We start from the raw sequence: 53301 nt of genomic DNA, 5'->3' as shown, positions 1-53301 counted from the left end.
TGGGTCCGTCGTGAGCAGCGGATGCGTACTTTACGGCCCGCGAGCGTCGCTGACAAGCCCCTGGGGCGAAAAAAGTGCGTACGCTTCAGAACGCGCTTATCCACACCCCCAAGCAAACCTTCGCGCGAAACCGGTTGTGGATAACCCAACGCCCGCACAAGGCGGGCGTCGGTGGCGGATCTCGGACAACGATCAGCTCAGCGTGACCCGCGCATAGCGCTTCTTGCCGGCCTGGATCACATAGCTTCTGCCGGTATCGAGCATATGATCGCGCGCGACCACCTCGCCATCGACCTTGACCCGACCATTGCCGAGCATGTCCTTGGCCTGGGCGCTGTTGTTGGCGAGATTGGCACGGTTGAGCACGGCGCCGATCGGCGCCTGGGGGTTGCCTTCAAAATCAACCACCACTTCCGGCAGGTCCTCCGGCAACTCGCCCTCGGCCAGTTGATTGCCGGCCGAGCGATGCGCATTGGCGGCGGCTTCTTCACCATGGTAGCGGCCGATCAATTCACGGGCGAGCTCCATCTTGACGTCGCGCGGGTTGGCCCCGGCCTCGACATCACGACGCAGCGCCTCGAACTCCTCGTTGCTCTTGAGCGAGAGCAGCTCGAAGTAGCGCCACATCAGGCTATCGGGCATCGACACCAGTTTGTTGAACATCGCCCCCGGCGCCTCGTCGAGCCCTACGTAGTTGTTAAGCGACTTGGACATCTTCTGCACGCCGTCGAGCCCTTCGAGCAACGGCATGGTGATCACCACCTGCGGCGGCTGACCGAAGTGCTTCTGAATCTCACGACCCATCAGCAGGTTGAACTTCTGATCGGTACCGCCAAGCTCGACATCCGCCTCGAGCGCCACCGAATCGTAGCCCTGGACCAGCGGATAGAGGAATTCATGGATCGAAATCGACTGATTGGCCTTGTAGCGCTTCTCGAAATCGTCGCGCTCGAGCATGCGAGCCACGGTCGACTGGGCGGCCAGCCCGATCATGTCCGCGGCGGAGAGCTTGTTCATCCAGTCGGCATTGAAGGCGACGATGGTCTTCTCGGGATCGAGGATCTTGAATACCTGCTCGCGGTAGGTCTTGGCATTGGCCTTGACCTCTTCTTCGGTGAGCGGCTTGCGGGTGACGTTCTTGCCGGTGGGATCGCCGATGCGGCCGGTGAAATCGCCGATCAGGAAGATCACCTCGTGGCCCAGCTCCTGGAACTGGCGCATCTTGGTCAGCAGCACGCTGTGCCCCAGGTGCAGGTCGGGCGCGGTGGGGTCGAAGCCGGCCTTGATACGCAGCTTGCGCCCGGAAGCCAGCTTTTGTTCCAGCTCCTCCTCGAGCAGAATCTCGTGGGCGCCGCGCTTGAGCAGCGCCAGCGCATCGGCGACGTCGGTCATCGTGCCCCCTTTCTATTTAAACAGTGGCCTGGCATTAAAACGCTTGCCTGGAAGAATGGGGCAGGATGTTAGCATGTCTTGACTTGGCGGTTGAGCGCCATTAACGCAGAGAGAGGCCCTTATGCCGTTGTTCGTTGGCTTGATGTCCGGGACCAGCCTGGACGGAATCGATGCCGCCCTGGTGCGTTGCGGCGAAGGCCGCCCCGAACTGGTCGATGCGCTGGGCATCGACATGCCCGACAGCCTGCGCCAGGTACTGTTGATGCTCTGCCAGTCGCGCCAGGCGAGCTTCGCCGATCTCGCCTACGCCGAGCATGCGCTCTGCGAGCTGCAGGCCGAGGCCGTCGCCCGGCTGCTTGCCGCCAACGGCTTGAACACCGGGGCCATCACGGCCATCGGCAGCCACGGCCAGACCATCGAGCACGCCCCGCACGGCATATCGCCCTATACTTGGCAGCTCGACAACCCCAGCCTGCTGGCCGAACTCACCGGCTGCCCGGTGGTCGGCGACTTCCGGCGCCGCGACCTGGCCGCCGGTGGACAGGCCGCACCGCTGGCTCCGGCCTTTCATGCCGCGCTGTTTCGTGACACCCGCGAGTGGCGGGTGGTGCTCAACCTCGGCGGCTTCGCCAACCTTACCCTGCTGCCCCCCACCGGGATCGACAAACCGATCATCGGCTTCGACACCGGCCCGGCCAACGCTCTGCTGGATGCCTGGTACGCACGCCACCAAGGCGGCCATTTCGATGCCGATGGGCAATGGGCCGCGACGGGCGAGGTCAACCAGCCGTTGCTGGAGCGCCTGCTCGACGATCGCTTCTTTCATCAACCGCCGCCCAAGAGCACCGGTCGCGAGTACTTTCACCTCGACTGGCTGGCGGAACATGCCAACGGCAGCGAAGCGCCGCAGGACATCCAGGCCACGCTTGCCGAACTGACCGCCGCCAGCGTGGCCCTGGGCATCGAACAAGCACTCGCCCAGCAAGGCGCCAAGGGGTCGCTGTCACTGATTCCCTGCGGTGGCGGCACGCGCAACGATGACTTGCTGGCCCGTCTGCAACGCCGTCTGCCAGCGCTGGCCCTGGCGCGCTGCGAAGATTTCGGCTGGTCGGCCGACTGGCTGGAAGCCGGCGCTTTCGCCTGGTTGGCCTGGTGCCGCCTGGAGGGGCTGCCCGGCAACCTGCCCAGCGTCACCGGCGCCGCTGGAGCGCGGGTCCTCGGCGGCCTCTACAGCGCCTGAAGGGCATCACTTAAGGCAGCCAGGCTCACTCGAAGTCGTCGCTGGCCCGCAGCGATAGCCGGCTCGCGGCGTCCAGCGTCGAGCCGGCCCCCTGGGCACCCTGGCCATACTTGATCATCATGCGCAGGTCGTTGGCGGAATCGGCATGCACCAGCGCGACCTCCTGGCTGATGTCGCCACGCTGATAGAGCTCGAACAGCGCCTGATCGAAGGTCTGCATGCCCAGGTCGCGCGAACGCGCCATCAGCGCCTTGATCTCGCCGGCCTCGCCCTTGCGGATCAGCTCGCTGACCAGCGGCGAGCGCAGCAGCACCTCGATCGCCGGCGCACGCCCCTGGCCGTCCTGACGCGGCAGCAACTGCTGGGCGACGATCGCCTGCAGGTTGAGCGACAGATCGAGCCAGACCTGCTCGTGGCGTTCGCTGGGAAAGAAGTGAATGATCCGATCGAGCGCCTGATTGGCATTGTTGGCGTGCAGCGTCGCCAGGCACAGATGGCCCGTCTCGGCGAAGGTCAGCGCCTGCTCCATGGTCTCGCGGGAACGGATCTCGCCGATCATGATCACGTCGGGCGCCTGACGCAGGGCGTTTCTCAGCGCCACCTCGAAGGATTCGGTATCGATGCCCACCTCGCGCTGGTTGATGATTGCCCGGCGATGCTGGTGGATGTACTCGATGGGATCCTCGATGCAGATGATGTGGCCGCCAGCGTGATCGTTGCGATACTGGATCATCGACGCCAGGGTCGTCGACTTGCCCGCCCCGGTGCCGCCGACTACGAATACCAGGCCGCGCTTGAGCGAGACCAGTTCACCCAGCGTGGCCGGCAGCGACAGCGCCTCCAGTGATGGGATGTCGTAGGCGATACGCCGCACGACCATGGCCATCTGACTGCGCTGATAGAAGGCGCTGATGCGAAAGCGCCCCTTGCCCGGCAGGCTGAGCGCGAAGTTGGCCTCGCGATGGGTCTCGAAACGCTCGCGCGCCCCCTCGGGCAGCGCCGCCAGGACCAGTTCGCGCACCTGATCGACGCTCAACGCCGTATCGCCCAGCGCCACCAGCTTGCCGCTGATCTTCAGCGATGGCGGCGCGTTGGTCGACAACAGCATGTCAGACGCCTGCTTGTCGATCATGATGTCCAGCAGCTGATGCAACCATTCACCCGGTGTCATGCGCCCTCCTATGGCCGATTAGCCGGTTATTGCGCGCTGCCGGCTTCGGGCAGATGGCCCTTGGCCTTGCTCTGGGCTTCTTCGCGGCTGATCACGTGCTGGCTGACCAGCTTGGCGAGTGCCGTATCGAGCGTCTGCATGCCCTGGTTGCCGCCGGTCTGGATCGCCGAATAGATCTGCGCCACCTTGTCCTCGCGGATCAGATTGCGTACCGCCGAGGTCGCCACCAGGATCTCGTGGGCGGCGACCCGCCCGCCGCCGTTGCGCTTGAGCAGGGTCTGCGAGATGACCCCCTGCAGCGACTCCGAGAGCATCGAGCGCACCATCGACTTCTCGTCGCCGGGAAACACGTCGATGATCCGGTCGATGGTCTTGGCCGCCGAGGTGGTGTGCAGGGTGCCGAATACCAGGTGACCGGTCTCCGCCGCGGTCAGCGCCAGGCGAATGGTTTCCAGGTCGCGCAGTTCGCCGACCAGGATCACGTCGGGATCCTCGCGCAAGGCCGAGCGCAACGCCTGAGTGAAGCCCTGGGTATGACGGTGCACTTCACGCTGGTTGATCAGGCTGCGCTTGCTGGCGTGAACGAATTCGATCGGATCCTCGATGGTCAGGATGTGATGATGCTGGGTGTCGTTGATGTAGTCGATCAGCGCCGCCAGGGTCGTCGACTTGCCCGAGCCGGTCGGCCCGGTCACCAGCACCAGCCCACGCGGTAGCGCGGCGAAGCGCCTAAACACATCGCCCAGGTCGAGTTCATCGAGGGTCAGCACGCGTCCGGGAATGGTCCGAAATACCGCCCCGGCACCGCGATCCTGATTGAAGGCGTTGACACGAAAGCGCGCCACCCCTGGCACCTCGAAGGAAAAGTCGGTTTCCAGCTGGGCTTCGTAGTCGCGGCGCTGCCGGTCGCCCATGATGTCGTAGATCATCTTGCGGACGTCGCGGTCGTCCATCGCCGGCACATTGAGGCGGCGGATGTCGCCATCGACACGGATCATCGGCGGCAGCCCGGCGGAAAGGTGCAGGTCTGAAGCGTTCTGCTTTGCCGAAAATGCCAGGAGTTCGGTAATATCCATTCGATTCCCTACTTACATTTCTTATAAGGTCGATGCCAGTATGCCAGACGTTCCGGTCAGCGATGCACTCGCCCATGCGCGCCGCAGGCTGGTCGACGCCCTGGCGCGGGCCGGGCGCGACGGCGAGGCGGCGCAGTTGCTGGCGGTCAGCAAGACCAAACCCGCCGCGTTGATTCGCCAGGCCTACCGGGCCGGGCAGCGCGATTTCGGCGAGAACTATCTGCAGGAAGCGCTCGACAAGCAGGCCGAACTCGCCGACCTGGATGCTATCGTCTGGCATTTCATCGGCCCTTTGCAATCCAACAAGACCCGCGCCGTCGCCGAGCACTTCAACTGGGTACACAGCATCGAGCGCGCCAAGACCGCCCGTCGACTGTCCGAGCAGCGCCCTGCCGCCCTCGGCCCGCTGAACGTCTGCCTGCAGGTCAACGTCAGCGGCGAAGCCAGCAAGTCGGGCGTCAGCCCCGACGAGCTCGAGACGCTGGCCCGCGAGGTCGCCGGGCTGCCCAACCTGCGGCTGCGTGGTCTGATGACGATCCCCGCGCCGGCGGAGGGGCTCGACGCCCAACGTCGGCCACTGGCGGAGTTGCGCCGGCTCAAGGAGCGCCTCGACGCGCAGTTGCCCGAGCTTGCGCTCGACACCCTATCGATGGGCATGAGTGACGATCTGGAAGCCGCGGTACTCGAGGGCGCCACCCTGGTGCGCCTGGGCACGGCGATCTTCGGCGCCCGCGCCGGCCGTCCTTGAGCGCCACGAGAAAGTTCCACATCACGGAGTGCTGCGACTCCGTACACAGCGACAAAGGACACTAGCATGGCAAGCCAAGTCACCTTCATCGGCGCCGGCAACATGGCCAGCGCAATCTTCGGCGGCATGATCGAGGCCGGCTATCCGGCCTCGGCGATCACCGCCACCGCGCGTCGCCGTGAAACGCTCGAGCCGCTCGCGGCGCGCTATGGCCTCAACGTCACCACCGACAACGCCGCCGCGGTGGCCAACGCCGATGTCGTGGTGCTGTCGGTCAAGCCGCAGCTCATGCGCGAAGTCTGCGAGCAACTGCGTGACGCCGTGCAGGCGCGCCGGCCGCTGGTCGTCTCGGTGGCCGCCGGGTTGAGTGCCGAGACGCTGGATGAATGGCTCGGCGGCGGGCTGGCAGTGGTACGCTGCATGCCCAATACGCCGTCGCTGGTCGGCGCCGGTGCCTCGGGGCTGTACGCCAACGCCCGGGTCAGCGACGAGCAGCGCCGGCTCGCCACCGGCCTGCTCGAGCCGGTGGGGCTGGTCGAATGGGTCGACGACGAATCGCTGATCGAGGCCGTCACCGCGGTCTCGGGCAGCGGTCCGGCCTATTTCTTCCTGATCTTCGAGGCGCTCGAGGAAGCCGGCAGGCGGCTCGGCCTGCCCGCCGACAGCGCACGCCGATTGGCCTTGCAGACCGGCTTCGGGGCGGCGAGGATGGCCCAGCAGAGCGAATTCGAGCCGGCCCAACTGCGCCGCAACGTGATGTCGCCGGGCGGCACCACCGAGCGCGCCGTGCATTGCCTGGAGGACGGCGGCCTGCGCGAGCTGTTCGCCGAGGCCACCGAAGCCTGTGCCGCGCGGGCCCGCGAAATGGCCGCCGAGCTCGGCAAGAAAGACTAAATCAAATGCCGCGACACGCCCTGCGCCCAGACCCGGCGTGTGCGCGTGAATCGGCCTGACGGTTCGAATCGACACGGAGGAGTTCCATGGGGAGTCAACTGGGCGGGGCCGGCCTGATGCTGGTCAACATGCTGATCAACATCTACCTGTTTCTGCTGATGCTGCGCTTCTTGCTGCAGGCGTCGCGGGCCGATTACTACAACCCGCTCAGCCAGTCGGTGGTCAAGGTCACCCAGCCGGTGGTCAAGCCGCTGCAGAGCTTCCTGCGCCCGGTCGGCCCGTTCGACCTGGCCACGCTGGCGGCCGGCTTCATCATCAAGGCACTGAGCATCATCCTGATCATGCAGTTGGCGATCGGCGGACTGCCGCCGCTGGTGGGGATCGCCATCGCCTCGCTGGCGGCGCTGGCCAGCGCGATTCTCAAGATCTACTTCTTCGCGCTGATCGGCATGATCATTCTCAGCTGGGTCGCCCCCCAGGCCAGCCACCCCGGCGCAATCCTGATCATGCAGCTGGTCGAGCCGATCATGGCCCCGGTGCGCAAGGTCATACCGCCGCTGGGGATGATAGACCTGTCGCCTATCGTGGTGTTCATCATCATCAACCTGATCGATAGCCTGGTGGTCGGTTCGCTGACCCGCGCCGCCGGCATTTCGGGCATGCTGGTCGGCCTCTAGGTCGCACGCCGACAACTCAATACAAGACGGGGCCGATGAGCCCCGTGCCGGACACTGGACACGACACGCTCGATGACTGAATCGCTTCCCGCCGACTCGGTGGGCCTGGTGACGCCACAGCGCCAGCACTTCGAGGCGCCGCTGCCGCTGGCCTGCGGCAAGACGCTGCCGGCCTACGAGCTGGTCTACGAGACCTACGGCGAACTCAACGCCCAGCGCGACAACGCCGTGCTGATCTGCCACGCCCTGTCGGGGCACCATCACGCCGCCGGCTATCACAGCCTGGAAGAGCGCAAGCCCGGCTGGTGGGACGCGCATATCGGCCCGGGCAAGGCGCTGGATACCAACCGCTTCTTCGTCGTCTCGCTGAACAACCTGGGCGGCTGCCATGGCAGCACCGGGCCGTGCAGCGTCAACCCCGAGACGGGCCGGCCCTGGGGCCCCGACTTTCCGGTGATGACCGTCGCCGACTGGGTGCACAGCCAGGCCCGGCTGGCCGACCGGCTGGGCATCGAGCGCTTCGCCGCGGTGGTCGGCGGCAGCCTCGGCGGCATGCAGGTGCTGCAGTGGGCGCTCGCCTACCCCGAGCGCATCGCCAACGCGGTGGTCATCGCCGCCACGCCGCGGCTGTCGGCGCAGAACATCGCCTTCAACGAGGTCGCCCGTCAGGCAATCCGCTCGGATCCCGACTTCAACGACGGCTGGTACCATCAGCACGGCACGATGCCCAAGCGCGGGCTCAAGCTGGCGCGCATGGTCGGTCACATCACCTATCTGTCCGAGCACTCGATGGGCGCCAAGTTTGGCCGCGACCTGCGCAGCGACGAGCTCAACTTCGGCTACGACGTCGAGTTCCAGGTCGAATCCTATCTGCGCTACCAGGGCGACGCCTTCTCTACCGCCTTCGATGCCAACACCTACCTGCTGATGACCAAGGCGCTCGATTACTTCGATCCCGCCGCGGCGCACAATGGCGATCTCGCCGCCGCCCTGGCGCCGGCCAGTTGCCGTTTCCTGGTGGTCAGCTTCTCCACCGACTGGCGCTTTGCGCCGGAGCGCTCGCGCGAGCTGGTCGACGCGCTGATGCGCGCCGGCAAGCCGGTCAGCTACGCGGAGATCGACTCGCCGTTCGGTCACGACGCCTTCCTGCTGCCCGATACCCGTTACCAGGCGGTATTCGGCGGCTTCATGAAGCGCGTGGCCCACGAACTCGACCTGGAGGGCCATTGATGCGCGCCGACCTCGCACTGATCTACCGCTGGGTGCCCCAGGGCGCCAGGGTGCTCGACCTGGCCTGTGGCGATGGCGAGCTGCTCGACGCGCTGGCCCGCGAAAAGGGAGTGTTCGGCTACGGCCTGGAGATCGCCCCCGAGGGCATCACCGCGTGTCTCGAGCGCGGCGTCAACGTCATCGAGCAGGATCTCGACCAGGGCCTGGCCAATTTCGAGGACGACGCCTGCGACCTGGTGATCATGACCCAGGCGCTGCAGGCGCTGCGCCGCCCCGACATGATGCTCGACGAGATGCTGCGGGTCGGCTGCGAGGCGATCATCACCTTCCCCAACTTCGCCTACTGGCGCCATCGCCTGTATCTCGGCTTCAAGGGTTACATGCCGGTGTCGCGCTCGCTGCCGCACGCCTGGTACGACACCCCCAACATCCACCTGTCGACCTTCAACGATTTCGAGAAGCTGTGCCGCGACAAGGGCTTGGTGATCACCGACCGGGCAGTCGGCACCGGCGAGCACGAGCGCAACCGCGCCAGCCGCATCTGGCCCAACCTGTTCGGCGAGATCGCCATCTTCCGCGTCAGTCGGCGTCGCTAGCCGGCGCCAGCTCACGCTCGAGCGAAACCGGCAGCCGCGCGGCAAGGCTGATCGTTGCCGGCCGGGTCGCCTGGCGCTCCACGCGACAGCCATAGGCCAGCACCTCGACCCCGCACTTCGCCACCCGCCGCAGCGTGGTCGCATAGTGCGCATCAATGTGCGCCGCCGGCGCGACGCTGGTTATTCCGGTGTGCGCCACGCAGAACAGCAGCACCGCCCGCTGGCCGCTAGCGGCCAGCTCGGCCAGCGCTTCCAGGTGACGCGTGCCGCGGGCACTGACCGCATCGGGGAAATAGCCGTGGCCGTCGGTCTCCTGCAAGGTGACCTGCTTGACCTCCACGAACGCCGTACCATGCTGCGGATCGTCGAGTCGGAAGTCGAGCCGCGAGCCAGCGACCTTGGCCTCGCGCTTGAGCTGCGCGTAGCCGGCCAGTTCCGGCACCCGCCCCGCCGCGAGCGCCTCGGCGACGATCGCGTTGGTGCGCCCGGTATGCACCGAGGCGCTCGCCAGCGTGCCGTCGGCCTGGGGCAGCTCGATGAGTTCCCAGGTCCAGGCCAGCTTGCGCGCCGGGTTGCTGCTCGGCGCCAGCCATACCCGGCAGCCGGGCACGTTGACCGCACGCATCGAGCCGGTATTCGGGCAATGCGCCACCACCGTCTCGCCGCTGGCCAGTTCGACGTCCGCGAGAAAGCGCTTGTAGCGCCGCCGTAGAGTGCCCGGCACCAGTTCGGGATAGTCCATGTCAGGCTCCCGCCTGGCGCGTCAGGAAGCGCTCGAGGCGATGCAGCGCCTCTTCGAGCCGGGCGACGTCGTTGGTGAAGGCGATCCGCACATGGTGCTCGCCGCCGCGTACCGCGAAATCGATCCCCGGAGTGATGGCGACGTTTTCCTCTTCCAGCAGTCGCTGGCAGAAGGCCTGGCTGTCGCGGGTATGGCGCGATACATCGAGCCACAGGTAGAACGCCCCCTGCGGTGGCTGCGCTGGCGCCAAGCCCAGCCGCTCGAGCCCCGCCAGCAGCACGTCGCGACGCCGGTGCAGTTCGTGACGACGGCGCTCGAGTTCCACCCGGCATTCCGGCGTGAATGCCGCCAGCGCGGCGTGCTGCGACAGCGTCGGCGCGGCCAGGAACACGTTCTGCGCCAGCCGCGTCAGCGGCTCGATGGCGGTTTCGGGCGCCACCAGCCAGCCCAGTCGCCAGCCGGTCATGCCGAAGTACTTCGAGAAGCTGTTGACGATGAACGCATCGGGGGCGACCGACGCTGCGCTTAGCGGCTCACTGTCGTAGGTCAGCCCCTGGTAGATCTCGTCGACCAGCAATGCCCCGTCGCGTGCCGCGACCACCTCACCCACGGCCTTCAATTGCCCGGCGTCGAGCATGTGCCCGGTAGGGTTGGACGGCGTGGCCAACATCGCCAGCCGCGTGTTCGCCTGCCAGTGTCGCGCGATGAGCGCGGCGTCGAGCTGCCAGCCGCTCTCGGGGCCGACCGGCAGGCAATCGACCTGGGCATCGGCGAGCGCCATGAAGTGGCGATTGCAGGGATAGGTCGGATCGGCCATCAGCACCCGCTCGCCGCGACTCACCAGCAGTTGGCTGGCCAGCAGCAGCGCCCCGGAAGCCCCCGGGGTGACCAGGATCCGCGCCGGATCGATGCGGGTGTCGAAATGCTCGGCATAGTGTCCGGCGATCGCCTCACGCAGCGCCGGAATGCCGCCCGCCGGCGTATAACGGGTCTCGCCCCGGGCCAGCGCCCGTTGGCCGGCCTCGACGACCGGCTGCGGCGTGGCGAAATCCGGCTCGCCGACTTCCAGATGGATGACATCGTGACCCGCCGCTTCGCGGGCCTGGGCCAGCTCCAGCAGATGCATGACACGAAACGGTTGCACCCGGTCGATGCGTTCACTCCAGTGCATTGTTGCTTCCTTTAGTCGCGCCTTTTCGAGCCGTCGGCGACCCGACGGCGGCGGTCAGTTGTCCATGCCCGACGACATGCGTCAAGATTCCTCGGCGCACTGACGTTCAATGGTTGCAATGCCGGCGCTTTTTCGCTAAATAAGCAAGGCTTCGGGTGGGCATGCCATCCGCGGAGCCGCCGATTCGACGTGGCGGGCTCCGAGCGGCCGGGCATCGGCCCCAGTCACTTGAGTAATGAGGCAGCCCCATGCCAGTAGCAGAACAGAAGACGGAAGCGCCAAAGAAATTCACCCCGTACGAGCCGGCACCGGGTGAAGAGTATATGAACGAGCAGCAGCTGGAGCACTTCCGACAGATCCTGCTCGGCTGGAAACAGGATCTCATGGAAGAGGTCGACCGCACCGTGCGTCACCTGCAGGAAGACGCCAACAACTATGCCGATCCAGCCGATCGGGCGACTCAGGAAGAGGGCTTCAGCCTGGAGCTGCGCACCCGCGACCGCGAGCGCAAGCTGCTCAAGAAGATCAACGAAACGATCGAGAAGATCGACGAGGACGATTACGGCTTCTGCGAGGCCTGTGGCGTCGAGATCGGCATCCGCCGGCTCGAAGCCCGCCCCACGGCCACCTTGTGCGTCGACTGCAAGACGCTGGCGGAACTCAAGGAAAAGCAGCTTGGCGGCTGAGTGATCGGTCGGTCGAGACGGGCGCCCCAGTGGCGCCCGTTTGCTTTTTCGGGGCCGGTCGAACTCCCGGCCCCTCCGAGGAGATAGCGATGCCCGGGTATCGTGGACGCTTTGCCCCGACCCCTTCGGGACCTTTGCATTTCGGTTCGCTGGTCGCCGCGCTGGCCAGCTTTCTGGACGCCCGTCGCGTCGGCGGCGAGTGGCTGTTGAGGATCGAGGACGTCGATCCGCCGCGCTGCCCACCAGGCACCGGCGACACCATACGTGATCAGCTCGAGGCCTATGGCCTCACCTGGGACGGTCCGGTGATGACCCAGAGCGAGCGCGACGGGCCTTATCAGGCCGCGCTGGCACGGCTGGCCGAGCAGGGTCTGGCCTACCCCTGCAGCTGCTCACGCAAGGAGTGGCACGACCACCCGATCTACCCCGGCTGGTGCCGCACCGGCCCGCTGCATCCCGAGCGAGCAATGGCCTGGCGGCTACGCAGCGACCTGGGGGCGCGTCCAGTGGGTTGGCACGACCGCCTGTTCGGCGAGCAGCGTTTTGACCCGGCGGCGCTGGGCGATGTGGTGCTCAAGCGCAAGGAGGGCTTGTGGTCCTATCAACTGGCGGTGGTGGTCGACGACGCCGAACAGGGCATCAGCGATGTGGTGCGCGGCGCCGACCTGCTCGACAACACGCCCTGGCAGCTCCAGTTGCAGGCGGCATTGGACCATCCGCAACCTCGTTACCTGCACCTGCCGCTGATCGTCGCCGCCAACGGCCAGAAACTCTCCAAGCAGAATCGGGCCGCCGCGCTGCCGGTCGAAGGCGATGCCCCGCGTGACTATCTGCACCAGGCGCTCGTCGCGCTAGACCAGGCGCCGCCCCGCGAGCTGGCCACGGCGCCGGTCGCGGACCAGCTCAGCGAGGCGATCGCCGCCTGGGATCCTGCTCGCCTGCATAGCGAGGCCAAGCGCCAGACGCCAGACCCGGCCTGACGCCGTCGGCCATCGCCGCGAATACGACTCAGGTCGGGTTGAGTACCCGGTCGGGATGTCCCTACACTCGCTCTTTCCCTTCTAGTCGGCGCGCCTTGCACCAGAACGGGCCCGACACGGCCGGGGACTTGATCGCTGCCGCCCGGGCGGGTCAGGATACCGTCAGGCCGGCCAGCGCCGCGACACGCGCATCGTCCCTGTGGCCCGACCCACCCGAACCGAGGATGGTTGAAACACGATGCCCCAGATTCTGATCGTCGACGATGAAGCCACCTCTCGACTGGCGCTGCTCCGTCTGCTCGAGCGCGGGGGCCACCGCGTCAGCGAGGCTACGTCGGTCATCGAAGCCCACCAACTGGATCTGACGCGATTCGACCTGATCATCAGCGCCCTGCAATTGTCGGACGAGCCGGGTACCGCACTGATCGACGCCGCCGATTCGGTGCCGGTACTGATCACGACCCGTCACGCCAGCGTCCGTTCGGCGGTCGAGGCGCTCAAGCAGGGTGCGGTGGACTTCGTCACCCAGCCCTTCGATCCCGAAGAATTGCTCGCATGCGTGGCCCGGGCGCTCGACGAGCACGCTCCCCGGCACACCGACAGGCTCGATGCGCAGCGCGGCGACGTCACCCCCCTGGGAATGGTCGGTCACTGCCCCGGCATGCGCACGGTATATACACGGATTCGCAAGACCGCGCCCGCGGACGTGACGGTGCTCATCCAGGGCGAGTCGGGCACCGGCAAGGAGCTCGTGGCGCGCGCCATCCATCGTCAGAGCCGTCGCGTCAAGGCGCCGCTGATCTGCGTCAACTGCGCAGCGATCCCCGAGACGCTGATCGAGTCCGAGCTGTTCGGCCATGAGAAAGGTGCCTTCACCGGCGCCAGCGCCGCCCGCACCGGGCTGGTCGAGGCTGCCGACGGCGGCACGCTGTTCCTCGACGAGATCGGCGAGTTGCCGCTCGATGCCCAGGCCCGGCTGTTGCGCGTGTTGCAGGAGGGCGAGATCCGCAAGATCGGCTCGGTCGAGACTCGCCATGTCGACGTCCGCCTGATCGCCGCGACCCACCGCGATCTCAATGCGCTCTCCAAGAGCGGCGGGTTCCGCCTCGATCTCTACTACCGGCTCAATGTCATGCAGATCGACCTGCCGCCACTGCGCGAGCGCGAGGACGACATTCTCGAGATCGCCGACGTGCTGCTTGCCGCCGCTTGTCGCCGCCATGCGCGTGGCGGCCTCAAGCTATCGCGCACCGCGCGCCGCGACATCCGCGACTACCCCTGGCCCGGGAACGTCCGCGAGTTGGAAAACGCCCTCGAACGCGGGGTGATTCTCGCCGAGGGCAATCTCATCCATCCCGACGACCTGGGTCTCGGCCCGGTCATTGCTCGCCCCGCCCCGGCGCGCAGCGCCAGCGCCGTAGCGGCCGGCGCCAGCCGCCCCGACAGCGCCACCACCGAGGAAGAGGACCTGTCCCTCGAGGATTATTTCCAGCATTTCGTCCTCGAGCATCAGGACCAGATGAGTGAAACCGAGCTCGCTCGCAAGCTGGGAATCAGTCGCAAGTGCCTGTGGGAACGTCGTCAGCGCTTGGGAATTCCTCGCAAGAAGAGCCCGCGGAGCCGCTCGGCGTAATCCTTTCGCAGAATTCGCGACCATGGTCTAACAGCAAGCGGCAGCGCTTGTATGGATGATGGGGCCAGTTCGAGACGGCCTGAACGCACCATTTGTTACTGCTCCACCCACACGCTTCACCTTTGTGGCGCACCGGCGGTAACAGACGGACCGAAGAAAACTTCGGCCCAGGAGCTCAGGAACCGTAAGGGATTGATAGGAAATAAAAAACCAGTAAGTGGCATGGTCACTGCAACTTACTAGGGCAAGAAAAACAACAACTGCGGCGGCACATAACAACAATAGGATCGCCGCGGTCAGAGGCTGCCAACAATAAAGACAACACAGCCGAGGCAGAGTTTCCGGGCCCAACAACAAAAAAGCCCAATTAGAAGCACCGACGACAACAAGCACAACAGCGTCGGACAATCCGGTGTCAGTATCGGGACGCGACACTTCGCGCACAGGCTCAACAACAACAATAGGCCTGTCTGAGGAGTACCCTTGGCAACAATAACAAAACGCCGAGGGGAGGCAGACACCTGCCGTCGTGGTTGGATTATTGTTTTGAATACGAGACGGTCGCCATCAGGAAGAGACCCAAGAACAACAATATTACGCTTGCCTGATGATTGGATTGGTGACTGTGGTGCGTATTCAAGGCGATGCGCCATCACGAAGAAGAATCAACAGCACGGATGCTGTCAGACTGCTTAAAAGGGAAGGCCATCGGCCTTCCCTTTCTACTTTCCGCTCAACCGCTTTCTCCCTTCCGACCGCGTCTGCGCTTTTCAGGGCTCGGCGCGTATCGGCATGCGGCCGGCTCGAAATCACGCCTCGTAGCCCTTCATCAGCCGACGCTTTTCTCGGCGACGCTTTGCAAGCCGGAGGGGCTCGGCTACACTGGGCGCTTTCCCTCAGACTGCGAGCACTATCGCGGCATGTTCAAAGGATTTACCCGCTTTCTCCAACGCCCCGGTGAACGTTTGAAGACTCTGTTCGGCAATCACGAGGGGGCCGGCGAACCCTCCGGTCTTCGCATCCTGCCCCGGGAAGAGCACAGCATTTCCCGGCAGCTATTCAGCGCCAGCGCGCTCAAGGTTCTCTACCGCTTGCACAATGCCGGTTTCGAGGCCTATCTGGTCGGTGGCTGCCTGCGCGATGCGCTGCTCGGCAAGGCCCCCAAGGATTTCGACGTAGCGACCAACGCCACGCCCGAGGAGCTTCGCGACCTGTTTCGCAATTCGCGGATCATCGGCCGGCGCTTTCGCATCGTGCACGTGCGCTTCGGCCGGGAAGTCATCGAAGTCACCACCTTCCGTGGCCGCCCCGGCGACGACCACGGCGAACATATCGCCCACCAGTCCGAGGATGGCTTGCTGTTGCGCGACAATGTCTGGGGCAATATCGAGGAAGACGCCCTGCGCCGCGACTTCACCGTCAATGCGCTGTACTACAACATCGCCGATTTCTCGCTGCACGACTGGGCGGGCGGCCTCGCCGACATCGACGATCGGGTGCTACGCCTGATCGGCGACCCGGCAACCCGCTATCGGGAAGACCCGGTGCGCATGCTGCGCGCGATGCGCTTCGCAGCCAAGCTGGACTTCACTCTGGCGCCGGACACCGAAGCGCCGATTCGCGAACTCGCCCCGCTACTGCTGCAGATACCCCCGGCGCGCCTCTTCGACGAAGTGCTCAAGCTGTTCATGTCGGGCCACGGCGTCCAGAGCTTTCATCGGCTGCGCGAGTATGGGCTGTTCGCCATGCTGTTCCCCGAGGCCGACGAGGCCATGGCCGAGCTCGAGTGGGCCGAGCCGCTACTCCTGCAGGCACTGGCCAACACCGACGAGCGGATACTCAACGAGCGCCCGGTCACCCCGGCCTTCCTGTTCGGGGCTCTGCTCTGGCCCAGCGTGCAATGGCGCTCGCAGCGCCTCAGGGCCGAAGGCATGCCGCCGATCCCAGCCCAGCAGAACGCCGCCCAGCAGGTCATCTCGCGCCAGCTTCAGCATACCTCGATCCCCAAGCGCTTCAGCCTGCCGATGCGAGACATCTGGGATCTTCAGGAGCGCCTGCCCAAGCGACGCGGCAAACGCGCCTTCCAGACGCTCGAGCACCCGCGCTTTCGCGCCGCGTACGATTTCCTGCTGTTGCGTGAACACGCCGGCGAAGTGGCACCCGGTCTCGGCGATTGGTGGAGCGCCTTTCAGGATGGCGACGAGCATGAACAGCGCCGCCTGCTGAACAAGGTCGACGCCGATCCGGCGGGTAGCGCGGGACCGCGCAAGCGCCGCCCGCGCAAGCGTCGCGGCGGCCGCCGCCAGGGCAGCAACCCCGGCGACGGCACCGACTGAGCGCATGGCGGCAGCGCAGCACACGGCCTATATCGGCCTGGGCAGCAACCTCGCCGATCCCGTCAGGCAGATCGAGCAGGCCCTGGATGAGCTGGATGAGCTGCCGCTCACCCGACTAACGGCGCGCTCGCCGCTGTATTGCAGCCGCCCCCTCGGCCCCCAGGACCAGCCCGATTTCGTCAACGCCGTAGCCGGTATCGTCACCCGCCTTTCGCCACTCGCCCTGCTCGATCAGCTACAGGCTCTCGAGCAGCGTCATCGCCGGGTGCGCCAGCGCCATTGGGGGCCCCGCACCCTGGATCTCGACCTGTTGCTGTTCGCCGACCGCCACTGGGTGTCAGCGCGCCTGACGTTACCGCACCCCGCCCTGCTCGAGCGCGCTTTCGTCATGATCCCGCTGGCCGACATCGCTCCCGGGCTCGTGCTGGATGGCGCCCGCGCGGCACAACGCGCCAAAGGCTTCGATGGCAGCGATCTTCGGCCGCTGACGCCGCCGAGTCGCTGATCTTCGCCAAAGTCGAGTTGCAGCGCGGTTGTTACCATTCCACACTTTCGCCCCTGCATGGGTAACAACCTTCGCAATACACGCCAGTTCCGGGCATAGCCGTATGCCGCGGAGCGTAATATGAGAAATGCACGTCATGAAAACCGTCACCGTGAGTACGCTGCAGGCGGCCAAGCGCGCCGGCGAACCGTTCAGTTGCCTGACCGCCTACGACGCCTCCTTCGCGCATGCCGCCAGTCAGGCCGGAATCGAAGTTCTGCTGGTCGGCGACTCGCTGGGCATGGTCCTGCAGGGCCATGCCAGCACGCTGCCGGTCACCCTCGCCGACATCTGCTACCACACCCGCTGCGTGGCGCGCAGCAAGGGCGCCAGCCTGCTGATGGTCGACCTGCCGTTCATGAGCAACTCGAGCCAGGAGCGCCTGCTCCAGGATGCCGGCGAGCTGATGCGCGCCGGGGCCGAGCTGGTCAAGATCGAGGGCGAGGCGTGGATGGCCGATGGCGTTCGGGAACTGACACGGCGCGGCGTGCCGGTCTGCGCCCATCTCGGGCTGACCCCGCAGACCGTCTACCAGTTGGGCGGCTACAAGGTGCAGGGACGCGATGCCGCGCACGCCGAACGCCTGATCGACGATGCCCGCGCGCTGGTCGACGCCGGCGCCTCGGTGATCCTGCTCGAGTGCGTGCCGGCGAGCCTCGGCCAGGCCATGCAGCAGACGCTCGAGGTCCCCGTGATCGGCATCGGCGCCGGGGCCGACACCGACGGCCAGATACTGGTCATGCACGACGTGCTGGGCGTCAGCCAAGGACGCACGCCGCGTTTCGTGAAGAACTTCATGAGCGAGGCCGACTCGATCCAGGGCGCCTTCGCGGCCTATCATGAGGCCGTGAAGACACGTCGCTTTCCGGCCAAGGAGAATTGCTTCTGATGCACACCGTGACCGACATCGCCACGCTGCGCGAAAGACTCGGCGAGGCGCGTCGCCAGGGCCTGCGCATCGGCCTGGTGCCGACCATGGGCAACCTGCATGACGGCCACCTGGCGCTGGTCGCCGCCGCCCGCGAGCGGGCCGACTACGTGGTGGCGAGCATCTTCGTCAACCCGCTGCAGTTCGGCGCCGGCGAGGACTTCGCCAGCTACCCGCGCACGCTGGACGAGGATCGCGCATGCCTCGAAGATGCCGGCTGCGACCTGCTGTTCGCGCCCAGTCACGAAACCCTCTACCCGCAGGGCACGACGGCGCAGACGACGGTCCGGGTGCCCAAGGTCTCGGAGGGCCTGTGCGGCGCCAACCGGCCGGGGCACTTCGATGGCGTGGCGACCGTGGTCAGCCTGCTGTTCAACCTGTTCCAGCCCGACCTGGCCTGCTTCGGCAGCAAGGATTTCCAACAGCTCGCGGTGATCCGCAAGCTGGTCGCCGACCTGCACATTCCGGTCGAGATCGTCGGCGTGCCGATCGTGCGCGCCGCCGATGGCCTGGCCCTGTCGTCGCGCAACGGCTACCTCAGCGACGCGCAACGGGCCCGGGCGCCGCGCCTGCATGCCACGCTGTGCCATGTCCGCGACGCGCTGGAGCAGGGCACCGCTCGCGAAGAGGCCTTGCGCCAAGGGCTCGCCCGGCTGGTCGAAGACGGCTTCAAGCCCGATTACCTGGAGCTGCGCCGATACGACGACCTGGGTGCGGTCACCGACGATACCCGCGATGCGGTGCTACTCGGCGCCGCCCATCTGGGACCGGCGCGATTGATCGACAATCTCGCGGTGACGCTGCCGCGCTGAGCGGGTTGCCGAACCCGGGCCCGCTCACTCGAGAGTCGATGTGCTCGCGCCCGCCATCGATTTCGCCTGCTTGACGATTGTCGTCACGCGCTCGGGTCTCCTATGCTGAACAGGTACCCGTTCGCCTCGTATCAAGGAGTCTCACATGCAAGACGTGGTCATTGTCGCGGCGCGCCGCACCGCTATCGGCACTTTCGGCGGCTCGCTCGCCGGCATTCCTGCCACCGAGCTGGGCGTCAAAGTGATTCAGGATATTCTGGCGAATACCGGCGTCGCCCCCGAGCAGGTCGACGAAGTCCTGCTCGGCCAGGTCCTCACCGCGGGCTGCGGGCAGAACCCCGCCCGTCAGACATCGATCCGTGCAGGCCTGCCCGAAGGCGTGCCGGCGATGACGATCAACAAGGTCTGCGGCTCGGGGCTCAAGGCGCTGCATCTGGCAACCCAGGCGATCCGCTGCGGCGATGCCGAGCTGATTCTCGCCGGCGGTCAGGAGAACATGTCGCTGGCGCCTCACCTGTTGCCGCATTCACGCATCGGCCAGCGCATGGGCGACTGGAAGGCCATCGACTCGATGGTGCACGATGGCCTGTGGGATGCCTTCAATGATTATCATATGGGCATCACCGCCGAGAATCTCGCCGAGAAATACGGCATCACCCGCGAGCAGATGGACGAATTTGCCGCCCAATCCCAGCAGAACGCCAGCGCCGCCATCGAATCGGGGCGCTTCGACAGCCAGATCGTGCCGATCGAGATCCCTCAGCGCAAAGGCGATCCGGTCAGCTTCGCCACCGACGAGGGGCCGCGTGCCGGCATCACCGCCGAGAAACTCGGCACCATGAAGCCCGCCTTCAAGAAGGATGGCAGGGTCACCGCCGGCAACGCCTCGTCGATCAACGACGGCGCCGCGGTGGCGATGATCTGCTCCGCCGACAAGGCCCGCGAACTGGGCCTGGAACCGCTGGCCCACATCAAGGCGTACGCCAACGCCGGCGTCGACCCGGCGATCATGGGCCTCGGTCCGGCACCCGCCACGCGGCGCTGCCTGGAAAAAGCCGGCTGGAGCATCGACGATCTCGACCTGGTCGAAGCCAACGAAGCCTTCGCCGCCCAGGCCATGGCGGTCAACAAGGAGCTCGGCTGGGACGTCAGCAAGATCAACGTCAATGGCGGCGCGATCGCGCTGGGCCATCCGATCGGCGCCTCGGGCTGTCGCGTGCTGGTGTCGCTGCTCCACGAGATGATCGCCCGCGATGCCAAGAAGGGTCTGGCGACGCTGTGCATCGGTGGCGGGCAAGGGGTGGCGCTGGCCATCGAGCGCTAACGCCGAAGCGGTAACTTCAGCAGAACGACGCCAGCGGCCCAGGCCGCTGGCGTCGTCGTTTCTGGCGGATAGCGTCGCGCTTTCCGATCAGCCGGCGCCCTGGGCAAACAGCATCGCCAGCACGATCGGCATGACCACCAGGCTGCCGAGATTGCCGATCAGCACCAGCGAGGCGACCGTATGCGGCTCCTGGCGGTACTGCTCGGCCACCAGGTAGTTGAGCACCGCCGGCGGCAGTGCCGCGAAGACCCATAGCGTCGCCGCCTGCAGGCCCGACAGGTCGAGCCAGGCGAGCAACGGCCAGGCCAGCAACAAACCGCTCGCCGGGCAGGCCACGGCGCCCAGCACGCCCATCCGCCAGTCACTGAAGTCGACATCGAGCATGCGCACCCCGAGCGCGAACAGCATCAGCGGAATGCTCACGCCGCCGAGCATGTCGAGCGCCTCGAGCAGCCAGCCCGGCAAGTGGATACCGCTCAGGTTGACCGCCAACCCGGCCAGGCTGGCGAGCACGATCGGCATTCGCAACAGGCGCCACCAGGGGGTGCGCGGGTCGAGCATGTACAGCCCTACCGAGAAATGCAGCAGCATCTCGACGATGAACACTACCACCGCCGCGGGCAGCGCGGCCTCGCCAAACGCCAGCACCAGCAGCGGGATGCCCATGTTGCCGGTATTGTTGAACATCATCGGCGGCAGGAAGGTACGCCGGTTGAGCTTGAGCAGCGTCGCCAGCGGCCACAGCAATAGCCCAGAGCCGAGCACGATCAGCCCCGCGGCCAGCGCCAAGCTGGCGTACTCCTCGAGGGGTGCCTGGCGATCGGCCAGCACCGCAAACACCAGCATGGGCACGAACAGCTCCATGTTGAGTGTGTTGAGGCTGCGAATGTCGGGGGTCCGAAAGCGCCCGTAGAGCGTCCCGCAGCCGGCGATCAGGAACACCGGCAGCAGGGTCGACAGAATCTTGGCCAGCATGCTCATGACTCGGCAGACAAAGAGTGGCAGCCTAGCATGCCGCGGCTTGCGCGGCTCGCCCCGGCGCGTCACCATGACCAAAGCACCATCTCGACCGAAGCACCATTTCGAGCAACACCTCGAGACAACCAACTTGAAGCACTGTTGCGAAGCGTGCGCTCGAAGCAGCATCTCGAAGCGCTACCCGACTCCTTAGTGATCACGATATCGAGACACCATGAGCAAGTTCTGGAGCCCGGAAGTCCGCGAGCTGACGCCGTACGTCCCCGGGGAGCAGCCACGTGAACGGCTGGTCAAGCTCAACACCAACGAGAATCCCTACCCGCCGGCCCCAGCCGTGGAGCGGGTGCTGCGCGAGTTCCCCGCCGATCATCTGCGCCTTTATCCCGACCCCGAATCGCGGGCCCTGCGCGAGGCACTGGCCCGCGAGCAGGGCCTCGAGGTCGAGCAGGTCTTCGTCGGCAACGGCTCCGACGAAGTCCTGGCGCTGGCCTTCCAGGCCTTCTTCCGCCAGTCGCGGCCGCTGCTGATGCCGGCCATCAGCTACAGCTTCTATCCGGTCTACTGCCGGCTCTATGACATTCGCTACCGGACGCTGGCGCTCGACGATCACTGGCAGGTGCCACTCGCTGCCCTGGCCGCCGACAGCGGCGGGGTGGTCTTCGCCAATCCCAACGCCCCCACCGGCCATGGCCACCCGCGGGCGGCCATTGCCCGGCTGCTCGAGCAGGTCGGCGATCGCGTGGTGCTGGTCGACGAGGCCTATGTGGACTTCGGCGGCGAGAGTGCGGTCCCGCTGATCGAAGCGCACCCCAACCTGCTGGTGATCGGCACATTTTCCAAGTCGCGCAGTCTGGCCGGCTTGCGACTGGGCTATGCGTTCGGTTCGCGCGAATTGATCGAGGGCCTCGAGCGGGTCAAGGACTCCTTCAACTCCTATCCCATCGACAGCCTGGCCAGCGCCGTGGGCATCGCGGCACTGGCCGATCGCGAGCACTTCGAGGCCTGCCGCGAACGGGTGATCGCCACCCGCGAGCGCACCCGGCGCCAGCTCGATGGGCTGGGGTTCGAAGTGCTACCGTCGCAGACCAACTTCCTGCTTGCTCGGCACCGGCGCCTCGACGCTGGCGAAATGTTCGGCGGACTGCGTGAGCGCGGCATCCTGGTGCGTCATTTCAATAGCGAGGCACTGCGCGACTTTTTGCGCATCAGCGTCGGCACCGATGATGAGATGGACAGCCTGATCGAGGCGCTCGAGACGCTGTGCCGCTGACAGGCACGCACTCGTTCCCGGGTCGACGCGGCGGGCGATAAAAAACGGCCCATCCGCTTGGCGGATGGGCCGTTTCATTGCCCGTCTGACGAGCCTGGCCGGATTGCTCCGGCCCAGGCTTGGCCGGCGCGTTACTCGGCCTCGGCCAGGCTCGCCTCGAAGGCTTCCTTCTCTTCGGTGGTGATCTCCTTGATCGACAGCTTCACGCGGTTGCGGTTGTCGATGTCGAGCACCTTGACGATGACTTCGTCGCCTTCGTTCATGAAATCGCGCACGTCGTTGACCCGCTCGGGCACGATCTGCGAGATATGCACCAGCCCATCGGTGCCCGGCATGAAGTTGACGAACGCCCCGAAGTCGGCGATCCGCACCACCTTGCCCTTGTAGAGCTTGCCGATTTCCGCTTCGGCGGTGATCCCCAGCACGGTGTCGATGGCACGCTTGGCGGCCGCCTTGTCCTCGGCGTAGATGCGCACGGTACCGTCATCGTCGAGATCGATGGACGCGCCGGTGTCGTCGCAGATCTTGCGGATCGTCGCCCCGCCCTTGCCGATCACGTCGCGGATCTTGTCCGGCGAGATCTTGATGGTCGCCATCGACGGCGCGTTGGCCGAGACCTCCTCGCGGCTCTGCGAGATCACCCGGTTCATTTCGCCGAGGATATGCTGGCGCGCTTCGTGCGCCTGCTGCAGGGCGGTCTCCATGATCTCTTCGTTGATGCCCTCGATCTTGATGTCCATCTGCAGCGCGGTGACGCCTTCCGCCGAACCAGCCACCTTGAAGTCCATGTCGCCGAGGTGGTCCTCGTCGCCAAGAATGTCGGTGAGCACGGCGAATCTGTCTTCATCCTTGACCAGGCCCATGGCGATGCCCGCCACCGGCGCCTTGAGCGGCACCCCGGCGTCCATCAGCGCGAGCGACGAGCCGCAGACCGAGGCCATCGAGCTCGAGCCGTTGGATTCGGTGATCTCGGACACCACGCGAATGGTGTAGGGGAACTCCTCGTCGCTCGGCAGCATCGCCTGGACGCCGCGCCGGGCGAGACGGCCATGACCGATCTCGCGCCGCTTGGGCCCGCCCATGAAGCCGGCTTCGCCGACGCTGTACGGCGGGAAATTGTAGTGCAGCAGGAAGCGATCCTTGCGCTCGCCTTCCAGCGACTCGATCAGTTGGGCGTCGCGCAGCGTGCCCAGCGTGGCGATGACTATCGCCTGGGTCTCGCCGCGGGTGAACAGTGCCGAGCCGTGGGTGCGCGGCAGCACGCCGACCTCGATGTCCAGCGGGCGCACGGTCTTGTGGTCGCGGCCGTCGATGCGCGGCTCACCGTCGATCACCCGGCGGCGCACCACGCGCTTCTCGAGACTGGCGAAGGCGCCGCCCACCTCGTCGGCATCAAACTGACCTTCGCCATCGCCGGCCAGCTGCTCCACCGCCTGACGCTTGAGTTCGCCGAGCGCATCCTGGCGCGCCATCTTGTCGGTGATCCGGTAGGCTTCGCCGACCTTGCTCTCGAAGCCGCTGGCCAGCACCTCCTTGAGCGCGGCGTTTTCCGTCGCCGGCTGCCAGTCCCACTTGGGCTTGCCCGCCTCGGCGACGAACTCGTTGATCGCGCTTATCGCCACCTGCATTTCCTGGTGACCGTAGAGCACCGCGCCGAGCATCTCGTCCTCGAGCAGCTCCTTGGCCTCGGATTCCACCATCAGCACGGCCTTGTCGGTGCCGGCGACGACCATGTCGAGCTCGGATACCGCCAGTTCCTCGACGCTGGGGTTGAGGAAGTAGCCGCGATCCTCGGTGAAGGCCACGCGTGCGGCGCCGATCGGCCCGCTGAACGGCACGCCGGAGATTGCCAGCGCCGCCGAGGTGCCGAGCATCGCGGCGATGTCCGGGTCCTGGTTACGGTCGGCGGACAGCACGGTGCAGACGACCTGGACTTCATTCATGAAGCCCTTGGGGAACAGCGGACGAATCGGCCGGTCGATCAGCCGCGAGGTCAGCGTTTCCTTCTCGGTCGGGCGGCCTTCGCGCTTGAAGAAGCCACCGGGGATCTTGCCCACCGAGTAGGTCTTTTCCTGATAGAACACCGCCAGCGGGAAGAAGTCCTGCCCGGGCTTGATGTCCTTCTTGGCGACCACGGTGCACAGCACCACCGCGCCGTCCATGGTGACCTGCACGGCGCCGGTGGCCTGACGGGCGACACGCCCGGTTTCGAGGGTAACGGTGCTCTGACCGTACTGGAATGTCTTTTTGACCGGATTCACGGTGACTTCCTTCAACTTGTCTGTTTCATGTTTGGGTCTTTTTGACTCGGCGACCATTTTAGGAGTTCACAGGGTCAAGGGCTACCGCACCCCCATAAAAGAACAAGCAACCCCGTGGGGTTGCTTGTTCAGTAATCATCCGCGGGCAGGCCTTGCTTAGCGGCGCAGGCCCAGACGCTGGATCAGCGACTGATAGCGCTCCAAGTCCTTGCGCTTGAGGTAGTCGAGCAGCTTGCGGCGCTGGTTGACCATGCGGATCAGACCACGACGCGAGTGGTGGTCCTGCTTGTTGGTCTTGAAGTGCGACTGCAGGCCATCGATGTTGGCACTCAGCAGCGCCACCTGAACCTCGGGGGAACCGGTGTCGTTGTCACCACGGCCGTATTCGTTGACGATCTCGGCCTTCTTTTCAGCGGTCAAAGCCATCTGTCTCTCCAGTAAGCAATATGCCTGAGCATTGAATGTCGGAGACCACGCATATTTGCAGTCTCCAGGGTCGCGCCACTGAAGCCCAGTGGCGAGAGCCGCCAGCCGCGGTTAGGCGGTGGCGACCAGGCGGCGCGGGGCGATCTCCCCTGCCGCCGTTACCGCGACCAGACCCAGAAAGGCCGCGTCGCGATAGAGTCTAACCAGGCTGTCGTTGGCCAGCCCGATGGTATCAAGCTGCGCCCGCTGACCGTGGAGCACGCGCTGCGCGGTGGCGTCATCGACGTCCAGGCGCGGCAGGTGCGCAACCAGCACGTCCATCGGCAACAGTGCTTGCTCGCGCTCGGCGGTTGCCGACTCGCCGTCCAGCGCCGCGAAATCGAACATGTCGGCGGCCTGGAAAGGGCCGGTCCTGAGCCGGCGCAGCGAACTGATATGCGCCCCGCAGCCCAGCGCCGCACCGATGTCCTCGGCCAGCGTGCGAATGTAGGTGCCCTTGCTGCAGGCAACTTCCAGTTCGAAACCCGCCGGCTCACAGCCGACCAGCCGCGTATCGTAAACCGTCACGCGGCGCGGCGCACGCGTAATCGTCTTGCCTTCGCGGGCCAGTTGATAAAGCGGCTTGCCCTGATGCTTGAGCGCCGAATGCATCGGTGGAACCTGCTCGATCTCGCCACGGAAGTCGACCAGCACCCGCTCGATGTCGGCCGCCTCGAGCACCGGTACCTGACGCCGCTCGATCACCTCGCCGTCGGCATCGCCGGTGTCGGTGATCTCACCGAGGCGCACGTAGGTGCGATAGACCTTGTCGGCCTCGAGCAGATACGACGAGAACTTGGTCGCTTCGCCGAAGCACACCGGCAACAGCCCGGTGGCCATCGGGTCGAGCGTACCGGTGTGCCCCGCCTTCTGCGCCTGGAACAGCCGGCGCACACGCTGCAGGGCATGGTTGCTGGAAACGCCCGGAGGCTTGTCCAGCAACAGCACGCCGTCGATCGGCAAGCCGCGGCGACGACGCGCCATCAGCGTTCGCTGCCCCGCTCGTCATCGTCGCTGTGACGCGCCCGGTCGGTCTCGACCGCCTCGTCGATCAGCGACGACAGCCGGTGTCCGCGAACCACGCTCTCATCGAAGTGAAAGCGCAGTTCCGGCACGTGGCGCAGCTTGATGCGCCGCGCGATCTGGCTGCGCAGAAAACCGCCGGCACGCTTGAGTACCGCGAGGTTCTCCTTGATCCGCTCGGCATCGTCGTCGCCCAACAGGGTGACGTAGACGTCGGCGTAGCCCAGGTCACGACTGACGGTCACGCCACTGACGGTGACCATGCCCAGTCGCGGATCCTTGATCTCGCGCTGGATGAGCACCGCCAACTCCTGCTGGAGCTGGTCGGCCACCCGGTCGGTACGCTTGAACTCGCGCATCGGCTCACACTCCTCGCTGCGTCACGGACTTCGCCACAACGTTCGTCACAGGCTGCGCTCGACCTTGACCTGATCGAAGACCTCGATCTTGTCGCCGACCTGGACGTCGTTGTAGTTCTTGACGCCGATACCGCACTCCATGCCGTTACGCACTTCGCTGACGTCATCCTTGAAGCGGCGCAGCGATTCCAGCTCGCCTTCGTAGATGACCACGTTGTCGCGCAACACGCGGATCTTCTTGTGGCGATGGACGCTGCCCTCGATGACCATGCAGCCGGCCACCGAGCCGATCTTGGGCGCGCGGAAGACGTCGCGGACCTCGGCGATACCGACGATCTCTTCCTTCCACTCCGGCGCCAGCATGCCGCTCATCGCCTGCTTGACCTCATCCACCAACTGGTAGATGACGCTGTAGTAGCGCAGGTCCAGCCCTTCGCGCTCGACGATCTCGCGAGCGGCGGCGTCGGCACGCACGTTGAAGCCGACCAGGATGGCGTCGGAAGCCAGCGCCAGGTTGGCGTCGGTGCCGGTGATGCCACCGACTCCCGAGGACACCACGGCGACTTCGACCTCGCCGGTGGAAAGCTCCTCGAGCGCCCCACGGATCGCCTCCAGCGAACCCTGCACGTCGACCTTGAGAACGATGTTGACCTTGGCCACCTCGTCCTGGCCCATCTGCGAGAACATGTTCTCGAGCTTGGCCTTCTGCTGACGTGCCAGGCGCACCTCGCGGTACTTGCCCTGACGGAAGTTGGCGACTTCGCGGGCCTTCTTGTCGTCGGCCAGGACCATGAAGTCCTCGCCGGCTTCGGGCGTGCCGTCCAGGCCCTGGATCTCGACCGGCATCGCCGGGCCGGCTTCGTCGACCTGCTTGCCGAGCTCGTTGGTCAAGGCGCGGACGCGGCCGTAGTGCAGGCCGGCCAGCACGATGTCGCCCTTCTTCAGGGTGCCATTCTGAACCAGCACGGTGGCCACCGGACCGCGTCCCTTGTCGAGCCGCGACTCGACCACCACGCCCTTGCCGGGCGCCGCGGGAACGGCCTTGAGCTCGAGCACTTCGGAGACCAGCAGTACCGCCTCGAGCAGTGCATCAATGCCTTCGCCGGTCTTGGCCGAGACGTGCACGAACTGGGTATCGCCGCCCCACTCCTCGGAGATCACCCCATGCTGCGACAGCTCGTTCTTGACCCGATCGGGATCGGCGCCCTGCTTGTCGATCTTGTTGACCGCGACCACCAGCGGCACTTCGGCCGCCTTGGCGTGCTCGACCGCCTCGATGGTCTGCGGCATCACGCCGTCGTCGGCCGCAACCACCAGGATGACCACGTCGGTCGCCTGGGCGCCGCGGGCACGCATGGCGGTAAACGCCGCGTGGCCCGGGGTGTCGAGGAACGTCACGCCGCCGTGCTGGTCCTCGACGTGATAGGCGCCGATATGCTGGGTGATGCCGCCGGCCTCGCCGGTGGCGACCTTGGTACGGCGGATGTAGTCGAGCAGCGAGGTCTTGCCGTGATCGACGTGGCCCATCACCGTGACCACCGGCGAACGCGTGATCTCCTCGCCCTCGTAGGAGATACCCTCGAGGACTTCGGTCTCCAGCGCGTCGTCCTTGACCAGCTTGGGCTTGTGGCCCATCTCCTCGACGACGATCGCCGCGGTGTCCTGGTCGATGGTCTGGTTGATGGTCACCGCCGCGCCCATGGTGAACATGGCCTTGATGACCTCGTTGGCCTTGATCGCCATCTTGTCGGCCAGATCGGCGACGCTGATCGACTCGGGGATCGCCACTTCGCGCACGATCGGCTGGGTCGGGCGCTGGAAGCTGTGCTTGCCACCGCCGCCACCGCCGCTGTCGCGGCCGCCACGCCGGCTGCCGCGCCGCTCGGCACGCTTGACCTTCTTGCCGCCGCCGCGACGGCGCTCGGCGCGCTCCTCACGATCCTCGTCACGACTGGTGTCGCGATCCTTCTTGGCGGCCGCCTTCTTGGGATTGGCGCGGCGGTTGTCGCTGCGCGGCTCCTTGGGCGGCGCCTCGACGATCGGCTCCGCGGGCGGCTCGCCAGCGGCCAGGCCCTGTTCGGAGCGGATCTCGTCGGCGGCCGGCGCGGTGGTTTCCGCCTGGGCGCTGTTATCGGGCGTTGCCGGCACTTCGGCGCCCGAAGTTTCCGACTGAGCCTCGGCGGCCTTGGCCTGCGCTTCGCGTTCCGCCTGCTCGCGCGCCTGTGAGGCATCGGCCATGTCGCCGACCAGCTGACGCGGGCCCTGTTCGGGCGTCTGCGCCGCCGGCTCCTCGGTTTCCTCGCGCTTGACGTAGGTACGCTTCTTGCGAACGGAAACCTCGATGGACTTGCCGCGACCGTCGCCCGAGCGAATGCGGCTCTTGGTCTTGCGCGTCAGGGTGACGCGATTCTTCGGTGCCTGGCCGCCGCCATGGCTCTGGGTAAGGTGATCGAGCAGGCGCTGCTTGTCCTCTTCGGACACCGCATCGCCTTCCGCCTTGTGGGGAAGCCCGGCTTCCTGCATCTGTTCCAGCAGGCGGGGCGCTTCACGCCCCACCTTGGCTGCAAAATCCTTAACTGTCATCTCTGCCATTACGACCCTCCTGAGCCCGTGACCTAGTTACTCTTGACTCTCGAACCAGGGCGCACGGGCGGTCATGATCAGTGCCGCGGCGCGCTCTTCGTTTACATCCTCGATGTCCTTGAGGTCATCGACAGATTGTTCGGCAAGATCTTCCATGGTGACGATGCCACGACTGGCCAGAGTGAAAGCCAGGTGACGATCCATGCCGTCCATCTCGAGGAGGTCCTCGGCGGGCTGAGCGCCGTCGAGTGCCTCTTCGGAAGCGATTGCCAGGTTCAACAGCTCGTCTTTAGCGCGTGCGCGCAACTCTTCTACCAGGTCCTCGTCGAATTCTTCGATCTCCAGCATTTCCTCGAGCGGCACGTAGGCGATCTCCTCGAGCGAGGTGAAACCCTCGTCGACCAGGATCCGAGCCAGCTCATCATCGATCTCGAGATGATTGATGAAGTACTCGACCAGCGTGTCGACTTCCTGCTCACGCTTGCCTTCGGCCTCGTCTTCGGTCATCACGTTGAGTGCCCAGCCGGTCAGCTCGCTGGCCAGGCGAACATTCTGCCCGCTACGGCCGATAGCCTGGGCCAGATTGTCCTCGGCGACGGCGACGTCCATGGCATGGGTGTCCTCGTCGACGAGAATCGAGGCCACATCCGCCGGCGCCATGGCATTGATCACCAGCTGGGCCGGGTTGTCGTCCCAGAGGATGATGTCCACGCGCTCGTTGCGCAGCTCGTTGGATACGGCCTGGACACGCGAACCGCGCATCCCGACGCAGGCACCGACGGGATCGATGCGCTTGTCGTTGGTCTTGACCGCGATCTTGGCCCGTGAGCCCGGGTCGCGAGCCGCGCCCTTGATCTCGATGAGCTGCTCGGCGATTTCCGGCACCTCGATCTTGAACAGCTCGATGATCAGCTCGGGGCGCGTGCGAGTCAGGATCAACTGCGAGCCGCGGGCTTCGGCGTCGACCTTCCACAGCAGCGCGCGGACCCGTTCGTTGAGCCGGTAACGCTCACCGGGGATCATCTCGCTGCGCGGCAGGAAGCCCTCGGCGTTGTCGCCCAGGTCGATGATCAGCCCATCGCGGGTGGTCTTCTTGACGATCCCGGCGATCAGCTCGCCTTCGCGTTCAGCGTAGTGCCGCACGATCTCGGAGCGCTCGGCCTCGCGGACCTTCTGCACGATGACCTGCTTGGCGGTCTGCGCCGCGATGCGTCCGAAGGCCGCGTTCTCGATGCGCTCCTCGACCACATCGCCGAGCGTCAGCGGCGGATCGCGCCGCTCGGCGTACGATTGCTTGATTTCGGCATCGGGATTCTCGAATTCGTCGTCCTCGATCACCACCCAGCGACGAAACGTCTCATAGTCGCCGGTGGCACGATCGATCTGCACGCGTACACTCGCTTCCTGACCTTCGAAACGCTTGCGTGATGCGCTGGCCAATGCCGCCTCGACCGCGCCGAAGATTACGTCGCGGGGTACACCCTTTTCGTTCGAGATCGCATCAACGACCAGCAGAATCTCTTTGCTCATGCCTTAAGCCTCGCCAGAAAACCAGTCCTCATGCACCGAACTGCGGCACGATCCGCGCCTGTTCAATGCCATCGATGGGAAAGCAGTACTCCTCGCCGTCGAGCTGCAGCAGCACCTCGTCATTCTCGACGCCCGCCAGCAATCCCTTGAACTTGCGGCGCCCTTCGAAGGGCGCCCGCAAGCGCAGGGATACCATATGTCCCTTGAAGCGCGCGAACTGCTCAAGATCAAACAAGGGACGGTCCATCCCGGGTGACGACACCTCGAGCTGGTACTTGCCGGGAACCGGATCCTCGACATCGAGCACCCCGCTGATCTGACGACTGACGTCGGCACAGTGATCGACCGTGATACCCGCCGGGCTGTCGATGTACACCACCAGCCGGGATTGCTTGCCCTGGGGCAACAGTTCGATCCCCCAAAGCTCAAAGCCCATGGCCGTGACCACTGGCTCGATGAGTGCGTTCAACGCAGCGTGCTTGTTTGCCACAGATGAAGGCTCCTACAGCAGTTGCATCAGGCACCTGACCCAGGAGTAAAGAGGAAAGCTAGGTGGCTGATTGGCGTTAGTGTCAACAACTCAGATGGCCAAAATCAGGCTGCTAACAAAAAGCCCCTTCATAAGGAAGGGGCCTTTCACAAGAAACTTGGTAGCGGGGGCCGGATTTGAACCGACGACCTTCGGGTTATGAGCCCGACGAGCTACCAGACTGCTCCACCCCGCATCATAGGTTGGCGATTATAGGAACTCGCTCACTGTCCGGTCAAGGAAGCGAGCAGATCGCCATGTCCAGCCAATCGTGCTTCTGAGCGACCGCTTCGAGCGGTGTCCAGATGGTGCCGAAGGGGGGACTTGAACCCCCACGACCATAAGGTCACTACCCCCTCAAGATAGCGTGTCTACCAATTCCACCACTTCGGCATCAGGGGCGAACAAGAGGCAGAAAATAATCCTGCAACTGCCTTCCGTTCAAGGCCAAGCGACTCATTTTCCGCGATTTCGCTTGGCTTATTACTGCTACTCGAGCATCAGGGGCACAGCTATCACTGCCCTTCTTCCTCGAGCGCTGGCGCAGCATTATGCTGCTGATCGCTGCTGTCGTCAAGGGTTGGCACCGATTTCTGCTGCTCGACCACCTCGGCGTCGGGTATTCCCACGTCCGGCGCGCTATCGGCTTGCGAAGAAGCCAGATAGGCCAGCCCCAGCGAGGTCACGAAGAAGGCCGCGGCCAGCACCCCGGTGAGCGTGGCCAGGAAGCTGCTGCTGCCGCGCGAGCCGAAGACGGTCTGCGAGGCGCCGCCACCGAAGGAAGCGCCGGCCTCGGCGCCCTTGCCCTGCTGCAGCAGAATGAGCGCGACCAGCGCAATGGCTAGCGCCACGTGAATCATGAGAATGATGGCTTGCATGGTTAACCTGCTGACTTACAGATGGCTATAAAATCGTCGACCTTGAGCGAAGCTCCGCCCACCAGGCCGCCGTCGATATCGGGTTGCGACAACAACTCGGCCGCGTTGCCGGCATTCATGCTGCCGCCATAGAGCAGGCGCAGGCCGGCCGCCAAATCGCGATCGAAGCCGGCCTGGTACTCGCGAATCGCCGCCATGACCTCCTGGGCCTGCTCGGGAGTGGCGGTGCGACCAGTGCCGATGGCCCACACCGGCTCGTAGGCGATCGTCACCCGGGCGCGCTGTTGCGGCTCCAGCCTCGCCATGACATGACCGACCTGGCGCAGCACGACATCGCGGGTGCGGCCGGCATCGCGCTCTTCGAGCGTCTCACCGACGCACAGGACGGGGCGGATATCCGCGCTGAGCGCCGCAAGCAGACGATCATAGACCGCCTCGTCGTCCTCGCGGTACAGCTGGCGTCGCTCGGAGTGGCCAACCAGCGCGTACTCGACCCCGAACTCCTTGAGCATCCCGCCACTGACTTCACCCGTATGCGCGCCGGAACTCTGCGGATTGAGCGTCTGCGCGCCGAGCACGACCGGCGTCGCGCCGAGTGCCTCCTGCGCGGCCGGCAGGTAGGGGAACGGCGGCAACAGAGCCACCTCCACTGAGGGCGATAATCCGGCCACCGCGAAGGCCTCGCCGAACTGCTCGATCAGTGTCAGGGATCCGTTCATCTTCCAATTGCCGGCGATCAGCGGCATGCGCATGGTGAGCCCCTTTCTCGGAGTGGTGCAAGATGGTATAGGAGCGGCCCGGTCAAGACAACCGGCATCGCGCCTCAGGCCATGAGCGTCTCGACGTCCGCGGCGATGCGCTGCGCCAAGGCCGCGACATCGAAGCGCGGACGCCCTTCGACCATCACCCGGATCAGCGGCTCGGTCCCCGAGGCGCGCAGCAATACCCGTCCTGAATCACCTAGTTCGCCCTCCACCGCGGCCACTGAGCGGCGCAATGCTTCGCTCTCGAGCAGCGCCTGCTTGTCGGTGCCCTCGGTGAGTCGCACGTTGACCAGCGCCTGCGGCGCCTTCTCGAAGCCATCGAGCAGCGCGGTCAGCGAGCAGCCGCGGGAGACCATGATCGCCAACACCTGCAACGCCGACACGATGCCGTCGCCGGTGCTCTGCACGTGGCCGCAGACGATGTGGCCGGAAGACTCGCCGCCCAGCTGCCAGTCATTGGCCATCAGGCACTCCATGACATAACGATCGCCGACCTTGGCCCGCTCGAAGGGAATGTCCAGCGACTCCATGGCCGCGGCGAGGCCGAAATTGCTCATCAACGTACCGACCACGCCGCCGCCCAGCACGCCGCGCTCGTGGCGATCGCGGGCAATGATGTAGAGGATGTCGTCACCGTCGATCTCGCGACCGTCGGCATCGACCAGGACCACCCGGTCGCCGTCGCCGTCGAAGGCCACGCCGATATCGGCGCCTCGCTCGATCACCGCCGCGCGCAGCGACGCCGGATGCGTCGAGCCTACCTGCTGGTTGATATTGAGTCCGTCGGGACTGACGCCCAGCAGACTGACCTCGGCGCCCAGTTCTCGAAACACGCTGGGGGCGATGTGGTAGGTCGCTCCATGGGCGCAATCGAGCACGACCTTGAGCCCCGTCAGGCTCAGCCGCTTGGGCACCGTCGACTTGCAGAACTCGATGTAGCGGCCCGCCGCATCACTGATGCGCACGGCCTTGCCCAGGCGGTCCGCCGACACCGTCTCGAGGGATTTCTCGAGTTCATCCTCGATACGCGCCTCGATGGCATCGGGCAACTTGGTGCCCTCGGCCGAAAAGAACTTGATGCCATTGTCCTGAAAGGCGTTGTGCGAGGCCGAGATGACGATGCCGGCGTCGGCGCGAAAGGTCCGGGTCAGGTAGGCAATCCCCGGGGTCGGCATCGGTCCGAGCAGCGCGACGTCGACCCCGGCAGCCGAAAGGCCGGCCTCCAGCGCCGACTCGAACATGTAACCGGAAATACGCGTGTCCTTGCCGATCAGTACCTTGGCATTGCGGTTCTTGCGCTCCAGCACGCGCCCCATGGCCCAGCCCAACTTGAGCATGAAGTCGGCGGTGATCGGGTACTCACCGACGGTGCCACGAATACCGTCGGTCCCGAAGTAGCGTCGCGTCATCGGTCAGCATCTTCCTGTAGCACGGCCCAAGTCATGTTGATGGCATCCACGCTGGGCCCTACATCGTGGACGCGCAGCAGCCGAGCGCCACGCTCGACCGCCAAGGAAGCCAGGGCCAGGCCGCCCGGCAGGCGCTCCTCGACCGGACGATCGAGGACCTTGCCGATCATGCTCTTGCGCGACATCCCGGCAAGCAACGGCAAGCCGAAGTCGCTGAGCACATCCAGCCTGTTGAGCAACCGCAGATTCTGGCCAACGGTCTTGGCGAAGCCGAAGCCCGGGTCGAGGATCAGCCGCTCACGTCGAATGCCGGCCCGCTCGCATTCGGCAACCCGTGCCTCGAGAAAATTGGCGACGGCCTGCTCGATAGGCTCAGCATAGTCAGTAGCCGTTTGCATGTCGCCCGGTTCGCCGACCATATGCATCAGACATATCGGCAAGCCGCTGGCCGCCGCCACTTCGAGCGCTCCCGGGCGGCGCAACGACCGCACGTCGTTGATCATGCCCGCACCATGGCCGATCACCTCGCGCATCACCGCCGGACTGCTGGTATCCACCGAGACCAGCGCGTCGAGTTCGCGTACCAGCGCTTCCACGACTGGCACGACCCGATCCAGCTCCTGCTGCTCCGATACCGCCGCTGCGCCGGGACGCGTCGACTCGCCGCCGATATCGATGACCGCCGCGCCCTGGGCGAGCATCGTTTCGGCGTGGGCAAGGGCGGCATCGAGCACATCGAAATTGCCACCGTCGGAGAACGAATCCGGGGTAACGTTGAGGATGCCCATTACCCGCGGGTAGGAGATATCGAGGCGGTGACGACCGCACGACAGCACGGCATTCCGATCGTGGCTCTTCATGGAGGAGCTCATGGCAGGGCCTCGTCGACAAAACAAACACTGTAATGACCCGCTTTAAACGGTGCAAGGCGCCACGTTGGGCGCCTTGCACAGAACATCTTGCTGGCAGACCGAGCGAACTCAGTGTCCGGCCGGACCACCCAGCGGATCGGAGGGCTTGCGGCTCGGTCGCTCATCCTCGTCTTCACCGCTGCCGTCGTCGGCCTCGGGCCGAGCATCGGCTACCGGCGAGCCGCTACCCGAATCGTCGCTGTCGCCCCAGTCCTTGGGCGGACGCGGCTGGCGCCCCTCGATGATGTCCTTGAGCTGATCGGCGTCGATGGTCTCGTACTGCATCAGCGCCTCGGCCATGATGTCGAGCTTGTCGCGGTTGTCCTCGAGCAGCTGCTTGGCCTGGGCGTAGCACTCGTCGATGATCCGCCGCACCTCCTTGTCGAGCCGGGTCGTGGTCTCTCCGGACTTGAGCTTGCCGCCGCCCTGGCCCGGGCCGCCGAGGAACTGGTGCGACTCGTCCTCGTCGTACATGATCGGCCCCATCTCGGCAGACAGGCCCCACTTGGCGACCATGTTGTGCGCCAGCTCGGTGGCCCGCTTGATGTCGTTGGAGGCCCCCGTCGTCACCCCGTTCGGCCCCAGCGTCATCTCTTCGGCGAGGCGCCCGCCGAAAAGCGAGCAGATCTGACTGATGATCTGCTGCCGGGACAGGCTGTAGCGATCTTCCTCCGGCAGGAACATGGTGACGCCCAACGCCCGGCCACGCGGAATGATGGTGACCTTGTAGACGGGGTCGTGCTCGGGCATCAACAGGCCGATGATCGCGTGCCCCGCCTCGTGATAGGCGGTGTTGAGCTTTTCCTTCTCGGTCATGACCATGGATTTGCGCTCGGCGCCCATCATGATCTTGTCCTTGGCCAGCTCGAGCTCTTCCATGCCGACCAGCCGACGATTGCGCCGCGCCGCGAACAGCGCCGCCTCGTTGACCAGGTTGGCCAGATCGGCCCCGGAGAATCCCGGCGTACCGCGCGCGATGACGCTCGGCTTGACGTCTTCACCGAGCGGCACCTTGCGCAGATGCACGCCCAGGATATGCTCGCGGCCGCGGATGTCCGGCAGTCCCACGACCACCTGGCGATCGAAGCGCCCCGGGCGCGTCAGCGCCGGGTCGAGCACGTCGGGCCGGTTGGTGGCGGCGATCACGATGATGCCTTCATTGGCTTCGAAGCCATCCATCTCCACCAGCAACTGGTTGAGCGTCTGCTCGCGCTCGTCGTTGCCGCCGCCCATGCCGGCACCGCGCGAGCGGCCCACGGCATCGATCTCATCGATGAAGATGATGCATGGCGCTTGCTTCTTGGCCTGCTCGAACATGTCGCGCACACGCGAGGCGCCGACGCCCACAAACATCTCGACGAAATCGGAGCCCGAGATCGAGAAGAACGGCACCTTGGCTTCGCCGGCGATCGACTTGGCCAGCAGCGTCTTGCCGGTGCCCGGAGGTCCGACCATCAGCACGCCACGCGGAATCTGTCCGCCCAGGCGCTGGAACTTGCTCGGGTCCTTGAGAAAGTCGACGAGTTCCTCGACCTCCTCCTTGGCCTCGTCGCAACCGGCGACATCGGCAAACGTGGTCTTGATCTGATCGTTACTCAGCAGCTTGGCCTTGGACTTGCCGAAGCTCATCGGCCCGCCCTTGCCACCGGCGCCACCCTGCATCTGACGCATGAAGAACAGGAAGATCGCCAGGATGATCAGGATCGGGAAGCTGGCTATCAGCAGCCGCGTCCACAGGCTTTGCTCCTCGGGCTGCTTGCCGGTCACGCTGACGTCGTTGGCCAGCAGGTCGTCCATCAGCTTGGGATCCTGCGCGGCAGGACGGATGGTCTGGAACTGCGAGCCGTCGGAACGCTCACCGGAAATGGTATAGCCATCGATGGTGACCGCGCGGATCTGCCCCTCCTGCACCTGCTCGACGAACTGGGAGTAGTTCATCGTCTGCGGGGAACTGTCGACACTGAAATTGTTGAATACCGTCAGCAGGACTGCCGCGATGATCAACCATAAGATCAGGTTCTTCGCCATATCGTTCAAGGGAATACCCTCATTGAATCAATCTGTCTGCCAAGCATGCCCATAGCTGACTCTACACCACAAATGGGGGCGTACCACCAGCTTTGCAAGCTCAGCGCTTGAATCCATCCGCCAGGAGGTACACTTCGCGCGAACGAGCGCGCGAGGCCTCCGGCTTGCGGGTCATCACCCGGGCGAAGCTGCCACGCAGGTCATTGAGGAAGTCATCGAAGCCTTCACCCTGAAAGACCTTGGTCAGCAGCCGTCCGCCGGGGCTCAGTGTCTGACGGGCCAGATCGAGTGCCAGCTCGACCAGATACATCGCCTTGGGCTGGTCGATGGCGGCCATGCCACTCATGTTGGGCGCCATATCGGAAATGATCAAATCCACCGGACGCTCGCCCAGTTCACCGAGTATCGCCTCGAGCACCGACTCCTCGGTGAAGTCACCCTGGATGAACGTGACGTCGGCCAACGCATCCATCTCGAGGATGTCGGAGGCGATCACCACGCCCCCCGGCATCACTTTCTCGGCCGCCACCTGGCTCCAGCCGCCTGGCGCGGCGCCCAGGTCGATCACCGTCATGCCGGGTTTGAAGAGACGATCCTTGGCATCGAGCTCGAGCAGCTTGTAGCTGGCTCGCGAACGGTAACCGTCCTGCCACGAACGCTGCACGTACTGATCGTCGAAATGTTCCTTGAGCCAACCGGCCTTGCTCTTGCCGGTCGCGCCCTTGCTTGAGGGGCTCTTGCCGGGAGCGCTTTTGCTAGAAGTGCTTCGGGCCACACAATCACCTGGGTCATCCATCCGACGGATGGATCGTTCGAAAGCGGGGGATCTGGCTGCGAGGGACCAACGAGTGGGGTAATCCGGCTCAAGCGCTTTGCATCGCCTGTCTTTCGCCTTACCATGGCGCGTTCAGTGGCCGCGACACGGACGAACCGTCGCCGACCGCACCAGCCGCCCCTACGCACGCCAACCGGAACGATCACGATACCATGAGCTTGTCACAGGCACAAAAGAAAGCATTCCGCAGCATCGGCCATCATCTTTCGCCCCTGGTGACGGTCGCCGACAACGGCATCACGGAAGGCGTGGTGGGCGAGCTCAAACGCGCGCTGAACGATCACGAACTGGTCAAGGTCAAGATCGCCGTCGGCGAACGCGACACCCGCAACGCGCTCGCCGAGCAACTGGCCAGCGATAGCGGTGCCGAGCTGGTCCAGACGATCGGCAAGATGGCGCTGTTGTATCGCCACAATCCCAAGGCCAACCCCAAGCTCTCGAACATCACCCGCTTCGAGGAGCATCACGGGCGGCGCTGAGCCGCGAGCCGCGAGCCGCGAGCCGCGAAAAGCAGGATCCCCAAAATAAAAAACGCCAGCGCAGGTCGCTGGCGTTTTTTGCTCGTAGCTCGTAGCTCGTAGCTCGTAGCTCGTAGCTCGTAGCTCGTAGCTCGTAGCTCGTAGCTCGTAGCTCGTAGCTCAGAGATGCTCAACGCTCGAAATCTCGTACTCGACGTCGCCGCGCGGCGTCCGGACGCCCACCACGTCGCCCTCTTCCTTGCCGATCAGCGCGCGCGCGATCGGCGAGGTCACCGAGACCTTGCCGGCCTTGATGTCGGCTTCGTCCTCGCCGACGATCTGGTAACGCACCTCTTCGTCGTTATCCAGATTGATCAATTCGACGGTGACGCCGAAGATCACCTTGCCGGTCCTGGGCATCTTGGTGACGTCGATCACCTGCGAGGCGGACAGCTTGGACTCGATCTCCTGGATGCGCCCCTCGATGAAGCCCTGCTGCTCACGCGCGGCGTGATATTCGGCGTTTTCCTTGAGGTCGCCATGTTCGCGCGCCTCGGCGATGGCATTGATCACCCGAGGACGCTCCACTCCCTTGAGCTGATTGAGCTCTTCACGCAGGCGCTGCTCGCCTGCGACGGTCATCGGGACCTTGTTCATGTGCTTGCTCCTGCATGCAGTTCCTGAAGCCGCCGCACGGTAATCTCGTTGCCATACTCGAGCGCCATGCAAACGGCTCGCGCCCCGGCCAGCGTGGTGGCGTAGGGGACCTTGTGGGCAAGTGCGGTGCGACGGATCACGGAGGAATCGTTGATCGCCTGACGGCCTTCGGTGGTATTGACGATGTAGGCCACGTCGTCGTTCTTGATCATGTCGACGATATGCGGACGCCCCTCGAAGACCTTGTTGACGGCCGTGACCGGCAAGCCGGCCTCGTCGAGCGCCTGGGCGGTACCGCGGGTAGCGATCAGATCAAATCCCAATGCTAGCAGAGATTGCGCGACCTCGATAACGCCGACCTTGTCCGGGTTACGCACCGACAGGAACGCCGTGCGCTCGCCCTCGAGCGGCGGGATCGCCTCGCCGGCACCCAGCTGCGCCTTGTAGAAGGCCTCGGCGAAGGTCGCGCCCGAGCCCATCACCTCGCCGGTGGACTTCATCTCCGGCGACAGGATCGGGTCGACGCTGGGGAACTTGTTGAACGGAAAGACCGCTTCCTTGACGCTGTAATAGCCGGGAATCAGTTCTCGGGTGAAGCCCTGCTCGGCGAGCGTCGTGCCCGCCATGCAGCGCGCCGCGATCTGCGCCAGCGAGGTGCCGATGCACTTGGAGACGAACGGCACGGTGCGCGAGGCACGCGGATTGACCTCGATGACGTAGATCTCGCCGTCCTGCCACGCCAGCTGGACGTTCATCAGGCCGACCACGTTGAGTTCGATGGCCATGCGCTTGACCTGATCGCGCATCTCGTCCTGCACGTCCTTGGGCAGTGAATAGGGCGGCAGCGAACAGGCCGAGTCGCCGGAGTGCACGCCGGCCTGCTCGATGTGCTGCATGATGCCGCCGATCACCACCTGCTGGCCGTCGGAGACCGCATCGATGTCGATCTCGATCGCCGCGTTGAGGAAGTGATCGAGCAGCACCGGCGAGTCGTTGGAGACCTTGACCGCGTGGGTCATGTAGTTCTCGAGCTCGGAGGCGTCGTAAACGATCTCCATGGCCCGGCCACCGAGCACGTAGCTCGGCCGCACCACCAACGGATAGCCGATCCGCTCGGCCTTGGCGAAGGCGTCCTCGAAGCTGCGCGCGGTGGCGTTGGGCGGCTGCTTGAGTCCCAGCTTGTCGATCATCTGCTGGAAGCGCTCGCGGTCCTCGGCACGATCGATGGCGTCCGGCGTGGTGCCGATGATCGGCACCCCGGCGGCCTCGAGTTCGCGGGCCAGCTTGAGCGGCGTCTGGCCGCCGAACTGCACGATCACCCCGACCGGCCGCTCCTTGTCGGCGATCTCCAGCACGTCCTCGAGGGTCACCGGCTCGAAGTAGAGACGGTCGGAGGTATCGTAGTCGGTGGAGACGGTTTCCGGGTTGCAGTTGACCATGATGGTCTCGTAGCCGTCCTCGCGCATCGCCAGCGCCGCGTGCACGCAGCAGTAGTCGAACTCGATGCCCTGGCCGATACGGTTGGGCCCGCCGCCCAGCACCATGATCTTGCGACGATCGCTGGGCTCGGACTCGCACTCCTCCTCGTAGGTGGAGTACATGTAGGCGGTATGCGAGGCGAACTCCGCCGCGCAGGTATCGACGCGCTTGTAGACCGGCCGGATGCCGGCCTTCTGGCGGGTCTTGCGGAACTCCTTCTCGGAAACGCCGAGCAGCCTGGAAAGCCGCGCGTCGGAGAAGCCCTTGCGCTTCAGGCGGAACAGCGCGGGGCCGTCCAGCTCGCCCAGCGAACGCCTGCCCAGCGATTGCTCGGTGCGCACCAGATCCTCGAGCTGGACCAGGAACCAGCGGTCGATGTTGGTCAGCGCGAAGATCTCGTCGACGCTCATCCCCGCGCGCATGGCGTCGGCGATGAAGAAGATGCGCTCGGCGCCGGCGGCCTGCAGCTCGCCCTTGATCAGCGCCAGGTTGGCGTCGCTGAATTCGATGATCTTGGGGTCGAGCCCGTCGTTGCCGGTTTCCAGGCCGCGCAGCGCCTTCTGCAGCGACTCCTGAAAGGTTCGGCCGATCGCCATCACCTCGCCCACCGACTTCATCTGGGTGGTCAGGCGGTCGTTGGCCTGGGGGAACTTCTCGAAGGTGAAGCGCGGAATCTTGGTGACCACGTAGTCGATCGCCGGCTCGAACGAGGCCGGGGTCTTGCCGCCGGTGATGTCGTTCTGCAATTCGTCGAGTGTATAGCCCACCGCCAGCTTGGCGGCGATCTTGGCGATCGGGAAGCCGGTGGCCTTGGAGGCCAGCGCCGACGAGCGCGATACCCGCGGGTTCATCTCGATCACCACCATCCGCCCGGTGTCCGGGTCGATGCCGAACTGAACGTTGGAGCCGCCGGTCTCGACGCCGATCTCGCGCAGCACCGCCAGCGAGGCGTCGCGCATGATCTGGTATTCCTTGTCGGTCAGCGTCTGCGCCGGGGCCACGGTGATCGAGTCGCCGGTATGGATGCCCATCGGATCGAAGTTCTCGATCGCGCAGATGATGATGCAGTTGTCGTTCTTGTCGCGAACGACCTCCATCTCGTACTCCTTCCAACCCAGCAGCGACTCGTCGATCAGCAGCTCGTGGTTGTTGGAGAGTTCGAAGCCGCGCGTGCAGATCTCCTCGAACTCCTCCTTGTTGTAGGCCACGCCGCCACCGGAGCCGCCCATGGTATAGGAGGGGCGGATGATCACCGGGAAGCCGAGCTCGCCCTGGATCGCCCAGGCCTCGTCCATGGCATGGGCCACCTGGGCCTTGGGACAGGCCAGGCCGATGCGCTTCATCGCCTGGTCGAACAGATCGCGATCCTCGGCCTTGTTGATGGCATCGGCGTTGGCGCCGATCATCTCCACGCCGTACTTGGCCAGCACGCCATGCTTGTCAAGGTCCAGGGCGCAGTTCAAGGCGGTCTGGCCGCCCATGGTGGGCAACACGGCGTCGGGGCGCTCGGCCTCGATGATCTTCTCCACCGCCTGCCAGGTGATCGGCTCGATATAGGTGGCATCGGCCATCACCGGGTCGGTCATGATGGTCGCCGGGTTGGAATTGACCAGAATGACCCGGTAGCCCTCCTCGCGCAGCGCCTTGCAGGCCTGCGCGCCGGAGTAGTCGAACTCGCACGCCTGGCCGATGACGATGGGGCCGGCGCCGATGATCAGGATGCTCTGGATGTCGGTACGTTTGGGCATGACGATTCCCGCTAGAAAAGTGACAGACGGCGACGCAGATACAGTGGGCGCGGCTCAGCGACGTTCGCGCATGACCCGCACGAAGCGATCGAACAGCGGCGACACGTCGCGCGGCCCGGGGCTCGCCTCGGGGTGACCCTGGAAGCTGAACGCCGCCCGGTCGGTACGCTCGATACCCTGCAGGGTGCCGTCGAACAGCGAACGGTGGGTGGTGCGCAGCGTCGCCGGCAGGCTGGTCTCGTCGACCGCGAAGCCGTGGTTCTGACTGGTGATCATCACCCGACCGCTGTCGAGATCCTGAACCGGATGGTTGGCGCCGTGGTGGCCATGATTCATCTTCACCGTGCGCGCCCCCGAGGCCAGCGCCAGCAGTTGATGGCCCAGGCAGATGCCGAACACCGGGGTATCGGTCTCGAGGATCTCGGCGATCGCCTTGATCGCATAGTCGCAGGGCTCGGGGTCGCCCGGGCCATTGGCCAGAAACACCCCGTCGGGATTCATCGCCAGCACCTCGGCGGCCGGCGTCTGCGCCGGCACCACGGTCAACCGGCAGCCGCGCGCGGCGAGCAGGCGCAGGATGTTGTGCTTGCAGCCGTAATCGTAGGCGACCACGTGGAAGGGCCGCTCGCCGGCGGCGGTATCGGCGTAGCCCTCGCCCAGCGTCCAGTCGCCCTGGCTCCATTCGTAGGCGCTGGCGCAGCTCGCCTCCTTGGCCAGGTCCATGCCCTTGAGGCCGGGGAACTCGCGCGCCACCGCCAGCGCACGCTCGACGGCATCGTCGCCGGAAGCCGCTGGGCCGGCGAGAATCGCTCCGTCCTGGGCGCCCTTGTCGCGCAGGATACGCGTCAGCCGGCGCGTGTCGATGTCGGCGATGCCCAGCACATTCTGACTCTTGAGGTAGTCGTCCAGGGTCCGCTGGCTGCGAAAACTGCTGGCCATCAGCGGTAGATCGCGGATCACCAGCCCCGCCGCACAGATGCGCGCGGACTCGACATCCTCTTCGTTGATGCCGGTATTGCCGATATGCGGATAGGTGAGCGTGACGATCTGTCGAGTGTAGGAGGGGTCGGTAAGGATTTCCTGATAGCCGGTCATGGCCGTGTTGAAAACCACCTCGCCGCTGGTCTGTCCATCGGCGCCGATGGCGCTGCCATGAAATACGCTGCCATCTGCCAGGGCCAGTATCGCGGGTCTAGTCAACGCAACGTCCTCCAGTGCTCACTTCGCCAGGCGGCACGGCGTGCCGCCCCATCGTTTCTCCGCGTATCCGTGAAGCGCTCACGGACACTCAGGTCGTAAAAAAGCGGGACGAAACCCGAAGAAGACCGGTTCCATCCCGCTTGTTGTTGTCCGCATTTTCACATCGGCGGCCTTGCCAATCGCCTGGTTGCCACACCGGCCAAGCGCTCGAGTCGCCCCTTGGCCAGGCCAAATTGACGGGATTCTACCGGAATCCGCATGCAGGGGCCAGTCCAGCGAGCGGCGAGTGCTTCGCGAAGGCCTCAGTTCAGCCCCAGCACGTCCTGAATGTCGTAGCGGCCCGCCTCGCGCCCGGCGATCCAGCGGGCCGCGCGCACCGCGCCGCGTGCGAAGGTCATGCGGCTCGAGGCCTTGTGGGTGATCTCGATGCGCTCGCCCTCGGTGGCGAACATCACCGTGTGCTCGCCGACGATATCGCCGGCCCGCACGGTGGCAAAGCCGATCTCCTTGTCGCTGCGCGGCCCGCACTGCCCTTCACGGGCGAACACCCCATGCTCCTTGAGGCTGCGGCCCAGCGATTCGGCGACCACCTCGCCCATCTTCAACGCGGTGCCGGACGGTGCATCGACCTTGTGGCGATGATGGGCCTCGATCACCTCGATGTCGTAGCCCTCGTCGCCCAGCGCCATCGCAGCGGTCTTGAGCAGATTGAGGGTCAGGTTGACCCCGACGCTCATGTTGGGGGCGAAGACCATCGGCACGCGATCGCGATAGCCGTCGAGCTCGGCCAGTTGGGCGTCGTCAAGACCGGTGGTGCCGATCACGATGCGCTTGCCGTGCTCGGCGCAGAACGCCAGATTGGCCAGCGTGGTCTCAGGGTTGGTGAAATCGATCAGCACGTCGAACTCATCCTTGACCGCCTCCAGCGAAGCCGCGGCAGCCACGCCCAGCTTGCCGAGGCCGGCCAGCTCGCCCAGGTCGGCGCCCACCAGCGAACTGCCGTCGGCGACGATGCCGGCCGCCAGGCTGGCATCGGGCTGCTGCTCGACGGCAGCGACCAGGGTGCGGCCCATGCGGCCGGCGGCACCGACGATGGCGATGCGGGGGCTAGCGGACATGCGAAACTCCTTGCGCGACAGCGGGTTGATCCGACGACCATTATACCAATGCGGGCCGATGGCGTCTGTCCTGCAAGCCGCCCCGTCATGCTAGGCTCGTGATTACAGCCAGTCCGTCGCACATTGCAGGAGCCGCCATGCCTCATCGTCACTTACGCTGGTACTTGCGCTGGGCGATGCCCTTGCTGGCCGTCGGCCTGCTGGCCGGCTGCGCCCGCGAGGCGCGCCAGACCCAGCTGATGACCGGCAACGTCAAGCAGCCGGCCGCGGCGATCGAGTGGTGCGGCAGCCTGGCGCTGCCCGGCAAGTGGCAGGACGATACCCCGGTCGGCGGCCTTTCCGACCTGGCCTGGGACGCCGACGAGTCATTGCTCTATCTCGTCTCGGATCGCGGCTGGCTGCATCGCGTGAGACCGCGCTTTCGCGAGGGCGAGCTGATCGCCCTCGACCCGCTCAAGACCTATGTGCTGCGCGATGATGACGGCGATGCCTTCGAGGCGCGCACCGCCGATGCCGAGTCGCTGATCCTGCAGCGCGCCGACAATGGCAAGCGTGGCGACACCGTGCTGCTGATCGGCTTCGAGGGCGATACGCGCCTGCAGCGCTTCTATCCCAACGGCCGCGCCGCCGGCGAGGCGCTCTATCCCGGCGGACTGCGCGGCGCCGGGCCCAACAGCGGACCCGAGGCGATGGCCCGCCACCCGCGCGAGGGCGTTATCATCGGTCTGGAGAGCCCTCCGACGGGCAGCGAAGCCGGCGTGACCCGGCTGTTCGCGCTCGACTCCGGCGCCGAATGGCGCTACCCCCTGGCCGACGAGGCCGGCAGTGCGCTGACCGCGCTGGCCCCCTATGGCGACGGCCTGCTGGCGCTGGAGCGCGCGTTCGCCCCGCCGGCACCGCTGGTGATCAGCCTGCGTCAGGTAAGTCTGGCCAGCAACGCCCGGCTCGAGGTCAAGACCCTGGCGCGGCTGTCGTCCGGCGAGGGCTGGCGGCTCGATAACTTCGAAGGGCTTACGGCGCTTTCCGACAGGCGCTTTCTGATGATCAGCGACGACAACTTCAGCCTCGCCCAGGAGACGCTGTTGAGTTGTTTCGAGCTGCCGCCGCCCGACGCTGAGTGACGTCGCGCCTTAGCAGCAGCGCGATCGCCAGGATGACCAGCAGGCTGCCCGGCAACCATGTCCAGTCCAGTTGCTGCGGCTCGCGGACGAACAGCAGCAGCATAGACACGAACGGCACCAGGTAGCTGTAGGCGGTCACCGCGCCCGGCGTCAGCACGGCGGTGGCGCGCTGCTGCAACCAGAAGGTCAGACCGCTGGAAAACAGCCCGAGATAGACCAGCACCAGCGCATCGCCCAGGGTCAGCCGCGCCAGCTCCGCGGCGCCACCGCGTGCCAGCCCCGCCAGCGCGATCAGCGCCCCGCCCAACGCCAGGCTCCAGAAGGTCCTCACCCCGGCCGAGGCGGACAGCCAGCCACGCTCGAGCCCCCACTTGCTGAGCACCGGATACAGCGCCGAGGCGATGCAACCGACGAAGAACACCGCCTCGCCGCGGCCGAAGCGCAATGCCGCCCAGTCGCCGCCGGATTCCGCCCAGGCCAGCGCCAGGGCACCCAGCGCGCCGAGCAGCAGGATCGACGGCAGCCGCCAGGCCAACCGCTCGACGCGCAGCGCCAAGCCCAGGCAGTAAGCCAGGAGCGGCACGCTGACGAACAGCGTCGCCATCGACACCGCCGAGGCGCGATGCGCCGCCCAGAACATCGCTCCGAAGAAGCCGGTCAGGCATAACCCCATCAGCGCATAGAGCAGCAGCCCTGCCCTGCCGGGGCGCAGCGACGGCGCGTGGCGGACCAGCGGCCACAGCGCCAACGCAGCGATCATGAAGCGGATCGCGGTCAGCAGCAACGGCGGCAACCCCTCGCTCATCAGCCCTACGGCGGGGAACGATAGCCCGACCAGCAGCGCCCACAACAGCATGCCGGCGTGGGCGCGCGCGCCACCGAGCTCAGACATCATCGTTCGCCTCCAGCGGCAGCAGCAATTCGCGCAACAGTCCGCCCAGGGCGCGGCGCTGCGCTGCATCGAGCGGAGCCTGCAAACGCTGCAGGCAGGCCAGGTAGTCGTCGAGCAGCGCCTCGAGAAGTGCCGCCCCGGCAGCGGTGAGCCGAACACGCACGCTACGCCGATCTTCGGGATTGGGAACGCGACGGATGTAACCGGCGCTTTCCAGCCGATCCAGGCGATGGGTCATCGCGCCCGAGGTCAGCACCGCCGCGGCACGCAGGGCGTTGGGCGTCAGGCCTTGCGGCTCGCCGCTGCGATACAGCGTCGCCAGCAGGTCGAACTCGCCTTCGTGCAGGCCATGCTCGCGAAAGACCGCCGCCACCGCCCGGTCGACATACTTGAACAACCGGTAGAGCCGCGTGAAGGTCGCCATCGGCGAGGCGTCGCGTTGCGGGGCCGCGCGCTGCCATTGGTCGAGTACGGTGTCGACATGATCGTGTCGCTCGGCCATCGACTTCTCTCCAGATAAAGAATCTTTATATAAAGATACTTTAATCGCAAACGGTATGCCAGGAGCGCTGCCGGCTAGCGCCACGACGTTCCGGGCACAAAAAAGCCCCGCCGCGTCGCCACGCCGGGGCCTTTTCAGGCACATCACGCCAAGTGCCGTTACGGCTTCATGTCCTCGAAGAACTTCTTGACGCCATCGAAGAAGCTCGACTTCTTGGGCGAGTGGTGACTGTTACTGCCGTCCAGGCTGTCCTGGAATTTGCGCAGCAGGTTCTTCTGCTCGTCGTTGAGCTTGACCGGGGTCTCCACCAGCACCTTGCACAGTAGATCGCCCGCCGGGCCGCCACGTACCGGCTTGACGCCCTTGCCGCGCAACCGGAACAGCTTGCCGGTCTGGGTCTCCGGCGGAATCTTGAGCTTGACCCGGCCTTCCAGCGTCGGCACCTCGAGCTCGCCGCCCAGCGCCGCATCGACGAAGTTGATCGGCACCTCGCAGTGCAGGTGGCGGCCGTCGCGCTCGAAGATCGGGTGCGGCTTGATCGCCACCTGAACGTAGAGATCGCCCTCGGGGCCGCCATTGGCGCCGGCCTCGCCCTCGCTGTTGAGGCGGATGCGATCGCCGGTGTCGACACCGGCGGGGATCTTCACCGACAGCGTGCGCGTCTCGCGAACCCGGCCGTCGCCGTGGCATTCGCGACACGGTACCTTGATGCTCTCTCCGGCCCCATGGCAGGTCGGGCAGGTTTGCTGCACGGCAAAGAAGCCCTGCTGCATGCGCACCTGACCCATGCCGTGGCAGGTCGGGCAGGTCTCCTTGCTGGAGCCCGGCTCGGCGCCGCTGGCGTTGCAATGCCCGCAGGGCACGTGTCGCGGCACGCGGATGTCGACGGTGGTTCCGGTTACCGCATCCTCGAGATCGAGCTCGAGGTTGTAGCGCAGGTCGGCGCCACGCTGCGGCGCATTGGGATTGCGCCGGCCACCGCCCCCACCGAAGATGTCGCCGAACACGTCGCCGAAGATGTCGCTGAAGCCACCGGCCCCGGCACCACCGCCGAAGCCGCCGCCTGCCTGGCCATCGACGCCGGCATGGCCGAACTGATCGTAGGCGGCACGCTTCTCGTCGTCGGCCAGCACTTCGTACGCTTCGGAGACCTCGCGGAACTTTTCTTCCGCGGAGTCGTCATCCGGGTTGCGGTCCGGATGGTATTTCTGGGCGAGCCGTCGGTAGGCCTTCTTGATCTCTTTCTGATCGGCCCCGCGCTCGATGCCCAGTACCTCGTAATAATCGCGCTTGGACATGGATCTAGTCCGCCTCCGTGTCGGTCACGGAAACAGCGACGCGGGAGTCATGCCCCCGCGCCGCCGTGGTCCGTAGTGTCAGACGTGGTTACTGCTTCTTCTGATCGTCGTTGACTTCTTCATACTCGGCGTCGACCACGTCGTCTTCCGGCTTCTTGGCGCCGCCTTCGGCCTGTTCGCCCTGGTCCGCTTCGGACTGCTCGGCGTACATCTTCTGGGCCAGACCGCCGGAGGCTTCGGTGAGCGCGTCCAGCTTGGCCTGGATGGCCTCCTGGTCGTCGCCCTTGAGCGCCTCCTCGAGTTCGCTGATCGCGCTCTCGATCTTCTCCTTCTCCTCGGCGCTCGCCTTGTCGCCGGCTTCGTCGAGGGTCTTGCGCGCGGCGTGGATCATGCCGTCCGCCTGGTTGCGCAGCTGGACCAGTTCCTCGAACTTCTTGTCCTCGGCGGCGTGCGCCTCGGCGTCCTGAACCATCTTTTCGATCTCTTCGTCGGTCAGGCCGCTGGAGGCCTTGATGACGATTGACTGTTCCTTGCCGGTGGCCTTGTCCTTGGCGGACACGTTGAGGATGCCGTTGGCGTCGAGATCGAAGGCGACCTCGATCTGCGGCACGCCACGCGGCGCCGGCGGAATGTCGGCCAGGTCGAAGCGGCCCAGCGACTTGTTCTGGCCGGACTGCTTGCGCTCGCCCTGCAGCACGTGAATGGTCACCGCCGTCTGGTTGTCATCCGCGGTCGAGAAGGTTTGGGTCTTCTTGGTCGGGATGGTGGTGTTCTTCTCGATCAGCGGGGTCATCACGCCACCCAGCGTCTCGATGCCCAGCGTCAGCGGGGTCACGTCGAGCAGCAGCACGTCCTTGACGTTACCGCCGAGCACGCCGCCTTGGATCGCCGCGCCCACGGCCACGGCCTCGTCCGGGTTGACGTCCTTGCGGGCGTCCTTGCCGAAGAACTCGGCGACCTTGGCCTGGACCATCGGCATGCGCGTCTGGCCGCCGACCAGGATCACGTCATCTATCTCGGAATTGGACAGCCCGGCGTCGGCCAGCGCGGTCTTGCACGGCCCCAGCGACTGCTTGACCAGATCCTCGACCAGCGACTCGAGCTTGGCCCGAGTGATCTTGACGTTGAGGTGCTTCGGCCCGGTGTTGTCGGCGGTGATGTACGGCAGATTGACTTCGGTCTGCTGCGCGGCCGAGAGTTCGATCTTGGCCTTCTCGGCGGCTTCCTTGAGACGCTGCATGGCGAGGTTGTCGCCGGACAGGTCGATGCCGCTGTCGGCCTTGAACTGATCGACCAGGTAGTTGATCAGCTTGAGGTCGAAATCCTCACCGCCCAGGAAGGTGTCGCCGTTGGTGGCCAGCACCTCGAACTGGGTCTCGCCGTCGACGTCGGCCACTTCGATGATCGAGATATCGAAGGTACCGCCACCTAGGTCATAGACGGCGATGGTCTTGTCGCCACGCGCCTTGTCCATGCCGTAGGCCAGCGCGGCCGCGGTCGGCTCGTTGATGATGCGCTTGACCTCGAGCCCGGCGATGCGTCCGGCGTCCTTGGTCGCCTGACGCTGGGAATCGTTGAAGTAGGCCGGCACGGTGATCACCGCTTCGGTTACTTCCTCACCGAGATAGTCCTCGGCGGTCTTCTTCATCTTCTTCAGCACCTCGGCGCTGACCTGCGGCGGGGCCAGCTTCTTGCCGTTGACCTCGACCCACGCGTCGCCATTGTCGGCCTCGGCGATCTTGTAGGGCACCATCTTGATGTCCTTCTGGACCACGTCGTCCTTGAAGCGACGACCGATCAGACGTTTGATGGCGTACAGCGTGTTGTTCGGGTTGGTCACCGCCTGGCGCTTGGCGGCCTGTCCGACCAGCGTCTCGCCGTCATCGGTATAGGCGATGATCGACGGCGTGGTACGCGCGCCTTCCGCGTTCTCGATGACTTTGGGCTTGTCGCCGTCGAGCACGGCGACACAAGAGTTGGTGGTCCCCAGGTCAATACCTATGATGCGTCCCATGTAAAACACCTCGAAGAATCGTTGCTTGCCAATCCGTGCGGCAGCGATGCCGCGTCTTTGTCGTCTATGTGGGGGCTCGACCGCGCCTTTCAAGGGCTAGCGGCGATTCACCCCCCGTTGGCCGCCTGGCTGACCACTACCATGGCCGGGCGAACCAGGCGGCCATTGAGCAGATAACCCTTCTGCATCACTTCGATGACCGAGTTCGGCTCGACGTCGGGGTTGGGCACCATGGCCATGGCTTCGTGGTACTGCGGATCGAACGGCTCGCCCTGCGGCTCGATCGCCTCGACGCCGAACTTGCCCAGCGTGTCGAGCTGCAGCTTGAGGGTCATCGAGACCCCTTCGCGATGCACTTCGCTGGCGTCTTCGCCCATCGACTCGAGCGCCTTCTCCAGGCTGTCGACCACCGGCAGCAGTTCCTTGACGAATTTCTCGAGGGCGAACTTGCGCGCCTTGTCGATATCCTGCTCGGCGCGGCGGCGTACGTTCTGCGCCTCGGCGGCCTCGCGCAGCGCCTGATCCTTGGCTTCGGTCAGCGCCTGTTCGAGCTCCTCTACCTTGGCCGCCAGCACCTCGGCTTCGGGGTCGGCCATGACCTCGGCATCGGTCGCCGCCTCGTCGGCCATGGCTGCCTCACCGGCCTCCGCCTCGTCGAGCTGACCCTCGAGCGTCTCCCGCTGAGGTTCGGCGTCCTGCTCGGCACGTTCGAGTTCTTCATCCAGCGGCGTCTGGGGATCTTTGGCCATGTCGCTCTCCTGAAATCGACCCACGGCGCAACGGCCGCGGGCATTGTCGGTTTGCTCACCTATATGGGGATGTCGCGGACGATCTCAAGGCATGCAAGACACTCGGCCGAGGATTGCAGTTTCATCGTGGGCTACTGTATAAACACACAGACTCTTTCATCTACGCGGCGAACCCCACCCGGAGGTGGCCATGCTGGTACAACTCGCCATTCGTGACTTCGCCATCGTCGATACGCTCGATCTCGACCTGCACGCCGGCATGACCGCCATAACCGGCGAGACCGGGGCGGGCAAGTCGATCCTGCTCGACGCCCTGGGGCTGTGCCTCGGCGAACGCGCCGACGCCGGCAGCGTGCGCCATGGCGCCAAGCGTGCCGACCTCAGCGCGCGTTTCGATATCGCCCGCCTGCCGGAAGCACAGGCCTGGCTCGAGGAGCGCGAGCTGCCCGGCGAGGATTGCCTGCTGCGCCGAGTGGTCACCGCCAGCGGCCGTTCCAAGGCCTGGATCAACGGCCAGCCCTGCACCATCGGCGATCTCAAGGCACTCGGCGATCACCTGATCGAGATCCATGGCCAGCATGCCCATCAGGCGCTGTTGCGCGAGGACACGCATCGCCGCCTGCTCGATGATTTCGCGGGGCTGGCCGAAGCGGTTGGCGAACTGGGCGTCATCTACCGTCACTGGCAGGAGCTGCGTCGTCGGCTCAAGCGTCTGGCCGACACCAGCGACGAACTGCAGGCGCGTCGGCAGCTACTGCGCTATCAGGTCGAGGAGCTCGACCAACTGGCCCTGGCGGAAGACGAGCTGCAGACTCTGGAACGCGACCAGGAAGAACTCGCCCATGCCGAACAGACGTTGAGCGACACTCAGTTCGCCGTCGATTGCTGCGACAACGACGAGGGCGGCGCCCTGCACCTGCTTCATCAGGCGCTGGCGCGCCTCGACGCCCTGCCAGGTGCCGAGCGTGGCACATTGGCCGAGGCCCGCGGCATGCTCGGTGAAGCGCGTATCCAGATCGAGGAAGCCGCCCGTGAGCTGCGCCACTTCGCCGACAACACGGAACTCGACCCCGAGCGCCTGGCGCATGTCGAGCAACGCCTTGGCGAAGTCCATCGTATCGCTCGCAAGCATCATGTGATGCCCGACGAGCTGACCGCCCTGCATGCCGGCCTGCGCGACGAGCTGGCTACGCTGGAAGGGGGCGATCATGACCTGGACGCCTTGACCACCGAAGTGGCCGAGGCGCGCGATCGGTATCGCGCCCAGGCTCGCGCCATCGGCGACGCTCGCCGTCAGGCAGCGACGGCCTTTGCCGAAGAGGTTCAGGCACAGTTGGGCTTCCTGGCGATGGGCAAGGCGCATTTCGCGGCAGAGGTCAGTGCCCGGGAAACGCCGCAACCCGACGGCATGGAGACGGTGCGCTTCCTGATCAGCGCCAATCCCGGGCAGCCGCCGCGGCCGCTCGCCAAGGTCGCCTCGGGGGGCGAGCTGTCGCGCATCAGCCTGGCGATTCAGGTGGTCGCCGCCAGTCACAGCACCATCCCCTCGCTGATCTTCGACGAAGTGGATGTCGGCGTGTCCGGGGCCACCGCCGAAATCGTCGGCCAGTTGCTGCGTCGATTGGGCGAAAATGGTCAGGTGATGACCGTCACCCACCTGCCGCAGGTCGCCGCCCAGGCACATCATCATCTGCATATCGAGAAGCAGGCCGAGGAAGATACCACCCAGACCCAGATGGTATTGCTCGACAGCGCCGGTCGCGTTCGCGAACTGGCGCGCATGCTGGGGGGCGTCAAGCTCTCCGATCGCACCCTCGCCCACGCGCGCGAGATGCTCGACGCCAGCCAGCGAGCCCACCATTAGGGTTACGGCTCGCTGTTGATTGTCTCGCTTCCATCACATCACGCCGGTGGCTGTTTCCAGCCCCGGCGTTTTCATGAGTAGCTGTTGATGAGCGAGGCCAGCGCCCGTTTCCCTCAGGCATAAAAAAGCCCCCGGGTGTCCGGGGGCCTTTTCGTGAAGCTGCCTGACGATGGTCGGGGCGGCCACCCGCCGGGCGGC

46 protein-coding genes and 2 tRNA genes are annotated in these 53301 nt (G+C 65.5%); 18 read left to right on the top strand and 30 right to left on the bottom strand.

Annotation, left to right across the window (positions count from 1 at the left end; all coding sequences use genetic code 11):
• Positions 1-192: 192 nt before the first annotated feature.
• Positions 193-1392 (bottom strand): tyrosine--tRNA ligase, encoded by a 1200-nt coding sequence (gene tyrS / locus R6258_RS17525; protein WP_318453049.1) that lies wholly within the window; start codon positions 1390-1392, stop codon positions 193-195.
• A 121-nt stretch (positions 1393-1513) separates the two neighbouring features.
• Between tyrS and R6258_RS17520 the strand changes: the two genes are divergently transcribed.
• Positions 1514-2632, top strand: a complete 1119-nt coding sequence (locus R6258_RS17520; protein ID WP_318453047.1) for an anhydro-N-acetylmuramic acid kinase — start codon at positions 1514-1516, stop codon at positions 2630-2632.
• Positions 2633-2657: 25 nt separating this feature from the next.
• Here the strand turns inward: R6258_RS17520 and R6258_RS17515 are convergent, their stop codons facing one another.
• Both R6258_RS17515 and R6258_RS17510 read right to left on the bottom strand, forming a co-directional pair.
• Complete coding sequence (locus tag R6258_RS17515) at positions 2658-3803, bottom strand: PilT/PilU family type 4a pilus ATPase (RefSeq protein ID WP_318453045.1); 1146 nt, start codon at positions 3801-3803, stop codon at positions 2658-2660.
• A gap of 26 nt (positions 3804-3829) precedes the next feature.
• A complete protein-coding gene (locus R6258_RS17510) occupies positions 3830-4879 on the bottom strand; it encodes a type IV pilus twitching motility protein PilT (protein ID WP_318453043.1) in 1050 nt (349 codons plus the stop codon).
• Positions 4880-4919: 40 nt separating this feature from the next.
• On the opposite strand from R6258_RS17510, the gene R6258_RS17505 reads away from it, so the two are divergent.
• From R6258_RS17505 to metW, 5 genes are all read left to right on the top strand, one after another.
• A complete protein-coding gene (locus R6258_RS17505; RefSeq protein WP_318453041.1) occupies positions 4920-5627 on the top strand; it encodes a YggS family pyridoxal phosphate-dependent enzyme in 708 nt (235 codons plus the stop codon).
• Positions 5628-5693: 66 nt separating this feature from the next.
• Positions 5694-6521, top strand: a complete 828-nt coding sequence (gene proC, locus R6258_RS17500) for a pyrroline-5-carboxylate reductase (protein WP_318453039.1) — start codon at positions 5694-5696, stop codon at positions 6519-6521.
• Positions 6522-6607: 86 nt separating this feature from the next.
• Positions 6608-7198, top strand: coding sequence for a YggT family protein (locus tag R6258_RS17495; RefSeq protein ID WP_318453036.1), 591 nt, complete (start codon positions 6608-6610; stop codon positions 7196-7198).
• Between the two features lie 72 nt (positions 7199-7270).
• A complete protein-coding gene (gene metX, locus R6258_RS17490; protein ID WP_318453035.1) occupies positions 7271-8428 on the top strand; it encodes a homoserine O-succinyltransferase MetX in 1158 nt (385 codons plus the stop codon).
• Positions 8428-9024, top strand: a complete 597-nt coding sequence (gene metW, locus R6258_RS17485; protein ID WP_318453033.1) for a methionine biosynthesis protein MetW — start codon at positions 8428-8430, stop codon at positions 9022-9024. Before metX ends, metW begins: the two co-directional genes overlap by 1 nt.
• Here the strand turns inward: metW and sfsA are convergent.
• Entirely contained in the window at positions 9008-9766 is a 759-nt protein-coding gene (gene sfsA / locus R6258_RS17480) for a DNA/RNA nuclease SfsA (protein ID WP_318453031.1), read from the bottom strand. The two genes, metW and sfsA, sit on opposite strands and share 17 nt — an antisense overlap.
• 1 nt (position 9767) lies before the next feature.
• A complete protein-coding gene (locus R6258_RS17475; RefSeq protein ID WP_318453029.1) occupies positions 9768-10937 on the bottom strand; it encodes an aminotransferase class I/II-fold pyridoxal phosphate-dependent enzyme in 1170 nt (389 codons plus the stop codon).
• Positions 10938-11185: 248 nt separating this feature from the next.
• Here R6258_RS17475 and dksA point away from each other — a divergent pair, with 248 nt between their 5' ends.
• The 8 genes from dksA (at position 11186) to R6258_RS17435 (ending at position 20180) form a co-directional block, all read left to right on the top strand.
• Positions 11186-11623 carry an RNA polymerase-binding protein DksA gene (dksA, locus tag R6258_RS17470; RefSeq protein ID WP_031385282.1) on the top strand — a complete coding sequence of 146 codons (438 nt, stop codon included), beginning with the start codon at positions 11186-11188 and terminating at the stop codon, positions 11621-11623.
• An 89-nt stretch (positions 11624-11712) separates the two neighbouring features.
• The gene (gluQRS, locus tag R6258_RS17465) at positions 11713-12603 is read left to right on the top strand and encodes a tRNA glutamyl-Q(34) synthetase GluQRS (protein WP_318453027.1); all 891 of its coding nucleotides are present in this window, start codon (positions 11713-11715) and stop codon (positions 12601-12603) included.
• 238 nt (positions 12604-12841) lie between these two features.
• A complete protein-coding gene (locus R6258_RS17460) occupies positions 12842-14236 on the top strand; it encodes a sigma-54 dependent transcriptional regulator (protein ID WP_318453025.1) in 1395 nt (464 codons plus the stop codon).
• A 920-nt stretch (positions 14237-15156) separates the two neighbouring features.
• Entirely contained in the window at positions 15157-16572 is a 1416-nt protein-coding gene (gene pcnB, locus R6258_RS17455) for a polynucleotide adenylyltransferase PcnB (protein WP_318453023.1), read from the top strand.
• A gap of 4 nt (positions 16573-16576) precedes the next feature.
• On the top strand, positions 16577-17077 hold the full coding sequence (gene folK, locus R6258_RS17450) for a 2-amino-4-hydroxy-6-hydroxymethyldihydropteridine diphosphokinase (protein WP_318453021.1): 501 nt from the start codon (positions 16577-16579) through the stop codon (positions 17075-17077).
• Between the two features lie 136 nt (positions 17078-17213).
• Positions 17214-18005 carry a 3-methyl-2-oxobutanoate hydroxymethyltransferase gene (panB, locus tag R6258_RS17445; protein WP_318453019.1) on the top strand — a complete coding sequence of 264 codons (792 nt, stop codon included), beginning with the start codon at positions 17214-17216 and terminating at the stop codon, positions 18003-18005.
• Positions 18005-18856: a pantoate--beta-alanine ligase gene (gene panC, locus R6258_RS17440; RefSeq protein WP_318453017.1), complete on the top strand. Its 852-nt coding sequence runs from the start codon at positions 18005-18007 to the stop codon at positions 18854-18856. Before panB ends, panC begins: the two co-directional genes overlap by 1 nt.
• Positions 18857-19001: 145 nt before the next feature.
• Positions 19002-20180: an acetyl-CoA C-acetyltransferase gene (locus R6258_RS17435; RefSeq protein ID WP_318453015.1), complete on the top strand. Its 1179-nt coding sequence runs from the start codon at positions 19002-19004 to the stop codon at positions 20178-20180.
• A gap of 87 nt (positions 20181-20267) precedes the next feature.
• Here the strand turns inward: R6258_RS17435 and R6258_RS17430 are convergent, their stop codons facing one another.
• Positions 20268-21155: an AEC family transporter gene (locus R6258_RS17430; RefSeq protein WP_318453013.1), complete on the bottom strand. Its 888-nt coding sequence runs from the start codon at positions 21153-21155 to the stop codon at positions 20268-20270.
• A 217-nt stretch (positions 21156-21372) separates the two neighbouring features.
• Here R6258_RS17430 and hisC point away from each other — a divergent pair, with 217 nt between their 5' ends.
• A complete protein-coding gene (gene hisC, locus R6258_RS17425; RefSeq protein ID WP_318453011.1) occupies positions 21373-22428 on the top strand; it encodes a histidinol-phosphate transaminase in 1056 nt (351 codons plus the stop codon).
• A 131-nt stretch (positions 22429-22559) separates the two neighbouring features.
• Here the strand turns inward: hisC and pnp are convergent, their stop codons facing one another.
• The 15 genes from pnp to rlmE all read right to left on the bottom strand — a co-directional run bounded on the left by pnp (position 22560) and on the right by rlmE (position 37964).
• Positions 22560-24689, bottom strand: coding sequence for a polyribonucleotide nucleotidyltransferase (gene pnp, locus R6258_RS17420; protein WP_318453009.1), 2130 nt, complete (start codon positions 24687-24689; stop codon positions 22560-22562).
• Positions 24690-24845: 156 nt separating this feature from the next.
• Complete coding sequence (rpsO, locus tag R6258_RS17415; protein ID WP_318453007.1) at positions 24846-25115, bottom strand: 30S ribosomal protein S15; 270 nt, start codon at positions 25113-25115, stop codon at positions 24846-24848.
• 111 nt (positions 25116-25226) lie between these two features.
• Positions 25227-26138: a tRNA pseudouridine(55) synthase TruB gene (truB, locus tag R6258_RS17410; RefSeq protein ID WP_318453005.1), complete on the bottom strand. Its 912-nt coding sequence runs from the start codon at positions 26136-26138 to the stop codon at positions 25227-25229.
• Positions 26138-26536, bottom strand: coding sequence for a 30S ribosome-binding factor RbfA (rbfA, locus tag R6258_RS17405; RefSeq protein WP_318453003.1), 399 nt, complete (start codon positions 26534-26536; stop codon positions 26138-26140). The genes truB and rbfA overlap by 1 nt, the downstream gene beginning before the upstream one ends.
• A 45-nt stretch (positions 26537-26581) precedes the next feature.
• Complete coding sequence (infB, locus tag R6258_RS17400) at positions 26582-29128, bottom strand: translation initiation factor IF-2 (RefSeq protein ID WP_318453001.1); 2547 nt, start codon at positions 29126-29128, stop codon at positions 26582-26584.
• Between the two features lie 27 nt (positions 29129-29155).
• Positions 29156-30649, bottom strand: a complete 1494-nt coding sequence (gene nusA, locus R6258_RS17395) for a transcription termination factor NusA (RefSeq protein ID WP_318452999.1) — start codon at positions 30647-30649, stop codon at positions 29156-29158.
• A 28-nt stretch (positions 30650-30677) separates the two neighbouring features.
• Positions 30678-31139 (bottom strand): ribosome maturation factor RimP, encoded by a 462-nt coding sequence (gene rimP / locus R6258_RS17390; RefSeq protein WP_318452998.1) that lies wholly within the window; start codon positions 31137-31139, stop codon positions 30678-30680.
• A 158-nt stretch (positions 31140-31297) separates the two neighbouring features.
• A tRNA-Met gene (locus R6258_RS17385) sits at positions 31298-31374 on the bottom strand.
• 110 nt (positions 31375-31484) lie between these two features.
• Positions 31485-31571, bottom strand: a tRNA-Leu gene (locus R6258_RS17380).
• Between the two features lie 122 nt (positions 31572-31693).
• Complete coding sequence (secG, locus tag R6258_RS17375) at positions 31694-32056, bottom strand: preprotein translocase subunit SecG (protein WP_318452996.1); 363 nt, start codon at positions 32054-32056, stop codon at positions 31694-31696.
• Positions 32057-32058: 2 nt separating this feature from the next.
• Entirely contained in the window at positions 32059-32808 is a 750-nt protein-coding gene (gene tpiA, locus R6258_RS17370) for a triose-phosphate isomerase (protein WP_318452994.1), read from the bottom strand.
• A 71-nt stretch (positions 32809-32879) separates the two neighbouring features.
• Positions 32880-34229, bottom strand: a complete 1350-nt coding sequence (gene glmM, locus R6258_RS17365) for a phosphoglucosamine mutase (RefSeq protein ID WP_318452992.1) — start codon at positions 34227-34229, stop codon at positions 32880-32882.
• Positions 34226-35089 carry a dihydropteroate synthase gene (gene folP, locus R6258_RS17360; RefSeq protein WP_318452990.1) on the bottom strand — a complete coding sequence of 288 codons (864 nt, stop codon included), beginning with the start codon at positions 35087-35089 and terminating at the stop codon, positions 34226-34228. The genes glmM and folP overlap by 4 nt, the downstream gene beginning before the upstream one ends.
• Positions 35090-35209: 120 nt before the next feature.
• A complete protein-coding gene (gene ftsH, locus R6258_RS17355; RefSeq protein WP_318452988.1) occupies positions 35210-37177 on the bottom strand; it encodes an ATP-dependent zinc metalloprotease FtsH in 1968 nt (655 codons plus the stop codon).
• Between the two features lie 91 nt (positions 37178-37268).
• On the bottom strand, positions 37269-37964 hold the full coding sequence (rlmE, locus tag R6258_RS17350) for a 23S rRNA (uridine(2552)-2'-O)-methyltransferase RlmE (RefSeq protein ID WP_412176393.1): 696 nt from the start codon (positions 37962-37964) through the stop codon (positions 37269-37271).
• Positions 37965-38155: 191 nt separating this feature from the next.
• Here rlmE and yhbY point away from each other — a divergent pair, with 191 nt between their 5' ends.
• The gene (gene yhbY / locus R6258_RS17345) at positions 38156-38482 is read left to right on the top strand and encodes a ribosome assembly RNA-binding protein YhbY (RefSeq protein WP_318452983.1); all 327 of its coding nucleotides are present in this window, start codon (positions 38156-38158) and stop codon (positions 38480-38482) included.
• A gap of 159 nt (positions 38483-38641) precedes the next feature.
• Here yhbY and greA read toward each other — a convergent pair whose 3' ends face one another.
• The 4 genes from greA to dapB all read right to left on the bottom strand — a co-directional run bounded on the left by greA (position 38642) and on the right by dapB (position 44663).
• Entirely contained in the window at positions 38642-39118 is a 477-nt protein-coding gene (gene greA / locus R6258_RS17340) for a transcription elongation factor GreA (protein ID WP_318452981.1), read from the bottom strand.
• On the bottom strand, positions 39115-42345 hold the full coding sequence (gene carB / locus R6258_RS17335) for a carbamoyl-phosphate synthase large subunit (RefSeq protein ID WP_318452979.1): 3231 nt from the start codon (positions 42343-42345) through the stop codon (positions 39115-39117). The genes greA and carB overlap by 4 nt, the downstream gene beginning before the upstream one ends.
• A 54-nt stretch (positions 42346-42399) precedes the next feature.
• On the bottom strand, positions 42400-43545 hold the full coding sequence (gene carA, locus R6258_RS17330; RefSeq protein WP_412176392.1) for a glutamine-hydrolyzing carbamoyl-phosphate synthase small subunit: 1146 nt from the start codon (positions 43543-43545) through the stop codon (positions 42400-42402).
• 302 nt (positions 43546-43847) lie between these two features.
• The gene (dapB, locus tag R6258_RS17325; protein ID WP_318452977.1) at positions 43848-44663 is read right to left on the bottom strand and encodes a 4-hydroxy-tetrahydrodipicolinate reductase; all 816 of its coding nucleotides are present in this window, start codon (positions 44661-44663) and stop codon (positions 43848-43850) included.
• A gap of 137 nt (positions 44664-44800) precedes the next feature.
• On the opposite strand from dapB, the gene R6258_RS17320 reads away from it, so the two are divergent.
• Positions 44801-45784: an esterase-like activity of phytase family protein gene (locus R6258_RS17320; protein ID WP_318452975.1), complete on the top strand. Its 984-nt coding sequence runs from the start codon at positions 44801-44803 to the stop codon at positions 45782-45784.
• Here the strand turns inward: R6258_RS17320 and R6258_RS17315 are convergent.
• The 5 genes from R6258_RS17315 to grpE form a co-directional block, all read right to left on the bottom strand.
• Positions 45723-46679, bottom strand: coding sequence for a DMT family transporter (locus R6258_RS17315; RefSeq protein WP_318452973.1), 957 nt, complete (start codon positions 46677-46679; stop codon positions 45723-45725). The genes R6258_RS17320 and R6258_RS17315 overlap by 62 nt on opposite strands.
• Positions 46669-47178, bottom strand: a complete 510-nt coding sequence (locus R6258_RS17310; protein WP_318452972.1) for a MarR family winged helix-turn-helix transcriptional regulator — start codon at positions 47176-47178, stop codon at positions 46669-46671. The genes R6258_RS17315 and R6258_RS17310 overlap by 11 nt, the downstream gene beginning before the upstream one ends.
• A gap of 158 nt (positions 47179-47336) precedes the next feature.
• Positions 47337-48476, bottom strand: a complete 1140-nt coding sequence (dnaJ, locus tag R6258_RS17305) for a molecular chaperone DnaJ (RefSeq protein WP_318452970.1) — start codon at positions 48474-48476, stop codon at positions 47337-47339.
• A gap of 88 nt (positions 48477-48564) precedes the next feature.
• Positions 48565-50490 (bottom strand): molecular chaperone DnaK, encoded by a 1926-nt coding sequence (gene dnaK, locus R6258_RS17300; protein ID WP_318452968.1) that lies wholly within the window; start codon positions 50488-50490, stop codon positions 48565-48567.
• Positions 50491-50597: 107 nt separating this feature from the next.
• The gene (gene grpE, locus R6258_RS17295; RefSeq protein ID WP_318452966.1) at positions 50598-51239 is read right to left on the bottom strand and encodes a nucleotide exchange factor GrpE; all 642 of its coding nucleotides are present in this window, start codon (positions 51237-51239) and stop codon (positions 50598-50600) included.
• Between the two features lie 190 nt (positions 51240-51429).
• Here grpE and recN point away from each other — a divergent pair, with 190 nt between their 5' ends.
• Entirely contained in the window at positions 51430-53103 is a 1674-nt protein-coding gene (recN, locus tag R6258_RS17290; protein WP_318452964.1) for a DNA repair protein RecN, read from the top strand.
• Positions 53104-53301: the final 198 nt, after the last annotated feature.

The sequence above is a fragment of the Halomonas sp. HP20-15 genome (assembly GCF_033446685.1).
Lineage (GTDB): Bacteria > Pseudomonadota > Gammaproteobacteria > Pseudomonadales > Halomonadaceae > Modicisalibacter.
The sequence above is the reverse complement of the archived record's forward strand: the minus strand, read 5'-3'. Positions and strand labels throughout refer to the sequence as shown.

Excerpts from the sequence above, each read along its gene's own strand:
- R6258_RS17505 (WP_318453041.1), top strand. The coding sequence starts at position 4,920 with ATGCCAGACGTTCCGGTCAGCGATGCACTCGCCCATGCGCGCCGCAGG.
- R6258_RS17475 (WP_318453029.1), bottom strand. The coding sequence starts at position 10,937 with ATGCACTGGAGTGAACGCATCGACCGGGTGCAACCGTTTCGTGTCATG.
- dapB (WP_318452977.1), bottom strand. The coding sequence starts at position 44,663 with ATGTCCGCTAGCCCCCGCATCGCCATCGTCGGTGCCGCCGGCCGCATG.
- rpsO (WP_318453007.1), bottom strand. The coding sequence starts at position 25,115 with ATGGCTTTGACCGCTGAAAAGAAGGCCGAGATCGTCAACGAATACGGC.
- R6258_RS17435 (WP_318453015.1), top strand. The coding sequence starts at position 19,002 with ATGCAAGACGTGGTCATTGTCGCGGCGCGCCGCACCGCTATCGGCACT.
- sfsA (WP_318453031.1), bottom strand. The coding sequence starts at position 9,766 with ATGGACTATCCCGAACTGGTGCCGGGCACTCTACGGCGGCGCTACAAG.
- infB (WP_318453001.1), bottom strand. The coding sequence starts at position 29,128 with ATGGCAGAGATGACAGTTAAGGATTTTGCAGCCAAGGTGGGGCGTGAA.
- R6258_RS17320 (WP_318452975.1), top strand. The coding sequence starts at position 44,801 with ATGCCTCATCGTCACTTACGCTGGTACTTGCGCTGGGCGATGCCCTTG.
- greA (WP_318452981.1), bottom strand. The coding sequence starts at position 39,118 with ATGAACAAGGTCCCGATGACCGTCGCAGGCGAGCAGCGCCTGCGTGAA.
- pcnB (WP_318453023.1), top strand. The coding sequence starts at position 15,157 with ATGTTCAAAGGATTTACCCGCTTTCTCCAACGCCCCGGTGAACGTTTG.
- R6258_RS17495 (WP_318453036.1), top strand. The coding sequence starts at position 6,608 with ATGGGGAGTCAACTGGGCGGGGCCGGCCTGATGCTGGTCAACATGCTG.
- metW (WP_318453033.1), top strand. The coding sequence starts at position 8,428 with ATGCGCGCCGACCTCGCACTGATCTACCGCTGGGTGCCCCAGGGCGCC.
- hisC (WP_318453011.1), top strand. The coding sequence starts at position 21,373 with ATGAGCAAGTTCTGGAGCCCGGAAGTCCGCGAGCTGACGCCGTACGTC.
- folK (WP_318453021.1), top strand. The coding sequence starts at position 16,577 with ATGGCGGCAGCGCAGCACACGGCCTATATCGGCCTGGGCAGCAACCTC.
- R6258_RS17510 (WP_318453043.1), bottom strand. The coding sequence starts at position 4,879 with ATGGATATTACCGAACTCCTGGCATTTTCGGCAAAGCAGAACGCTTCA.
- proC (WP_318453039.1), top strand. The coding sequence starts at position 5,694 with ATGGCAAGCCAAGTCACCTTCATCGGCGCCGGCAACATGGCCAGCGCA.
- nusA (WP_318452999.1), bottom strand. The coding sequence starts at position 30,649 with ATGAGCAAAGAGATTCTGCTGGTCGTTGATGCGATCTCGAACGAAAAG.
- secG (WP_318452996.1), bottom strand. The coding sequence starts at position 32,056 with ATGCAAGCCATCATTCTCATGATTCACGTGGCGCTAGCCATTGCGCTG.
- dnaK (WP_318452968.1), bottom strand. The coding sequence starts at position 50,490 with ATGGGACGCATCATAGGTATTGACCTGGGGACCACCAACTCTTGTGTC.
- dksA (WP_031385282.1), top strand. The coding sequence starts at position 11,186 with ATGCCAGTAGCAGAACAGAAGACGGAAGCGCCAAAGAAATTCACCCCG.
- R6258_RS17430 (WP_318453013.1), bottom strand. The coding sequence starts at position 21,155 with ATGCTGGCCAAGATTCTGTCGACCCTGCTGCCGGTGTTCCTGATCGCC.
- R6258_RS17515 (WP_318453045.1), bottom strand. The coding sequence starts at position 3,803 with ATGACACCGGGTGAATGGTTGCATCAGCTGCTGGACATCATGATCGAC.
- tpiA (WP_318452994.1), bottom strand. The coding sequence starts at position 32,808 with ATGCGCATGCCGCTGATCGCCGGCAATTGGAAGATGAACGGATCCCTG.
- truB (WP_318453005.1), bottom strand. The coding sequence starts at position 26,138 with ATGGCGCGTCGTCGCCGCGGCTTGCCGATCGACGGCGTGCTGTTGCTG.
- recN (WP_318452964.1), top strand. The coding sequence starts at position 51,430 with ATGCTGGTACAACTCGCCATTCGTGACTTCGCCATCGTCGATACGCTC.
- gluQRS (WP_318453027.1), top strand. The coding sequence starts at position 11,713 with ATGCCCGGGTATCGTGGACGCTTTGCCCCGACCCCTTCGGGACCTTTG.
- rlmE (WP_412176393.1), bottom strand. The coding sequence starts at position 37,964 with ATGGATGACCCAGGTGATTGTGTGGCCCGAAGCACTTCTAGCAAAAGC.
- yhbY (WP_318452983.1), top strand. The coding sequence starts at position 38,156 with ATGAGCTTGTCACAGGCACAAAAGAAAGCATTCCGCAGCATCGGCCAT.
- tyrS (WP_318453049.1), bottom strand. The coding sequence starts at position 1,392 with ATGACCGACGTCGCCGATGCGCTGGCGCTGCTCAAGCGCGGCGCCCAC.
- panB (WP_318453019.1), top strand. The coding sequence starts at position 17,214 with ATGAAAACCGTCACCGTGAGTACGCTGCAGGCGGCCAAGCGCGCCGGC.
- folP (WP_318452990.1), bottom strand. The coding sequence starts at position 35,089 with ATGAAGAGCCACGATCGGAATGCCGTGCTGTCGTGCGGTCGTCACCGC.
- R6258_RS17310 (WP_318452972.1), bottom strand. The coding sequence starts at position 47,178 with ATGGCCGAGCGACACGATCATGTCGACACCGTACTCGACCAATGGCAG.
- dnaJ (WP_318452970.1), bottom strand. The coding sequence starts at position 48,476 with ATGTCCAAGCGCGATTATTACGAGGTACTGGGCATCGAGCGCGGGGCC.
- carB (WP_318452979.1), bottom strand. The coding sequence starts at position 42,345 with ATGCCCAAACGTACCGACATCCAGAGCATCCTGATCATCGGCGCCGGC.
- panC (WP_318453017.1), top strand. The coding sequence starts at position 18,005 with ATGCACACCGTGACCGACATCGCCACGCTGCGCGAAAGACTCGGCGAG.
- metX (WP_318453035.1), top strand. The coding sequence starts at position 7,271 with ATGACTGAATCGCTTCCCGCCGACTCGGTGGGCCTGGTGACGCCACAG.
- R6258_RS17520 (WP_318453047.1), top strand. The coding sequence starts at position 1,514 with ATGCCGTTGTTCGTTGGCTTGATGTCCGGGACCAGCCTGGACGGAATC.
- glmM (WP_318452992.1), bottom strand. The coding sequence starts at position 34,229 with ATGACGCGACGCTACTTCGGGACCGACGGTATTCGTGGCACCGTCGGT.
- grpE (WP_318452966.1), bottom strand. The coding sequence starts at position 51,239 with ATGGCCAAAGATCCCCAGACGCCGCTGGATGAAGAACTCGAACGTGCC.
- R6258_RS17315 (WP_318452973.1), bottom strand. The coding sequence starts at position 46,679 with ATGATGTCTGAGCTCGGTGGCGCGCGCGCCCACGCCGGCATGCTGTTG.
- rbfA (WP_318453003.1), bottom strand. The coding sequence starts at position 26,536 with ATGCGCGAGTTCAAGCGTACCGACCGGGTGGCCGACCAGCTCCAGCAG.
- R6258_RS17460 (WP_318453025.1), top strand. The coding sequence starts at position 12,842 with ATGCCCCAGATTCTGATCGTCGACGATGAAGCCACCTCTCGACTGGCG.